Annotated in this window: 44 protein-coding genes (2 of these 44 cut by a window edge); 28 read left to right on the top strand and 16 right to left on the bottom strand. The window is 40.3% G+C overall.

Annotated elements, in window-relative coordinates; translation table 11 throughout:
* Positions 1–167, top strand: the 3' portion of a protein-coding gene (locus HPC41_RS21980) for a 3'-5' exonuclease (protein ID WP_172396230.1). It extends 454 nt beyond the left edge of the window; 167 of the gene's 621 nt are visible here — the last part of the coding sequence; its start codon lies off the left edge, out of view; its stop codon occupies positions 165–167.
* 10 nt (positions 168–177) lie between these two features.
* Complete coding sequence (locus HPC41_RS21975) at positions 178–2091, top strand: DUF294 nucleotidyltransferase-like domain-containing protein (RefSeq protein WP_172396229.1); 1914 nt, start codon at positions 178–180, stop codon at positions 2089–2091.
* 73 nt (positions 2092–2164) lie between these two features.
* On the opposite strand, the gene HPC41_RS21970 is transcribed toward HPC41_RS21975, so the two are convergent.
* The 6 genes from HPC41_RS21970 to HPC41_RS21945 form a co-directional block, all read right to left on the bottom strand.
* Positions 2165–3181, bottom strand: a complete 1017-nt coding sequence (locus HPC41_RS21970) for a zinc-binding alcohol dehydrogenase family protein (RefSeq protein ID WP_172396228.1) — start codon at positions 3179–3181, stop codon at positions 2165–2167.
* A 15-nt stretch (positions 3182–3196) separates the two neighbouring features.
* On the bottom strand, positions 3197–4345 hold the full coding sequence (locus HPC41_RS21965) for an aldose epimerase family protein (protein WP_172396227.1): 1149 nt from the start codon (positions 4343–4345) through the stop codon (positions 3197–3199).
* A 97-nt stretch (positions 4346–4442) separates the two neighbouring features.
* Positions 4443–6143 (bottom strand): sodium:solute symporter family transporter, encoded by a 1701-nt coding sequence (locus tag HPC41_RS21960; RefSeq protein WP_172396226.1) that lies wholly within the window; start codon positions 6141–6143, stop codon positions 4443–4445.
* A 74-nt stretch (positions 6144–6217) separates the two neighbouring features.
* Complete coding sequence (gene araA, locus HPC41_RS21955; protein WP_172396225.1) at positions 6218–7720, bottom strand: L-arabinose isomerase; 1503 nt, start codon at positions 7718–7720, stop codon at positions 6218–6220.
* A gap of 41 nt (positions 7721–7761) precedes the next feature.
* Complete coding sequence (locus tag HPC41_RS21950; RefSeq protein WP_172396224.1) at positions 7762–8454, bottom strand: L-ribulose-5-phosphate 4-epimerase; 693 nt, start codon at positions 8452–8454, stop codon at positions 7762–7764.
* A gap of 16 nt (positions 8455–8470) precedes the next feature.
* A complete protein-coding gene (locus HPC41_RS21945) occupies positions 8471–10159 on the bottom strand; it encodes a ribulokinase (protein ID WP_172396223.1) in 1689 nt (562 codons plus the stop codon).
* Between the two features lie 322 nt (positions 10160–10481).
* On the opposite strand from HPC41_RS21945, the gene HPC41_RS21940 reads away from it, so the two are divergent.
* The 18 genes from HPC41_RS21940 (at position 10482) to HPC41_RS21855 (ending at position 30531) form a co-directional block, all read left to right on the top strand.
* A complete protein-coding gene (locus HPC41_RS21940) occupies positions 10482–11186 on the top strand; it encodes an NUDIX hydrolase (RefSeq protein ID WP_172396222.1) in 705 nt (234 codons plus the stop codon).
* Positions 11187–11335: 149 nt separating this feature from the next.
* Positions 11336–11986, top strand: coding sequence for a hypothetical protein (locus tag HPC41_RS21935; RefSeq protein WP_172396221.1), 651 nt, complete (start codon positions 11336–11338; stop codon positions 11984–11986).
* Positions 11987–12351: 365 nt separating this feature from the next.
* Positions 12352–13854, top strand: coding sequence for a F0F1 ATP synthase subunit beta (gene atpD / locus HPC41_RS21930; RefSeq protein ID WP_108634878.1), 1503 nt, complete (start codon positions 12352–12354; stop codon positions 13852–13854).
* A gap of 109 nt (positions 13855–13963) precedes the next feature.
* A complete protein-coding gene (atpC, locus tag HPC41_RS21925; protein WP_028071934.1) occupies positions 13964–14212 on the top strand; it encodes an ATP synthase F1 subunit epsilon in 249 nt (82 codons plus the stop codon).
* Between the two features lie 394 nt (positions 14213–14606).
* A complete protein-coding gene (locus HPC41_RS21920; protein ID WP_172396220.1) occupies positions 14607–15497 on the top strand; it encodes a branched-chain amino acid transaminase in 891 nt (296 codons plus the stop codon).
* A complete protein-coding gene (ilvD, locus tag HPC41_RS21915) occupies positions 15481–17181 on the top strand; it encodes a dihydroxy-acid dehydratase (protein WP_172396219.1) in 1701 nt (566 codons plus the stop codon). The genes HPC41_RS21920 and ilvD overlap by 17 nt, the downstream gene beginning before the upstream one ends.
* Before the next feature lie 125 nt (positions 17182–17306).
* On the top strand, positions 17307–19049 hold the full coding sequence (gene ilvB, locus HPC41_RS21910; RefSeq protein WP_172396218.1) for a biosynthetic-type acetolactate synthase large subunit: 1743 nt from the start codon (positions 17307–17309) through the stop codon (positions 19047–19049).
* 8 nt (positions 19050–19057) lie between these two features.
* Entirely contained in the window at positions 19058–19648 is a 591-nt protein-coding gene (gene ilvN, locus HPC41_RS21905; protein WP_172396217.1) for an acetolactate synthase small subunit, read from the top strand.
* A 14-nt stretch (positions 19649–19662) separates the two neighbouring features.
* Positions 19663–20127, top strand: coding sequence for a DinB family protein (locus HPC41_RS21900; RefSeq protein WP_172396216.1), 465 nt, complete (start codon positions 19663–19665; stop codon positions 20125–20127).
* A 43-nt stretch (positions 20128–20170) separates the two neighbouring features.
* Positions 20171–21652, top strand: a complete 1482-nt coding sequence (gene ilvC / locus HPC41_RS21895; RefSeq protein ID WP_172396215.1) for a ketol-acid reductoisomerase — start codon at positions 20171–20173, stop codon at positions 21650–21652.
* A 182-nt stretch (positions 21653–21834) separates the two neighbouring features.
* Positions 21835–23232 (top strand): 3-isopropylmalate dehydratase large subunit, encoded by a 1398-nt coding sequence (leuC, locus tag HPC41_RS21890; RefSeq protein ID WP_172396214.1) that lies wholly within the window; start codon positions 21835–21837, stop codon positions 23230–23232.
* 32 nt (positions 23233–23264) lie between these two features.
* A complete protein-coding gene (locus HPC41_RS21885) occupies positions 23265–23786 on the top strand; it encodes a PEGA domain-containing protein (RefSeq protein WP_172396213.1) in 522 nt (173 codons plus the stop codon).
* Between the two features lie 41 nt (positions 23787–23827).
* Entirely contained in the window at positions 23828–24418 is a 591-nt protein-coding gene (gene leuD / locus HPC41_RS21880) for a 3-isopropylmalate dehydratase small subunit (protein WP_172396212.1), read from the top strand.
* Positions 24412–25890 carry an ATP-binding cassette domain-containing protein gene (locus tag HPC41_RS21875; RefSeq protein WP_172396211.1) on the top strand — a complete coding sequence of 493 codons (1479 nt, stop codon included), beginning with the start codon at positions 24412–24414 and terminating at the stop codon, positions 25888–25890. The genes leuD and HPC41_RS21875 overlap by 7 nt, the downstream gene beginning before the upstream one ends.
* 153 nt (positions 25891–26043) lie before the next feature.
* Positions 26044–27117, top strand: coding sequence for a 3-isopropylmalate dehydrogenase (gene leuB / locus HPC41_RS21870; RefSeq protein ID WP_172396210.1), 1074 nt, complete (start codon positions 26044–26046; stop codon positions 27115–27117).
* A 41-nt stretch (positions 27118–27158) separates the two neighbouring features.
* Positions 27159–28322: a 2-isopropylmalate synthase gene (locus HPC41_RS21865; protein ID WP_172396209.1), complete on the top strand. Its 1164-nt coding sequence runs from the start codon at positions 27159–27161 to the stop codon at positions 28320–28322.
* A gap of 65 nt (positions 28323–28387) precedes the next feature.
* Positions 28388–29635 (top strand): threonine ammonia-lyase IlvA, encoded by a 1248-nt coding sequence (ilvA, locus tag HPC41_RS21860; protein WP_172396208.1) that lies wholly within the window; start codon positions 28388–28390, stop codon positions 29633–29635.
* 380 nt (positions 29636–30015) lie between these two features.
* Positions 30016–30531 carry a DUF2911 domain-containing protein gene (locus HPC41_RS21855; RefSeq protein ID WP_172396207.1) on the top strand — a complete coding sequence of 172 codons (516 nt, stop codon included), beginning with the start codon at positions 30016–30018 and terminating at the stop codon, positions 30529–30531.
* Positions 30532–30615: 84 nt separating this feature from the next.
* On the opposite strand, the gene HPC41_RS21850 is transcribed toward HPC41_RS21855, so the two are convergent.
* Complete coding sequence (locus HPC41_RS21850; protein ID WP_172396206.1) at positions 30616–33018, bottom strand: S9 family peptidase; 2403 nt, start codon at positions 33016–33018, stop codon at positions 30616–30618.
* 357 nt (positions 33019–33375) lie between these two features.
* Between HPC41_RS21850 and HPC41_RS21845 the strand changes: the two genes are divergently transcribed.
* The 4 genes from HPC41_RS21845 (at position 33376) to nrdF (ending at position 37236) form a co-directional block, all read left to right on the top strand.
* Positions 33376–33609 (top strand): thioredoxin family protein, encoded by a 234-nt coding sequence (locus HPC41_RS21845; protein WP_172396205.1) that lies wholly within the window; start codon positions 33376–33378, stop codon positions 33607–33609.
* Positions 33610–33644: 35 nt separating this feature from the next.
* Positions 33645–34052: a class Ib ribonucleoside-diphosphate reductase assembly flavoprotein NrdI gene (gene nrdI / locus HPC41_RS21840; RefSeq protein ID WP_172396204.1), complete on the top strand. Its 408-nt coding sequence runs from the start codon at positions 33645–33647 to the stop codon at positions 34050–34052.
* Positions 34012–36117: a class 1b ribonucleoside-diphosphate reductase subunit alpha gene (nrdE, locus tag HPC41_RS21835; protein ID WP_172396203.1), complete on the top strand. Its 2106-nt coding sequence runs from the start codon at positions 34012–34014 to the stop codon at positions 36115–36117. Before nrdI ends, nrdE begins: the two co-directional genes overlap by 41 nt.
* Before the next feature lie 132 nt (positions 36118–36249).
* A complete protein-coding gene (gene nrdF / locus HPC41_RS21830; RefSeq protein WP_108634860.1) occupies positions 36250–37236 on the top strand; it encodes a class 1b ribonucleoside-diphosphate reductase subunit beta in 987 nt (328 codons plus the stop codon).
* A 383-nt stretch (positions 37237–37619) separates the two neighbouring features.
* Here nrdF and HPC41_RS21825 read toward each other — a convergent pair whose 3' ends face one another.
* The 8 genes from HPC41_RS21825 to HPC41_RS21790 all read right to left on the bottom strand — a co-directional run bounded on the left by HPC41_RS21825 (position 37620) and on the right by HPC41_RS21790 (position 51610).
* Positions 37620–39236, bottom strand: a complete 1617-nt coding sequence (locus HPC41_RS21825) for a RagB/SusD family nutrient uptake outer membrane protein (protein ID WP_288809949.1) — start codon at positions 39234–39236, stop codon at positions 37620–37622.
* Positions 39237–39278: 42 nt separating this feature from the next.
* Positions 39279–42332, bottom strand: a complete 3054-nt coding sequence (locus HPC41_RS21820; RefSeq protein ID WP_172396201.1) for a SusC/RagA family TonB-linked outer membrane protein — start codon at positions 42330–42332, stop codon at positions 39279–39281.
* A 485-nt stretch (positions 42333–42817) separates the two neighbouring features.
* Positions 42818–44380: a RagB/SusD family nutrient uptake outer membrane protein gene (locus tag HPC41_RS21815; RefSeq protein WP_172396200.1), complete on the bottom strand. Its 1563-nt coding sequence runs from the start codon at positions 44378–44380 to the stop codon at positions 42818–42820.
* A gap of 18 nt (positions 44381–44398) precedes the next feature.
* Entirely contained in the window at positions 44399–47581 is a 3183-nt protein-coding gene (locus HPC41_RS21810) for a SusC/RagA family TonB-linked outer membrane protein (RefSeq protein ID WP_172396199.1), read from the bottom strand.
* A gap of 399 nt (positions 47582–47980) precedes the next feature.
* Complete coding sequence (locus HPC41_RS21805) at positions 47981–49696, bottom strand: GMC oxidoreductase (protein ID WP_172396198.1); 1716 nt, start codon at positions 49694–49696, stop codon at positions 47981–47983.
* A 7-nt stretch (positions 49697–49703) separates the two neighbouring features.
* A complete protein-coding gene (locus HPC41_RS21800; protein ID WP_172396197.1) occupies positions 49704–50192 on the bottom strand; it encodes a gluconate 2-dehydrogenase subunit 3 family protein in 489 nt (162 codons plus the stop codon).
* An 86-nt stretch (positions 50193–50278) separates the two neighbouring features.
* Positions 50279–50938, bottom strand: coding sequence for an HAD family hydrolase (locus HPC41_RS21795; RefSeq protein WP_172396196.1), 660 nt, complete (start codon positions 50936–50938; stop codon positions 50279–50281).
* 33 nt (positions 50939–50971) lie between these two features.
* Positions 50972–51610 (bottom strand): DUF6266 family protein, encoded by a 639-nt coding sequence (locus HPC41_RS21790; protein WP_172396195.1) that lies wholly within the window; start codon positions 51608–51610, stop codon positions 50972–50974.
* 406 nt (positions 51611–52016) lie between these two features.
* Between HPC41_RS21790 and HPC41_RS21785 the strand changes: the two genes are divergently transcribed.
* The 4 genes from HPC41_RS21785 to HPC41_RS21770 all read left to right on the top strand — a co-directional run bounded on the left by HPC41_RS21785 (position 52017) and on the right by HPC41_RS21770 (position 56545).
* Positions 52017–52628 carry a fumarylacetoacetate hydrolase family protein gene (locus tag HPC41_RS21785; RefSeq protein ID WP_172396194.1) on the top strand — a complete coding sequence of 204 codons (612 nt, stop codon included), beginning with the start codon at positions 52017–52019 and terminating at the stop codon, positions 52626–52628.
* Positions 52629–52638: 10 nt separating this feature from the next.
* Complete coding sequence (locus HPC41_RS21780) at positions 52639–54363, top strand: M23 family metallopeptidase (protein ID WP_172396193.1); 1725 nt, start codon at positions 52639–52641, stop codon at positions 54361–54363.
* 127 nt (positions 54364–54490) lie between these two features.
* Positions 54491–54952, top strand: a complete 462-nt coding sequence (gene bcp, locus HPC41_RS21775) for a thioredoxin-dependent thiol peroxidase (protein ID WP_172396192.1) — start codon at positions 54491–54493, stop codon at positions 54950–54952.
* A 123-nt stretch (positions 54953–55075) separates the two neighbouring features.
* Positions 55076–56545: a glycine--tRNA ligase gene (locus HPC41_RS21770; RefSeq protein ID WP_172396191.1), complete on the top strand. Its 1470-nt coding sequence runs from the start codon at positions 55076–55078 to the stop codon at positions 56543–56545.
* 84 nt (positions 56546–56629) lie between these two features.
* Here the strand turns inward: HPC41_RS21770 and HPC41_RS21765 are convergent, their stop codons facing one another.
* A protein-coding gene (locus HPC41_RS21765) for a hypothetical protein (protein WP_172396190.1) crosses the window boundary here: on the bottom strand, positions 56630–57671 show its 3' portion. The gene runs 395 nt beyond the window's last position; only the last 1042 of its 1437 coding nucleotides appear in the window; the start codon falls outside the window, past its right edge; its stop codon occupies positions 56630–56632.

Below are 57671 nucleotides of genomic sequence, written 5' to 3'. Positions count from 1 at the left end.
TTCCGTTACTATACGAAGCGCTCTTCTCGGAAACACCCAAAAACATACACAATGCCGAAAAAGATGCCGCAATCACAGCCAGCTGTTTTTTTGAAATGAAACGGCGGGGTGAACTATCCGATCAAGATATTCAAAACCAGCAATCAGCATTCGATAACATCATATAATACATTTAGCATGAAAAATACTGAAGTTATCTTATCACTTCTAAAAGCTACGCAACCGTTTCAGGTATTGCCCGAAATAGTTCAACTCAGCCTCGTCGATCTGTTTCACGAAATGCGTTTTTCAAAAGATACACTTGTTTATAGACAGCATATAACGGACATGGACGGCGTAGATCTTATTGAACAAGGTGAATATGAGACCTTTTTCTTGGATAGCTCGGATGGCAAAAGGTTAGTTGAAATTCATCATCGCCCCTATTGCTTTGGTGGAATTTCCGTCTTGTTGAACAGGACGAAGGCGCTCAAGTCCGTCATTGCCAAAAAGGGAACTGTCATTTATCGCTTACCCAGGAAAAATTTCATCGAGCTATGTAATGCCAATGAAGAATTTTTCCATTTTTTTACGAATTCTTTCGGGAGAAGAATGCTGGATGAGGAGTTTTCACATTTCGTAAAGTCGCCAGCATCTTTTGAAGAAAGCTACTTTGCGGCTGACCAGCTTTATTCACGCAAAATCGAACACATTGTGTACAAGGATATTGTTGCGTGTAGCGCTGACACGCCTATTTATATGGCGGCAAAGGTGATGGCTACACAAAAAGTTAGCTGCTTATTTATCAAGGAGGGCGATTCAATCATTGGCTATGCGACCGACATGACGCTAAGGGACCGGGTGATCGCTCAACAAGCAGATACCGGCCAGCATATTGTAGAAGTGATGGACAACCCTATTGTGAGTATTTCAAATCAGGCTTACCTCTATGAAGCCGTCTTAAAGATGTTCCGGACTAAATCAAAATACCTCCTCGTCGAAAAAGAAGGTAACTATGTGGGCTTTCTGAGTAGAAATAGGCTTTTGAGCGAGCAAGGACAATCTCCATTGGTATTTATCCAATCTGTCAAATTAGCTGAAACATTGGAAGAGTTGCGGGATAAATGGAACAATGTCCCCGAAATCATCCACCAATTGCTTGGAAGAGGTGTAAATGCCGAAATCGCCAATCAAGTTATTACTACCGTCGCCGACAGTATTGCCATAAAGGTAATTGAAAAAGTCATCAAAGACCTTGGTGAACCACCTGCAAAATTCGTTTTCATGGTAACCGGAAGTGAAGGAAGAAAAGAACAGACTTTAATGACGGATCAAGACAACGCCATTATCTACGAAGATAAAGCCAACGAACAGCGGGAATTGGTACGTGATTATTTCCTGCGATTCGCCAGTCAGGTATCCGATCATTTAAATACCATTGGATTTAGTTATTGCACTGGAGGATATATGGCCAGTAATCCAGAATGGACACATTCGCTGTCACACTGGAAAAACAACTATAAAACTTGGATTGAAGAAAGCATTCCTGAAAACGCCATTAAATTTTCCACCTTCTTTGATTGCAGGCGCTTGTATGGCGATCCGAATATTATCGAGCAGCTAAAGGATTTTTTAACGATTGAATTGCAAAAACCAAACGACCGTTTTTTTGCCTTTATTGCCAAAAATGCATTACAGTATGAACCACCGCTGACATTCTTTAAAACCATCAAAACCCAAACTGTAGGGTCAACAGAAGTATTCAACATCAAAAAGGCCATGACACCCATCGTTGACCTCGTCCGGGTATACGCACTTAAAAACAGAATTTATGAAGAAAATACTGGCGGTCGCTTAAAGGCACTCTTGGACTTGGCAATATTCACACAAGAACAATATGACGAACTGCATCAATCCTATTACTACCTGATGTCATTGAGACTAAGAAATCAGACTAATCAGATCCGGATTGCCAAGTTAAATCCCAATAATTATATCCCGATTGATAGTCTCACAAAAATAGAAAAAGCAACATTGAAAGAAATCTTTAAAACAATCCACAATTTTCAAATCGGGATACGCCTCAAATTCACCAATAATATTTTCGGTTAACCGATAGTTGATCGTAAGACAAATAAAAAAGCGGCGTCAAAAATTGACGCCGCTTTTTTATTTGTCTTAATGCTCAAAACTGTACTAAAATCCTAAAAACATCGCCAGGATTTTTACTCCAATGCTCCAGGGCAGATTGGGCTTCCTCCGGAGGAATCACCGCAGTGATAAAATCGTCAATCGGACAATCTCCTGTTTTCAGATATGTTATAACTGCCTTAAAGTCTGCTGGCGTAGCATTTCTTGACCCCCTGATATCCAGCTCTTTTTTTACAAAAAATTGCGTATCAAATGGAATTTTCTCTTTTGCATAGCCAATATAGACTACCCTTCCAGTAAAGGCAACAGCAGAAATGGACGCTGTGTAAGTTTCAGAGCGGCCGACGGCCTCTATAACCACATCAGCTCCCCGGCGATCGGTGATGGCTGAAATACGTTCTTCCAGATTTTCCGTTATTGAGTTGATCGTATATTGTGCACCAAGTTTTTGTGCCAGTCTTAACTTTTCGTCACTCACATCGACTGCGATAACCGTAGCCCCGCGTCTAACAGCTCGAATTATGGCACCAAGGCCGATCATTCCGCAGCCAAAAACCAAGACACGATCACTGTCTGTCACTGCTGCACGGCTTACTGCATGAAAGCCTACGCTCATAGGTTCCACTAAAGCAAAATCACGGACCGAGATTGCCGCGTCGCCAATTATCTTTTCCCAGGGTACCGCAATATAGGTTGCCATCGCTCCATTGCGCTGTACACCCAAGGTCTGGTTAAATTCACAAGCATAAGGACGACCATTCTCGCAGGCAGCACATTGCCCACAATTTGTGTAGGGGTTCACCGTGACAGACATCCCTGGAATAAAATTGGAAGGTACATCTGCCCCAACATCAGCAATAACTGCCCCTATTTCATGCCCGGGAATAACGGGCATAAGCGCCAGCGGGTTTAAGCCTTTAAACGTATTTAAATCTGACCCACAGAAACCCACATAGTGAACCCTTAATAATACTTGTCCTCTTTCCAGTTGTGGTAGAGGAAGATCAATCAGCTGCACGATACCTTGATCAATAATTTGAATTGCCTTCATCTATTTCGCTATTATTTACCTAACCAAAAAGCGATACGCTGTTTTTGAACTATATTTTTCCCCTGGCTTTAGGACTGTCGATGCAAAATCGGGGTGGTTGGGTGCATCCGGAAAATGTTGCGTTTCTAAACAGAACGCCGAACGGAAAGGATAAGCTTTCCCCTCTTTCCCTTTGGGATCTGTATCTTTCATAAAGTTGCCACTATAAAACTGCAATCCAGGCTCTGTGGTATAAATTTGCATTTCAATTCCCGTCTTAGGAGCGTACACCGCAGCGACTTTCTGAAAACCTTCCTTCTTGTTAAGTTCAAAATTATGGTCGTACCCTTTCCCTATCTTCAATTGGGCATCGTCATCTTCAATACGGGCGCCGATAAGCTGAGCTTTGTTAAAATCAAAAGGCGTTCCAGCTACCGGCAAGCTCTTTCCTGTTGGAATCAGTGTCGCATCCACCTCTGTAATTGCTTTGGCGTCAATTTGGAGTTCGTGATCTAATATTGATGCATCTCCAGCCCCATTAAGATTAAAATAAGCGTGATTCGTTAGGTTCAAAACCGTTTCCTTATCGGTCGTTGCACTATACTCGATCGTTAATTCTCCGTTTTCCTGTAGTGCATAGGTAACTTCCATCTTTACTGTCCCTGGATAACCGGCTTCCTTATCTGGTGAAGTATACGCTAGGGTAATTGACGTCTCTGTACTACGAACTACTTCCCACACCTTATTATAAACACCATTGGTTCCACCATGGAGTGAATTATCGTCATCATTTTTTTCCAACGAATAGGTTTGTCCATTCAACTTAAAAGAAGCGTTGCCAATTCGATTGCCATATCGTCCTACAATAGCTCCATAATAATTATTGAAATTTTCTTTGTACTGCTCTGCCGAATTATAGCCTAAGATTACATCCGTACTTTTTCCCTCTTTACCAACAACATTCAAACTGACTAACCTGGCGCCATAATTCGTCAAGCTAACAGACAGCTTGTTATTTTTTATGTGATATAGTTTTACATCTTTACCATCAATTTGACTATCAAAAGAAAGATTTGACGTGGTGTCAACCGAACTTGCTTCTTGCTTGTTTTGAGTCGAGTTAGACTGGCATCCGTAGGCTAATGAAGCGCAAGTCAACAAGCCAATAATAATTTTCTTATTCATCGTTAACTAAGTTTTTATTCCACCATACAGGGTGGATTTATCCTATTTCAAATAGGAATAGTTTATAATAATTATTTAGCATTTAAAAACATCTCACCTACCAAAAACGCACATAAATTGCTGTCACCATCAACAAAGTTACCACGATTAATGCCAATACTGATGGTTCGACTTTAAACATTGACCTATCCAATGAAAAAGCCTTTGGATTAACCTTCGGACCTAGCATACTGACACCGATCATAGCGATCATCGTAAACGCAAAAGCTAATCCCATACAGATTTGAAAAGGAATTTCATAAACTCCTGCCTTATTGGGGAAAGCGGTGTAAAGCCAAGTTTCAGGCCCCATTATTTTGACTGCAAATTCATTAAAAAATACCGACAATGCAAATCCTGTTACTAAACCTGTTATCGCTGCAGCTCCAGTAGTACGTTTCCAGAACATGCCCAACAGGAACATTGCAAATACACCCGGACTGATAAATCCGGTATATTTCTGGATAAAGGTAAATCCACCCGCACCACCTATTCCTAAGCTGTCATTCCAAGTGAATAATACCGCAAGTAAAATCGAAACAACGATTGTAATTTTCCCCACCCAAACCATTTTAGCTTCACTAGCTTCTTTATTGATGTATTTTTTAAAGATATCCAAGGTAAAGATGGTTGCGATACTATTCGCTTTTCCTGCTAGTCCAGCAACAATGGCGGCGGTCAATGCTGCCAATGCGAGTCCTTTCATACCATTTGGCAGGTAGCCCAAAATGGCTGAGTATGCGTTGTCCGCATGAAAGACTCCCCCAGGAGCCATTTCCTGTTGTAAGGCGCCATTTTTGTAAAGGACATAGGCCGCAATACCGGGGAGCATAACGATAATCGGCATAAATAATTTTAGAAAACCAGCAAAAAGGATTCCTGTCCGTGCCGTTTTTAAATCCGCTCCTAAAGCGCGCTGCGTGATATATTGATTACACCCCCAATAGTTAAGATTCACAATCCAGATCCCCGCGAGATACATACCGATTCCAGGCAACATCAGATATTTATTGATGTCTTCTTGACTAGCCCCTGGTCCAGGTTTTTCAACAAAAAGATTAAAGTGACTTGGTGAGTCTTCCATCAATTTATTAAATCCGGCCAAGACATCTTTTCCAAGACCAAAATGTTCACTGACCAATGTTAACGCCACGTATGTCGTTGCCACTCCACCAACAATCAATACCACCACTTGGATAACATCAGTAAATCCAATGACACGCATTCCCCCTAGTGTGATAATCACTGCAAATACCGCTAATGCTACAGTTATCATATGGAAACTTTCTCCACCACCAGCCATACTGGAGATTGCAATCGCTCCTAGATATAAAATAGAAGTTAAGTTAACAAACACATACAAAAACAACCAAAAAATGGCCATAATCAGACTTGTTGTCTCATTGTACCGGTTATTTAAAAACTGTGGCATGGTGAAAATCTTATTTTTCAGATAGACCGGTATAAACCACACCGCAACAATGATAAGGGCAACTGCCGCAATGAGCTCATAGGCAGCCACAGCAATACCCACCTCAAAACCATTACCACTCATTCCAATAAACTGTTCGGCCGAGATATTGGACGCTATCAACGAAGAGCCAATTGCCCACCACGTCAGTGAACCTTCAGCCAAGAAATAATCCTTACTGCTGCTTAAACTATTTGTCTTTTTACGATAAATCCAATAGCCATAGCCTGCTACGATAAAAAAGTAAACTACAAAGATGATGTAATCTACCATTGCAAATTTTTCCATATTTTCCAAATTGGTTATTTAGCAATAAGCCATTTATGTCCCGTAGTAGGGAAAACATAAATGGCTTATGCCTACTATTTACTGAGTAAATAATAGAGTTCGTTCCATTTCAATTGATTTTCGAGTTTCGCTACTGTCGTTTCCTCGTCAATCAAGACATATTCCAACCCTGCTATACGAGCAAAATCTTCAAGATATTCAGGGGTCAAGTTTAGGCTATAAGCCGTATGGTGCGCTCCGCCGGCAACAATCCAAGCACTACAACCGGTTTTCATATCAGGAAGCGGCTTCCACAACACACGCGCAACAGGAAGTTTTGGTAGCTCTTCTTCGACAGCGACTCCCTTAACCTTATTGACAATTAAACGAAAACGGGTTCCCATATCCACCAGAGATGCGTTTAAAGCATCCCCGCTTTGGCCATTGAATACCAACCGCGCTGGATCCGCTTTCCCTCCGATTCCAAGGGGATGAACTTCAATCCGGGGCTTTCCGTCGGCCAGAGCTGGATCAACCTCCAACATATGTGAGCCCAAAACCATTGGATTTTCAGGATCAAAATGATACGTATAATCCTCCATGAAGGCTGTTGTGCCCGGCAGACCTGCCCCCATGACCTTACAAGCTCTAACCAAAGCAGGTGTCTTCCAATCGCCTTCACCGGCAAAACCATAGCCTTCAGCCATTAAACGTTGTACCGCCAGGCCCGGAAGCTGTACCATGCCATACAGATCCTCAAAAGTATCGGTAAAACCTTTAAAGTTCCCTTGCTCTAAAAACTTTCGTAGACCAATTTCAATTTTGGCTGCTTCAATTAGGTTTTCGTGATATTCCGCACCAACTTTTACATTCTCAGCAAGTTCGTATGTTGCTTCATACGCTGCTAATAATGTAGCAATTTCTTCTTCAGAACTTTCATTGATAATCTTCACCAGATCACCAATGGCATAGGTATTTACAGAAAATCCAAATTGTGATTCGGCATCTACCTTATCACCATCCGTAACCGCCACATAACGCATATTATCACCGAATCTTGCAAATTTGGCGCCTTGCCAATCGTGCCATCCAGCAGCGGCACGCGCCCAAACATTGATACGTTCCAATACCTCCACATCTTGCCAGTGGCCAGTCACTACTTTACGACCGATTTTCAGACGGCTCACGATATGCCCAAATTCACGGTCTCCATGTGCACTTTGATTAAGATTCATAAAATCCATATCGATGCCATTCCAAGGAATATCCTGATTGTATTGCGTATGCAGATGTAATAACGGTTTCTGTAAAGCTTTTAAACCTCTGATCCACATCTTTGCAGGCGAAAATGTGTGCATCCATGTAATAACACCAATACAATTCTTTTCATTATTTGCAGCTGTTAATGTCTCATAGATCTCATCTGTATTTTTTACGATTGGCTTATATTTGACCGTCACAGGGATCACTGCCTGAGCATCTAAATAATTAGCGATTTCCGTTGCATGCACGGCGACCTGTCGCAAGGTTTCTTCTCCGTATAGATCCTGGCTTCCAACGATAAACCAGACCTCAAGCTCTTTTAAATTGATATTCATTTTAAATATTAGTTTTGCTTTAAATTTCTCAATACAGTGTGTTATTGCCCATAGTAGGCATTAGACCCATGCTTTCTCTCATAGTGTTTTTTGATTAAAGCCGGCTTTAATCGAGGTGCATCAGTGTTAATTTGTTCTGTTAACCAAGCCATTTTGGCGACCTGTTCTAACACGGCACTGTTATACACAGACTTCATCCCGTTTTTTCCCCAGGCAAACGGCGCGTGGTTTCCCACAAGGATCATTTCCACCTCCTTATAATCCAATTGATTTTCGGTAAAGTGATTGATAATCTGGAAACCGGTTTCATGTTCGTAGTTTCCAGCGATCATCTCATCGCTCATAGGAGGAGCACAAGGAATATCGGTTGTCAAATGATCTGCATGTGTGGTCCCAAAGATGGGAATATCCCGCTGGCTTTGCGCCCATGACGTTGCATAGGTAGAATGAGTATGTGTAATTCCTCCGATTTCTTTCCAGTGTTTGTACAATACAGCATGCGTTTTTGTGTCAGATGACGGTCTGAGATCACCTTCTACTACATTCCCATCGAAGTCAACAATAACCATATGTTCGGGCGAAAGCTCCTCATAGGGTACGCCACTTGGTTTAATGGCAAAAACTTCGTTCTGTCTATCTGCGACACTGACATTTCCAAATGTGAAAAGCACGAGGCCCAACTTGGGCAGTTGCATATTACAATAGTATGCTTCCTCTTTTATTGAATTATACATGATTAAATTTCGACGATTAAACAGTAATGGTTAATGATTCCTTTCCTTCAATGAAAGCTCCGAGAGTTTTGTAACGTTCATAACGTTCGGCATATATTGACACCCATTTTTCCTCGGGTATATAGGTACGTTCAAAACCTTGCCCCATAGCTTGCATAGCGTCCTCTACAGTATTGTAAAGACCGGCAGCTGTAGCCGCAAACATAGCGGCGCCGATAGCGCAAGTCTGCTCACTCTTATGTATTCGAATAGGCATGTTCATGACATTAGCCATCATCTGCATAATAAAAGGAGATTTTTTAGCAACACCACCAAGGCCAATCAGACCTTTCACGGGAATCCCCTGATCTACAAAACGATCCACAATAGCTTTAGCGCCAAAACAGGTCGCTTCGACAATAGCCCTGAATATCCGAGGAGTATCAGTTCCAAGATGTAAGCCTGTAATCGCTCCTTTTAGCGATTGATCCGCATCCGGTGTCCTACGGCCATTTAACCAGTCTATTGCCAACTCAGATGTGGATGAAACGGGCAGATTTGCCGCTTTTTCACTTAAACTGATCAATAGCTTTTCTTCCAACTTTTCCAGAAGTTGCTCACGAACAACCTCCGTCAGCCCCTCGACCTCCTGCAATAAATGCTTCGTCGGCCACATTAGCACCTGCTTTAACCAGGCATATGCATCGCCAAAAGCAGATTGTCCAGCCTCCATGCCTATCATCCCGGGAATGATAGAACCATCAACTTGACCACAGATTCCTTTCACAAGAATATTCTGCACCTCTTCTTTGGGAGCCACTAACATATCGCAAGTTGATGTACCCATGACTTTACTCAGGTAATAAGGCTCGATCTGTCCGCCTACAGCACCCATATGACAGTCAAAAGCACCAATCCCAACAACCACAGCGGTAGAAAGTCCTAAGCGTTCAGCCCATTCTGCAGAGAGATTACCGGCAGGCTTATCTGAAGTATAGGTGTCCGTAAATAACCGATCCACAATGCCGTCCAATAACGGATCGATGCCTGTAAAGAACGTATTGGGTGGTAGCCCGTCAAATTCAGCCGCCCAAAGCGATTTATGCCCCGCAGAGCAGACACCCCGTTTTATAGCAGATGCCTGTACTCCGCCGGTTAATAGAAACGGGATATAATCGCAGTGCTCAACCCAACTATATGTCGCTTGTCGTACCTTTTCGTCGACTCTAAAAACATGTAACAGTTTTGCCCAGAACCATTCCGACGAATATACACCACCGACATACTTTAGATAATCCACTGGGCTGTTTTGATTATAAAGATTAATCTCCTTGGCTTCCTTAACAGCGGTATGGTCTTTCCACAAGACAAACATGGCATTGGGATTATCTTTAAATTCTTCCAGCAAAGCCAGAGGAATCCCTTGCTCATTTACGGCAACCGGTGTAGATCCAGTTGTATCTACCGAAATCGCTCGTATAGCTTGTCCAATATTTGCTATACCTGATTTTTGTATACAATCCTTTATTGTGGCTTCCAAGCCTTCGATGTAATCCAACGGATGTTGTCTAAACTGACTTGCGGCAGCATCACAGTATTCCCCTTTTTTCCAACGTGGATAATAAAATACGGACGAAGAGATTTCATCCCCATTAATCGCATCGACCAAGACAGAACGGACAGAATCGCTTCCGTAATCCACCCCAATGACATATGATTCATTCATTTTATACTGAATTTGGTTTATAACTTACAATTGTTTCTAGCCTATTATTTTTCATGCCCATCATCTAAGATACGTATTCAAAAATAATTAGTGTCAAATAAACATTTATTTTTTTAGATATGAAAGAAAATTTTCATATTTGAAAAATTGAATTAACTTCATGCCATCAAATCATAAGGAGCTCAAATAATATGTAGCTACCGAAGTAAAACAATTTTTGCTTTACAACAACCAAGTATTATACTTATTTTTAGCTATTTACTTTTTAATGATTTATTACAGGTGGAGAAGTAAAGTCAAAAAATCGATAAAACAACAAATAATGGAATATTATAAAAAAGATTCAGATATACTTTTGGCGATCGACTGTATCATATTTGGATTCAATGGAGAGTCACTGGAAATTTTACTAATTAAACGGGATTTCGAACCAGAAAGGAATAAATGGAGTCTGATGGGTGGTTTTGTCCAATCGGATGAGGCGCCAGAAGCAGCTGCTTATCGAATCTTGAAACAACTGACAGGACTCGAAAATGTCTATATGGAACAGTGCAGTGTATTTGGTGAGCCAAATCGTGAACCAAATGATCGTGTCGTAAGCATCTGTTACTTCGCGTTAATTGATACCCAAAAATACAAGCACATCTTGAGTGACAATTATGAGGCGAAATGGTTTCCATTGCAGCAATACCCTAAATTAATATTTGACCACGATCAAATGATTGCCGCAGCGCAATACCGTTTGCGTATGAAAGCAGCACTTTATCCTATTCTATTCGAACTGCTACCAGAAAAATTTACGATTCCGCAAATTGCCGCACTATATGAGGGGGTGTATAATATTGAACTTGACAAGCGCAACTTTAGCCGAAAATTGCTCTCTTCAGGTTTAATTATCAAACTACAGGAAAAAGATAAAGAAAACTCAAAAAAAGGCGCCTATTATTTTAAGCTCAATACTGCAATATATAAAGAAAAAATCATGTCCTTTCTTCGTTATTTACCAAGCTGGAGTCTCGAAACATAAGAATGCCCGACACAAGAAACAGGAAGAAAGAGAAATATTTCACTTTCAATTTTCGTTTTTTTAATAATTCCTTATATTTATCACAGGCATATGCTAGCTTTGTAGCTAGCATAGACGGATCAAACTTATTATAATAACGATAGACAAACATGAGCAAATTGAGATTAGCATTTGTATTTTTTACGATTTTATTTATTTCATCGTACACCTTATTACAGGCTCAAACTCCTGCGACAGCACCAACAAATACCGCTAAACAGGCCCAAGAGGCTTACAAATACAGCCCAGATGGACTAAGGAAAGGAAGCTTGGCAAATCAATTTGATCACCTAAATTATATATCAAAAAACAATTATGACTTCAAGATGGTCCGCAAAACCAACCTTGATATCGTTAAGAGGAATGTTGTTGACACTGTTGCAAAATTGCATAAGGAAATCAATTCATTAAAATCCTCCTCCAGCAATTACACATCCAACACCAAAAATTTACAAGATTCTATTCAGACATTAAAGGATCAGCTTGCGCAGGAACAACAAAAAACGGATAGTTTTTCATTTTTGGGAATCAATACATCCAAAGGTTTATACAGCACAGTCGTTTGGACAATTATTGCAGTGTTGGCTGTCGCAACTTTCGTCTTCTTATTCTCTTATAGAAAAGCCAAAGTCGATACAGTAGAATTTCAAAAAACAGCAGAACAATCGCAAGAAGAATTTGCAACATTCCGGAAAAAGGCGATGGAAAAAGAGCAATTGTTGAAACGCCAATTGCAAGACGAATTAAACAAAAAAATATAGCTTAGTTTCAATAAGCACATACATTCATTAATATTATCGACCTGAAGCGACTTCTAATCATGTTATCGCTTCAGGTCGATAATATTTAAAGACAATAGGATCTGAATCGTATGAATATCTGGAAAAGCGCGATCGATATAAGAAAATAATGTGTGTATTGCCGGGCAAAACTATATTTGTAACTGCAAGAATCGAAACTAACAGAATTACAACAGATAACATTTTGACCGCCATTAATAAAAATGTAATTTAATTGCAAATTCTATTTGTTTTTAAAAACGAATAACCTTATTTTTGCTGACCAAAAAAGAGGCCTTTTATGTCTCTTATATAAAATTGATTAATAAATATTTAGTCCCTATAATATGCCCAAGATTGGTAAAATAGCGCAGATTATCGGCCCAGTTGTTGACGTCAACTTCGCCGACAGTGAAAATCTACCTAAAATTTACGATGCATTGTACATTCAAAAAGAAAATGGACAACGTGTTGTATTGGAAGTTCAACAACACTTAGGTCAGGATCGTGTACGTACAATTGCCATGGATGCAACTGAAGGTTTGGTTCGCGGAATGGAAGTTGTCGATACTGGTGCTCCTATCAAAATGCCTGTTGGTGAAGAAATCAAAGGTCGTGTATTCAATGTAGTTGGTGATGCCATTGATGGTATCCAAAATTTGAGTAAAGAGAATGGTCGTCCTATCCACAACGTTCCTCCTAAATTCGAAGATCTATCTACTGAATCAGAAGTACTTTTTACTGGTATCAAAGTTATTGACCTCTTAGAGCCATATGCTAAAGGTGGTAAAATTGGTTTATTCGGTGGTGCCGGTGTAGGTAAAACTGTATTAATCCAAGAGTTGATCAACAACATTGCTAAAGGTCACGGTGGTCTTTCTGTATTTGCAGGTGTGGGTGAACGTACACGTGAAGGTAATGACTTATTGCGTGAAATGTTGGAATCAGGTATCATCAAATATGGTGAGCACTTTATGGAAGGCATGGAAAAAGGTGAATGGCCTTTGGACACTGTTGACCACGAATTAATGAAAGACTCTAAATGTACTTTCGTATTCGGTCAAATGAATGAGCCTCCAGGTGCACGTGCACGTGTTGCTTTGTCAGGTTTGACTGTTGCGGAATATTTCCGTGATGGTGATGGCGAAGGTCAAGGCCGTGACGTTTTATTCTTTATCGATAACATCTTCCGTTTTACACAAGCTGGTTCTGAAGTATCTGCCCTATTGGGTCGTATGCCTTCAGCAGTAGGATACCAACCAACCTTAGCAACAGAGATGGGTTTGATGCAAGAGCGTATCACATCAACTAAAAATGGATCAATCACTTCAGTACAAGCGGTATATGTACCTGCCGATGACTTAACTGACCCTGCTCCAGCAACAACATTTGCTCACTTGGATGCAACAACGGTATTGTCTCGTAAAATTGCTGAGCTAGGTATCTACCCTGCTGTGGATCCTTTGGATTCTACATCTCGTATTCTTTCTCCTGCTGTTTTAGGTGCTGAACATTATGATACTGCACAACGTGTAAAAGAAATTCTTCAACGTTATAAAGAACTACAAGATATCATCGCCATCTTAGGTATGGACGAGTTATCTGAAGAAGATAAATTAACCGTTCACCGCGCTCGTCGTGTACAACGTTTCTTGTCACAGCCTTTCCACGTAGCAGAGCAATTTACAGGTTTAAAAGGTGTATTGGTAGACATCAAAGATACCATCAAAGGTTTCAATATGATTATTGATGGTGAGGTTGACGAATATCCAGAAGCTGCCTTTAACTTGGTAGGTAACATCGACGATGCTATCGAAAAAGGTAAGAAATTATTAGCAGAAGCAGTTTAATTTAGATATTAGACCATAGGTATGAGATAATAGACTTTCGATTATCTCATATCTATTTGAAAACCTAAAGTTCTCAAATCTCATATCTCAAATCTTATATCTAAGAATAATGAAATTAACAATTATCACTCCCGACAAATTAGTGTACGAAGGCGAAGTAACGTCGGTTACTGTCCCTGGCTCTGCGGGTTCTTTCCAAATTTTGAAAGACCACGCGGCAATTGTTTCTACTTTGGAAGATGGAAAAGTAATTATTCAACAAGGTAAAGGTGGACAAGAAGTGTTCATTAAAGGTGGTGTTGTGGAAGCAAAAGACAATGTCATTACCGTGCTTGCTGAAGGAATTATCGGAGATTAAATCAATTGATTTTAAAATATTGAAGAGCTTCCGATAGAAATATCGGAAGCTCTTTTTTTTAAAGTTTTTTTGACAATTTCTTCATTTTAGGAAGAAATTTACCCTTTGTAACAAAAAATAATTTTTTCACCAAGTAGACCAATTTTAAATACGGTATACGAGTAACAAAATTTAAAATCTAATAACAACAAAAAATCAGTTTAAAATTTCTAAAAACTTAGAAACATAAAATTTTATTCTAAATAGAAAATTAGCACTTTACCTATTGCCAATTATTGTAATTCCTGCTACCTTGAGGAAATGAAAATCACAGGTTTTCACAGAAGCCTGAGATAGCATGATTTACCAGCAAAACCAAAAAGGGAAATTATTTACATCAGGTAAATTTGGGGTTATGAAATATTACGACAAGAACACATTGATTTATTTAGATGGAGCTTTTGTAAAGGCTTCCGAAGCTGCATTGAATCCCTTTGCACAGTCGCTTCATTACGGCTACGCTGTATTCGATGGTTTACGCGCGTACAATACCCATAATGGTCCGCGAATTTTTAAGGCTGACAAGCATTTTGACCGATTAAAGAAATCCTGCGAGGCAGTCAATATCCCTTACCAATGGAGTAACCGGGAACTCATTGACAAATGTTATGAGCTTTTGGCAGTCAACAACCTGCGGGAAGCTTATATCCGACCGCTGGTACTCACCGGCTCGAATATGCATCTGACTTCTTCAACGGAGGCAAATTTGATGATTGCCGCTTGGGAATGGGGACCATATCTCGGTCATAACCTATTACGTGTCTGTATTTCTGACATCAAAAGACCGAATCCAAAATCTTTTAAAACGGACTCGAAGATATCAGGTCAGTATGTAAACTCCATTTTAGCAACAACAGAAGCTATCAACAAGGGTTTTGACGAAGCACTCATGCTTGACCATGAAGGTTTTGTCGCCCAAGCTTCCAGTGAAAATATTTTTATCGAAAAAGATTTCAAAATTTATACACCTCCAGTAAAAAACATTTTTCCTGGTATTACAAGGCAGACCGTTAAAAACATCTGTAAAAAATTGAATTTCGAAGTTATTGAGAAGCAATTGACGGTAGAAGACATTTATAACGCAGACAGCGCATTCCTATGCGGTACCGCGGCAGAAATTATCGGAATCAAACAAGTTGACGATGTGATCTATCAAGAAGAGTGGGAGCACAGCATAGGCGCGTCGATCCAAAGAAGATATAAAAATTTAGTATTAGAGAACGAAAATTATGAAGTCATTATCTAACGGCGAAAATGCAATGAACAAATACAGCCGTACATTTACACAAGACGAAACGCAACCTGCTGCTAAAGCGATGCTTTATGGTATCGGCCTTACTGATGCCGATATGGAAAAAGCGCAGGTCGGTATTGCCAGCATGGGATATGATGGTAATACGTGTAATATGCACCTCAACGATTTGGCACAAATTGTCAAAAAGGGTGTCTGGAGCAATGACTTAGTGGGTTTGACCTTTGGTACAATAGGTGTCAGTGACGGAATGAGCAACGGTACAGATGGCATGCGTTACTCTTTGGTGAGCCGAGATGTAATAGCCGATAGTATCGAAACGATCTGTGGCGGTCAATATTACGATGGTCTGATCTCAATTCCTGGATGTGATAAAAATATGCCCGGCGCCATTATGGCAATGGCCCGTCTGGATCGTCCATCGCTAATGGTGTATGGTGGAACAATTGCTCCGGGGCATTATAAAGGCGAGGAACTTAACATTGTTTCTGCATTCGAAGCCTTGGGACAACGCATTTGCGGCAATCTATCTGACGAAGATTACGAAGGTATCATCAAACATACCTGCCCCGGTGCCGGAGCTTGTGGAGGTATGTATACGGCAAATACAATGGCTTCTGCAATTGAGGCGCTGGGAATGAGCTTACCTTACTCTTCGTCTAATCCAGCAATCTCAGAAGAAAAGAAAAATGAATGTTTAGATGCGGGTAAATACATCCGTACTCTATTGGAAAGAGATATCAAACCTTCCGATATCATGACACGTAAGGCTTTCGAAAATGCATTACGTACCATCGTGATCTTAGGGGGTAGTACCAACGCCGTACTTCACTTTATTGCAATCGGTAAGGCTGTGGGCGTTGATATTTCGCAAGATGACTTTCAGCGTATGAGTGACGAGACACCTGTATTGGCAGACTTTAAGCCATCTGGTAAATATCTGATGCAGGATCTTCAACAATATGGTGGAACTCCAGCCGTGATGAAATATCTTTTGGATGAAGGTTTATTGCACGGTGATTGTATCACCGTAACTGGAAAAACTGTTGCTGAAAACTTAGCTGATGTAAAATCCATTATGGAATATGACCAGCCTATTATCAAACCATTGAGCAACCCGATCAAAGCAACAGGACACTTACAGATCCTTTACGGAAATCTGGCTGAAAAAGGTTCCGTAGCAAAGATATCAGGCAAAGAAGGCGAAAAATTCACCGGTCCAGCACGTGTATTCGATGGCGAACATGACTTAGTAGCAGGAATTGCCTCAGGTCGAATTAAGCCCGGAGATGTTGTCGTTATTAAAAATGAAGGGCCAATAGGCGCACCAGGTATGCCGGAAATGCTTAAGCCTACCTCATTAATTATCGGTGCTGGTTTAGGTAAATCAGTGGCACTCATTACAGATGGACGTTTCTCCGGAGGTACACACGGTTTCGTTGTAGGTCACATTACACCTGAATCCTACAAAGGTGGGTTAATTGGTTTAGTACATGACGACGATATCATCGAGATTGATGCTGTCAATAATACGATCAACGTGAACCTTTCGGATGAGGAGATTGCTCAACGCCGCGCAGCTTGGGTGCAACCTGCTTTGAAAGTTAACAAAGGGGTATTATATAAATATGCTAAGACCGTAGCCGACGCTTCGGAAGGCTGTGTAACTGATCTATAGAAATCAAAAATAGAGACATTGAGCAAGTAGAGGCTTCAACAAACAGTAGCTCAAAGCCAATGTCTCAGATCTAATATCTAAATACTAAAAGACTGAATAATCAACAAAACTAAAAAATCAACGTAATGAGTACACTGGAAATAACAGAAAATAAGGCTGCTACCAAGCAGAAAACTCCGACACAAATTTCGGGATCGAAAGCTGTTATGGAAGCCTTATTGAGCGAAGGAGTTGATACCGTATTTGGCTATCCGGGTGGCGCAATTATGCCCATCTATGATGCCCTTTATGATTATACGGATCGTTTGAAACATATCTTGGTGCGCCACGAGCAAGGAGGAATCCATGCGGCTCAAGGTTATGCAAGAACTTCTGGTCGTACAGGTGTCGTCTTCGCGACGAGTGGTCCTGGAGCAACAAACCTAGTTACTGGACTGGCAGATGCCATGATTGACAGTAACCCGATCGTCTGTATTACAGGCCAGGTCTTTGCTTCACTATTGGGAACAGATGCTTTTCAAGAAACGGATGTCATGAATATTACCGCACCGGTCACCAAGTGGAACTACCAAGTCACTGACGCAACTGAAATTCCAGCCGCACTCGCTAAAGCATTTTATATTGCCAGTACGGGTCGTCCAGGCCCGGTACTGATCGATATCACTAAAAATGCCCAACTGCAATTATTTGATTATTTGGGTTACGAAAAGTGCAATCATGTTCGTAGCTACAGACCTGCACCACAGGTTCGTAAGGAATATGTTGAACAAGCCGCTGAATTAATCAATAATGCCAAAAAGCCATTCGTACTTTTTGGTCAGGGGATTATCTTAGGAGAGGCGGAAGAAGAGTTCAAAGCTTTTATCGAAAAAACAGGCATTCCATCTGCGGCAACTGTCATGGGTTTGAGTGCACTTCCAACAGATCACAAACTCCATGTTGGTATGTTGGGGATGCATGGTAACTATGCCCCAAACGTTATGACAAATGAATGTGATGTTTTAATCGCGATTGGTATGCGTTTCGATGACCGTGTCACAGGCCGATTGGACAAATATGCCAAACAGGCAAAAGTGATCCATTTGGATATCGATCCAGCCGAAATTGATAAAAATGTGCAAACAACCGTTCCGGTATGGGGAGACTGTAAAGAATCGCTTCCAATGCTGACTGAATTGGTTAGAGCCGTGGATCACTCCGCTTGGTTGGCTCAATTCCGTGAACTGGAAAAAGAGGAAATCAAGGAAGTCATCACGGATGAGTTGCATCCAAAAACGGATATCATGACCATGGGCGAGGTGATCAACGTGCTGAATGAATTGACCGGTGGTGATGCCATCATAACCACAGACGTTGGTCAACATCAGATGGTCACATGTCGTTACGCAAAATTTAACAACAGCAAATCAAACGTAACATCGGGCGGATTGGGAACCATGGGATTTGGTCTTCCAGCAGCTATTGGTGCCTGGTATGGTGCTCCAGAGAAGACTGTCGTCGCCATTATCGGTGACGGCGGTATCCAAATGACCATTCAGGAATTGGGGACCATCATGCAATTTGGTGCTAAAGTAAAAATTATGATCCTAAACAACGAGTTCCTGGGTATGGTACGTCAATGGCAACAACTATTCCACGACAAGCGTTATTCTTTTGTAAACATCACCAGTCCTGATTTTGTTGCAGTAGCTAAGGGTTATTATATTGAGGGACAGAAAATTTCGGAACGCAAAGATCTTCGCAATGCGCTCCAGACAATGCTTGATCATGACGGCGCATACCTCTTAGAGGTTATGGTAGGTAAGGAAAACAATGTATTTCCAATGGTTGCACAAGGAACATCCGTATCAGAGATTCGCTTAAAGTAAAGTTTAAAATGGAAAAACAAGAATATACCATAACCCTATATACAGAGAATTCTATCGGTCTTATCGGTAGAATCTCAACGATTTTTTCAAGAAGAAAGATCAATATCGAAAGCCTGAATACCTCTCCATCTGAAGTTGAAGGAATACATCGCTTCACCATTGTCATTACAGAGGCCGAAGATGTGCTCCGTAAACTATGTCGTCAATTGGAAAAACAGATTGATATCCTTAAGGCCTACTATAACACAAATGACGAAGTAATCTGGCAAGAACAAGCTTTATATAAAGTACCAGCTGATGTTGTCAATGAAAAAGTATATGTCGAACGTTTATTGCGCCAATACGGTGCTAACGTGGTTGTTATCCGTAATGATTATATCGTATTTGAAACAGCGGGACATCGTGAAGAGATCGATAAGCTGACTGAGGAACTGACAAAATATGGATTGATCGAATTTGTACGCGGAGCACGTATCGCCATCATTAAAGATAGTGCCGGCTTCCATTCCAAATTAGTTCAGTTTGAGGCAAAAGAACCATCTCAAGAAATTGTAGAAAATGAATATCTCGATAAGCGAGATGATGTATTTACGATGTAAGGGCCAAAAGTAATATGCAAGAAACATTTAAATTTATCATAAAGACACGTCAAAAATTCATTGAATTAATTGATAGCCTTTCCGTAGAACAACTCAATAAAATCCCTGCAGGATTCAATAACAATATTATCTGGAATTTTGGGCATATCGTTGTAAGCACGCAGACTTTAATCTATGTCCGTACTGGTATCAAAGCAGATACCTCATGGGTAAAGTACAACGAAGACTATAGAAAAGATACCAAACCCACACGTTTTGTAGAACAAGCTGAAATTGATGAACTAAAAGAAATTGCTATCCACAGTATCGAACAGATCACCAAAGACTATGAAGATGGCCTTTTTGGAGAAATTACTTCTTTTTCTACCGCGACCTATGGCTATCCAATGGATACAGTCGAAGATGTGATCGCTTTGACCTCAGGACATGATAATGTCCATTATGGTTATGCTTTGGCACAACGTAAATTAGTACAATAAAAAATAAATAATCAACAACCAATAACAGAAAGAAAGTAAAACAATGGCAAATTATTTCAACACCTTACCGCTTAGAGAGCAGTTAGAACAATTAAGTCATGCTGAATTCATGGACAACACGGAGTTCACTGATGGTGTAAATGCGTTAAAAGGTAAAAAAATCGTAGTCGTAGGATGTGGTGCACAAGGCTTGAACCAAGGTTTAAACTTAAGAGATAGCGGATTGGACGTATCTTACGCTTTACGTAAAGAAGCTATTGAACAAAAAAGAGATTCTTGGAAAAACGCTACGGACAACAACTTCAACGTAGGAACTTACGAAGAATTGATTCCAACGGCGGATTTGGTCATTAACTTGACTCCAGATAAACAACATACTTCGGTGATCAATGCGGTTATGCCGTTGATGAAAGAAGGCGCAACCTTGTCTTATTCACACGGTTTCAACATTGTTGAGGAAGGTATGCAAATCCGTAAGGATATTACGGTGATCATGGTAGCACCAAAATGTCCAGGTTCTGAGGTACGTGCTGAATACCTTCGTGGTTTTGGTGTACCTACTTTAATCGCTGTTCACCCAGAAAATGATCCACAAGGAAAAGGTTGGGCAGAAGCAAAAGCATATTGTGTTGGAACAGGCGGACACAAAGCCGGTGTATTGAAATCTTCATTCGTCGCTGAAGTAAAATCAGATTTAATGGGTGAGCAAACAATCCTTTGTGGTTTGTTGCAAACTGGTTCAATCCTATCATTCGATAAAATGATCGAAAAAGGGATTGAAGCGGGTTACGCCTCCAAATTAGTCCAATATGGTGTTGAAGTGATTACTGAAGCCCTAAAACATGGTGGTGTAAGCGGTATGATGGACCGTTTGAGCAATCCAGCAAAAGTGAAAGCTTTTGAGATCTCTGAAGAATTAAAAGATATCATGCGCCCATTGTTCCAAAAACACCAAGACGATATCATGTCAGGTCATTTTAGTAAGACGATGATGGAAGATTGGGCAAATGGTGACGCCAACTTATTAAAATGGAGAGCTGAAACAGGTGAAACTGCTTTCGAAAAAACACCTGCTGGTGACGTTAAAATCAACGAGCAAGAATACTTTGACAACTACACGCTAATGGTTGCTTTCATCCGTGCTGGTGTGGAATTAGCCTTCGAAACAATGGTTGAAGCGGGTATCAAACCTGAATCGGCATACTACGAATCATTGCATGAAACACCATTGATTGCCAATACAATTGCTCGTAAGAAATTGTTCGAAATGAACCGCGTTATCTCTGATACAGCAGAATACGGATGTTACCTATTCGACCAAGCTTGTAAACCATTGTTGGCCGACTTCATGAAAACTGTTGACACCGATTTAGTAGGTAAAAACTTTAACGAAGGTAAAGATGCAGCGGTTGATAATGCACAATTAGTTGTCATCAATGAAATTTTACGGGATCATCCAGTTGAAATCGTTGGTCGTAAATTGCGCAAAGCTATGACTGCTATGAAAGCGATCAAAACTGTATAAAAAACACATACGAGATTATTTATTGTCGAATGGCCGGATGGAATATCCCGATGAATTCCATCCATATACATGCCGTAAAATCATGAATATTTCGTAATTTAGTATATTAAAATCAAGGTGATATTGAGACATTTACAATATCACCTTGATAAATATAAAAATAACATAAGAGAGAAATAAAAATGTCAAAAACATTAGTAGAAAAGATTTGGGATGCTCACGTCGTCAAGCGTGAAGAAGGGTTTCCAGATATCTTGTATATCGATACCCACTTGATTCATGAGGTTACTTCACCACAGGCTTTTGATGGCTTACGCAAAAGAGGAATTCCAGTCTTTCGTCCAAAACAAACGGTAGCTACTGCCGACCACAACGTGCCGACACTCAACCAACATTTGCCGATCAAAGAAGAGTTATCGAGATATCAAGTCGATATGCTGACCAAAAATTGTGCTGAATTTGGTATTGAATTATATGGTTTGGGGCATCCTTATCAAGGGATTGTACACGTAATTGGTCCAGAGCTGGGTATCACACTACCCGGTAAAACGATGGTTTGTGGTGATAGCCATACTTCCACACACGGTGCTTTTGGAGCTATTGCTTTTGGTATTGGAACTTCTCAGGTTGAACAGGTCTTTGCGACGCAATGTTTATTGCAATCCAAGCCTAAAACAATGAAAATCGAAGTTAACGGTACCCTTCAAAAGGGCGTTGGAGCAAAAGATATCATCCTCTATATCATCTCCAAAATTTCAGCTGCCGGCGGTACAGGTTATTTTATCGAATATGCTGGTTCCGCAATCCGCTCCTTGAGTATGGAGGCGCGCATGACCATCTGTAACATGAGTATAGAAATGGGCGCACGTGGTGGACTTATTGCACCGGATCAGATCACTTTTGATTATGTGGAAGGTCGTGAATTCGCGCCAAAAGGAAAAGAATGGGACAAAGCCTTAGCGTACTGGAAGACATTGTATTCTGACGAAGATGCCATCTTTGATAAAGTCTTGACTTTTGATGCCGCTGATATTGCTCCAATGATTACCTATGGTACAAACCCAGGAATGGGTATGGGTATTGCCGAACATATTCCAGCCACAAACGCACAACCTGAATCCGAAAGACCATCTTATCAAAAAGCACTGGACTACATGGGCTTTAAAGACGATTCGACAGTCTTAGGAAATCGCGTTGATTACGTCTTCATTGGAAGCTGTACAAACTCTCGTATCGAAGATCTACGTGAAGTAGCGTCATTTGTTAAAGGAAAACAGAAAGCGCATGACGTCGAAGTATGGATCGTACCAGGCTCCAAACAAGTGGAAAAACAAGCTAAAGAAGAAGGCTTAGATAAAATATTTGAAGCCGCTGGATTCCAACTACGTGAACCAGGCTGTTCGGCATGTTTAGGTATGAACGAGGATAAAATCCCTGCTGGAAAATATTGTGTCTCCACTTCCAATAGAAATTTCGAAGGACGCCAAGGGCCTAATGCCCGCACTATGCTAGTATCTCCATTGACAGCAGCAGCAGCAGCAGTAACAGGTAAAGTAACGGATGTAAGAGAGTTGATCTAAAAAATAAATTATAGCATATATTAATCTAAAAAATGAAAAGTAATATTAAGATCACATCTATCATCTTAGCAGGGGCGACACTTTTTACCAGTTGCGCAAGCAAAACGTTAATTCAATCCAATCCTATTGGTGCAAAAGTTTATATTCAGGGAGAATATGCTGGTACAACACCATATTCGTATAAGGACACTAAAATTGTCGGTAGTACAACGGACGTGAAAATAGAAAAAGAGGGTTATGAGCCTTTTTCGACAAGCTTCTCACGAAACGAAAAAGCGGATGTCGGTGCCATTATAGGTGGTATTTTTGTCTTGGTTCCATTTCTATGGACAATGAAATATAAAGACCAACATACCTACGAACTAATACCTTTAGGTGCAGGGGCAAAAAAGGAAGCAATAACGGATACATCACTATCAGCAAAATTACAAGAGCTTAAAAAGATGTACGATGACAAGCTTATCACCAAAGAGGAGTACGAACAACAACGGGAAAAGGTTTTAAACAACTATAGTTCGACTGAAAATAAAACAGATAAAAAAACAGAAAGCTAATATTTAAAAGCTCTTGGTTTTTTATTTTGACTTTAAAAAAAATGAAAAAATTTGAAACTTTAACTTCACAGGTAGTTCCACTACCTATTGAAAATATTGATACCGATCAGATCATACCGGCACGTTTTCTAAAGGCGACCACAAGGGAAGGCTTTGGAGACAATTTATTCCGCGATTGGCGTTTTGATAGCGACAACCAGCCTAAAGCTGATTTCGTATTAAACAACCCAACCTATTCGGGTAAAATATTGGTTGCCGGCAAAAACTTTGGTTGCGGATCCAGTCGTGAGCACGCTGCCTGGGCAATTCAAGATTACGGTTTTGATGTTGTCATCAGTTCATTTTTTGCCGACATCTTTAAAGGTAATGCCCTTAATAATGGTGTATTGCCCATACAGGTTACCGAAGAATTTTTGGCAAAAATTTTCGAATTGGTACAGCAAAACCCAAACACAGCAATTATCGTTGATCTCGAAAAGCAAACAGTGATGTTAACAGAGACTGGTGATCAATTTGAATTTGAGATTAATCCCTATAAAAAGTCATGTTTGATTAATGGATACGATGATATTGACTTTATCCTTAATCAAAAAGAGTTAATCGAATCTTTTGAGACAATAAGAAAATGGTAGACCCAGTCGTCCATATTGCCAATTTAACTATTCAACATGGTAAAGATACCGTGCTGCAGGGCTTAAATTGGCAAATTTTTCCTGGCGAGCAATGGATCTTAGGCGGTCCCAGCGGCACGGGAAAAACAACGCTTGCAAAAGCTATTGCTGGACAATTGAAATATGAAGGCACAATAACCTTTAATCCTGATCCGAATAGTCCACTACCAGCAAAAATTCATTACGTTTCCAATTGGTTTCAGTTTACCAATCTCGAAGGTGACCGTAATTTCTATTATCAACAGCGATACAACAAATTTGCAAAAAACGATACATTGACCGTTTTTGCTGAATTAAAATATTTTGAAAAAGAAGAACAGCTTTCTTTTGAGGACGTAACCGCCTACCTGACAATTTTTGGATTCGAAAATTTCAAAGATCAACAACTGATTGAGCTTTCAAGTGGCGAGCATAAACGATTACAGTTGGTCAAAGCGCTGTGGCTTCAACCTCAGGTGCTTGTCATCGATCAACCTTATACAGGTTTGGACGTACAATCAAGAAAAGATCTGAATCAAATCTTTGATCTGCTTGCAGACAAAGGCGTTTCATTGTTGCTCATTAGCAATGATGATGAACAACCTGATTGTATCAATCGTTTTGCAGAGATCCAGGATGGTAAAATTGCCATGCGTCAAAGTAGTGAAGAAATTTCTAAGGGTTTGCCACGAACAAGAAAGGCACTGCCCTATTTTCTGCAACAGGCTCCTAAAGTATCTTCTGAGGTTATGGTAAAGATGAGCAAGATCAATATCTCTTATGGCGAAAAACAAGTCTTAAAGAATATTGACTGGGAAGTGAGGGCAGGCCAAAAATGGCTATTGCAAGGTCACAATGGCTCTGGAAAATCGACTTTACTTAGTCTCATCAACGGAGACCACCCACAAGCATATGCCAATGATATCCATCTTTTCGGTAAAAAAAGAGGATCGGGAGAAAGTATCTGGGACATCAAAGAACACCTGGGTATCATATCCCCCGAATTACATTGGTACTACGACATGAATGCCAACGTTGGACAGACTATTGCTTCTGGTTTTTTTGATTCCATGAGTCTCTACCAACGATTAGGATTTGAACAACAGCAAAAGTTGGAGCAAATTCTTCATTTTTTTGACCTTCAAGAGGTAAAACACAAAACACTGGGATCATTGCCTTTAGGCCAACAACGCTTGGCCTTATTGGCTCGTACGATCGTGAAACATCCAGAATTGCTGATTTTGGATGAACCCTGCCAGGGCTTGGACAGAGAGCAAAGCCAATATTTCAACGACGTCATTGATGACTTGAGTAAAAGTGGCCAAACCCTCATCTATGTGGGTCATTTTCAAAGCCAATTACCTTCCTGTATAGACAATAGGATCATATTGGAAAAAGGGGAAATTAAATCGGTAGAACAAGTTATCCACAAAAAAGAGGCTTTATCAACATAGAAAATGTGGAAAACGTTAATTAAATAATAGATTATAGATAGTAGACAATGGATAGGAAAAATCCCTAAGAGAGACGTTTAATTTAATAAGCCATTGGCTTGTACAACTAAAATCTCAATACTCCGATCTAATATCTCAATACTAAATAAAACAATGAAGAAAAATATTTTAATCATACCTGGAGATGGTATTGGCCAAGAGGTAACCACCTGGGGTAAAAAAGTTTTAGAAAAGATTGGTGAAAATTATGTCCATGAATTCAGTTTTGATGAAGCGATCATGGGACATACGGCTATTGAGGCTACAGGTAATCCACTTCCAGACGAAACGTTGGAGAAAGCGAAAGCTTCTGATGCCATCCTTTTTGGTGCAATCGGACATATTAAGTACGACAACGATCCTTCGGCTAAAGTAAGACCAGAACAGGGCTTGCTGAAGATTCGTAAAGAATTAGGCCTATATGCCAATCTTCGTCCTATCCTTTTATTTGATGAATTATTGGATGCTTCGAGTTTAAAACCTGAGATCTTAAAAGGAACAGATATTCTATTTTTCCGTGAGCTGACAGGTGACGTGTATTTTGGAGAGAAAAACCGCAATGAGGACAACACCTTCGCATCAGATTTGATGAACTATCACCGCTATGAAGTTGAGCGTATCGCACGCAAAGCTTTTGATGCGGCACGTACACGAAACAAGAGATTATGTTCTGTCGACAAAGCTAATGTACTGGAGACATCTCGCCTATGGAGAGAAGTTGTCCAGGAAATTGCAAAAGAATACCCAGACGTTGAAACTGAACACATGTTTATCGACAACGCAGCAATGCAATTGGTTAAGAATCCGAGAAAATTTGATGTGGTATTAACCGCAAATCTTTTTGGCGATATCCTGACGGACGAGGCTTCACAGATTGCTGGATCAATGGGGATGTTAGCCTCGGCTTCTGTGGGCGATGGTACCGGCTTCTTTGAGCCTATCCACGGTTCGGCGCATGATATCGCGGGTCAGAATAAAGCAAATCCATTGGCGTCAATTTTATCTGCAGCCTTGATGCTTGATATTAGTTTTGGTCTACAGGAGGAAGCTAAAACGGTTACCAATGCTGTTGCTGAAACATTAAAAGCTGGTTGGAGAACCGGTGATATTGCCAACAGCAGCACAGAAGCTTCAAAAATCTTAGGTACTCAAGAAATGGGTGAAAAAGTATTGGAGTTTATTAAATAGTATACCCTTTTTAATTTGTAAATCTTTTGAATTAAGAAATTATGTTACACGATCCTAATCATCTTTACATTTTCGACACCACTTTACGTGATGGCGAACAGGTACCAGGCTGCCAATTAACTACTCCAGAGAAAATTGAGATTGCTAAAGACCTGGAAAAACTAGGGGTGGATATTATCGAAGCCGGTTTCCCAGTGTCTAGCCCTGGTGATTTTCAATCGGTGGTAGAATTATCTAAAGCGGTAAACGATGTCATTATATGTGCATTGACCCGTGCCAATCAAAACGATATTGATGTAGCTGCCGAGGCATTAAAATATGCTAAACGCCCACGTATCCATACTGGTATTGGTTCTTCGGACATGCATATCAAATATAAATTCAACAGCACGAGAGAAGAAATTTTAGAACGTGCTGTTGCAGCTGTAAAACATGCCAAATCCTATGTCGAAGATGTCGAGTTCTACGCAGAGGATGCAGGTCGTGCAGATTTGGAATTTTTGGCTAAAATGATTGAATCTGTTATTGCTGCAGGTGCTACGGTTGTCAACATTCCTGATACCAACGGTTATTGTTTGCCAGATCAATATGGGGCTAAAATCAAGTATCTTAAGGAACATGTTCGTAATATTGATCAAGCAATTATCTCGGCGCATTGTCACAATGATTTAGGTCTTGCTACAGCCAACTCCATCGCTGCCATACAAAATGGAGCCCGTCAGGTAGAATGTACCATCAATGGTATTGGCGAACGCGCAGGTAATACTTCTTTGGAAGAAGTTGCGATGATCCTTAAGGTGCATAACCAAGCGTTCGGAAGTTTAACTTCAAATATCGATAGCCGTATGTTTACCTATCTATCGCGTAAGGTCAGTGAAATGATGAACATGCCTGTGCAACCCAATAAAGCGATTGTAGGCCGTAATGCCTTTGCACATAGTTCAGGTATCCACCAAGACGGCTTCTTGAAGCATCGTGAAAATTACGAAATCATCCGACCAGAAGATGTGGGCCTTGACGAAGCAGACATTATCTTAACAGCCCGTTCAGGAAGACACGCGCTTAAACACCATTTAGAGCGCTTAGGTTTCCATCTTGAAAAAGATGATCTGGCAGATTGTTATCAACGTTTTTTGCTTTTAGCTGACGAAAAGAAAAATATTTGTGATGATGACCTAAAAAGCCTCATCCAAGAAAAGATATAGAAAATGGAAGGCTGCATCTGCAGCCTTTTTTCATCAAAATACAACCTTAATCATCCTGTAAAAAAATGGATCTATCAACGCTAAACATTAATTCAGAAGCTACGCTCGAACGCATCAAATCGGTGGTCAATCGTACGCCTTTACAATATAACCGACATTTATCCGAAAAATATGGTGCCGAAGTCTATCTCAAACGAGAAGATCTACAAGTGGTACGTTCCTATAAATTGCGCGGTGCTTATAATAAGATTATCTCCCTGACAGACGAAGAAAGACAGCGCGGTGTGGTTTGCGCAAGTGCTGGCAATCACGCTCAGGGAGTAGCTTTTTCTTGCAACAAACTGGGTATTAAAGGTGTTATTTTTATGCCTGGCCCAACGCCACGTCAAAAAATTTCGCAGACCGAAATGTGGGGCAATGGCAATGTTGAAATTGTGTTGACCGGAGATACTTTTGACGATTGTCAAAAAGCTGCCCTGGCTTACACCCAAGAGCATGGTATGACTTTTATTCCCCCATTTGATGATCTTAAAGTCGTGGAAGGACAAGGCACTGTAGCCGTCGAGGCGCTTCAGGATCTTCCCGACATGGATGTCATATTTATTCCGATCGGTGGCGGCGGACTAGCTGCAGGAGCTAGCTATTACCTGAAAAGCAAAAATAAAGCGATCAAATGTTATGGAGTCGAACCGGAAGGCGCACCGTCCATGCAGGCCGCACTGGAAAACGGAGCACCGATTGAACTGGAACAGATCAACAAATTTGTCGATGGCGCTGCTGTAAAAAAAATCGGTGCAATAACATTTGATATTGCCAAGCAATTATTGGATGATACACGCTCTATTCCAGAAGGTAAAATCTGTACCTGTATCTTAGAACTCTATAATAAAGACGCCATCGTCGTCGAACCAGCTGGAGCACTTTCCGTCGCAGCGTTAGAATTCCACAAAGATGAAATTAAAGGCAAGAAAGTAGTCTGTATCATATCTGGCGGGAATAATGATATCGACCGGATGAGCGAGATCAAAGAACTGTCCTTACTTTATGAAGGATATAAGCATTATTTTATCGTCCGCTTCCCACAACGTCCGGGAGCATTAAAACTTTTCGTCTCCGAAGTATTGGGACCTAAAGACGATATTACCAGATTTGAATTTATCAAAAAAACGGAACGGGAACGTGGTCCTGCCCTAGTCGGCATTGAACTCAACAAACCCGAGGATTATGATACCTTAATTACCCGTATGAAAGAGTACAAATTTGATGTAATTGAAATCAATAAAGACCAAACATTATTCGAATATTTGGTATAAAAAACAAAAATCGACGATTTAAATACAGTGCCCTCAAAAGCTAGACAAAATGCTTTTTGAGGGCATTTTGGTACAGAAAAATCAAGCACAACAATTAGTTCATCTCCGAAGCTCTTCACAGCGATGCATCAACTGTCAACTTTGTAGGAATGAGGTGATCCTTTATTGTATACATAATATACGAAAGAATTTCCAACACTGGTAAAGTGATTTTAATCGCCTAACTTCGACGAATAGCCGTAGATTCGAACAGCATTATATTTCTTCTTAATATAAGAGATAGACCTGATTAATGTATACATTTAATTTATCGATAAAATTACACTGCTTTCGTAGATAAAAATCTTATATTTAGGTGTTTAATCAAAAATAAGCATACTATGAGAGTACTAATCTTAACAATCTTGACCTTAATTGGCCAATTGAGCTTTGCCCAGACAGACAAAAGCAAACGTCCGAGTCCTCCAGACAACACCAAGGTAACCACAACTGATGGGGTTACGATCGACATCAATTATAGCCGTCCTTCACTTAAAGGCCGTCAGCTCGGTGTTGATATCGCTCCCGTAGGAAAAGTCTGGCGTACAGGTGCCAATGAAGCGACCACCATCGAATTCGACAAAGATGTACTGGTCGAAGGTAAAAAACTAGCAGCGGGAAAATATGGCCTCTATAGTATCCCCGGAGAACACGAAACAACTCTTATGTTCAGCAAAGTATGGGACCAATGGGGAACAAAATATGACGCCAAGGACGATGCGCTACGCGTTTCGGTCAGCAACGGCACAAACAGCAATGCGCAAGAGCAGTTTAAGATAAATGCTACACCAGAAGGCACTGTATCCTTGGAATGGGGAGAATATGTGGTTCCCTTTAAGGTGAAAGCCAGTAATTAACTGATCGAATTCAATAAATAAAAAACGGACATTTGCTTCATGCGCAAAATGTCCGTTTTTTATTTATTTTATAATTTTCTACTATTAATTCTTCAAGTATTTTTCCAGAAATTGGTCCTGTTCCCATAGGAGGTGGAAGATATTCTCTTTAGCCACATAACCATGAGCTTCCCGTGGCAGAATAACCATGCGTACAGGCGCACCTAGGTTTTTTAAGGCTTGAAAATAACGCTCTGTCTGTAAGGTAAATGTGCCCGGGTTATTATCAGCTCCGCCATGCACAAGCAATAAAGGGGTCTTCATACGGTCAGCGCTTACAAATGGAGACATGGTCATATACAGCTTTGGGTCATCCCAAAAATTTCGCTGTTCGCTTTGAAAACCAAAAGGTGTCAACGTGCGGTTATAGGCTCCTGAACGGGCAATTCCTGCTGCGAATAGTTTTGAATTGGACAATAAATGCGCCGTCATAAAGGCGCCATACGAATGCCCGCCTACAGCTACTTTTTTTCGGTCAATATAGCCAAGTTTATCAACCGCATTTATTGCCGCTTCAGCATTGGCTACCAACTGCTCGATAAAGCTGTCGTTAGGTTCTTTCTTTCCTTCACCCACAATCGGAAATGCGGCATTATCCAAGACGGCGTATCCTTTGGAAACCCAATATATAAAAGATCCATAACTTGGAAATGTAAACTCTTTCGGATTTGCTGTGCTTTGACCAGCTGTGCTTTTGTTCTTATATTCCCGCGGATAAGCCCACATCAGCAAGGGTAATTTTTCCTTTTTGTCAAAATCGTAACCAGCAGGCAGATACAAGGTACCCGAGAGCTCCACACCATCCTTACGCTTATAATTTAAGATTTCCTTATGTACTTTTTCAAGCGATCTAAAAGGGTTTTCCAATGTTGTCAATGCCACCTGCTTGCCAGATTTCATATTTTTGAGGTAATAATTTGGATAGACCGATGGCGATTGAAGTGAGACCAACAGTTCGCCAGTCTTTGGGTTTACAATCGCTCCGATCCGTTCCTGTAACTCAGATGTGGCAGCCGTATACAATCGTTTTTTCTTTAACGTTTGCAGGTCCAATTCTTCGACAAAAGGGAACTCCCCTTCTTTGGTAAAACCTTTGCCCACAAACAAGGTTTTATCCTTGTCGATATACATGCTGTAGGTTCCAAATGCATTTTTTTCCTGATGTACTGTACCCGGATCATTATAGAGGTCCTGACTATTTCGATCATGCAACAATTTCGATTCACCGGTCGAAGGGTTGACAACAAAAGTCTTGGTGTTGCGGGTGTCATACCATTGCGAATGGACCAAGGCATACTTATCGTTGCCCCACACAACGCCCGCGTATCGGTCTTTGGTTTTGAAAATTAGCTTTCCATCGCCTTGATAAGGGTAATCCAATGTGTAAAGAGCATCACGAAATTCTGCGGCTTTACTAGCGTCACCGCTGTCCAAAGCTTCAACATAAGCTAAGGTTGCGGGTTGGTCGTCCCGCCATTGCAAAGACCGTCTTCCTGGACGTGTCGAAGAAAACCCTTTCGGCATGACCTCTGTTAAAGGTACTTCATTAACCAAAGCAATCTCTTTTCCGGATAGGTCATAGATGCGCGTCTGTTGCGGGAAACGGGAAGCCGGCACGACATAAGAATATGGTTTCATTATTGTTGTTACCATCACATAAGCACCATTTGGCGAAAAAGTAAGCCCTGTGTAGATACCTTTATCTTTAAAATGAGAAATTGTCCCATCCAAATCCACAAACTGTAAATTGGATTCCACCAGTGTTTCAAAATTCTGCTCATCCTGGGGATTTTTTAAAAGATCCTGATAGGTCCTTAATTGCGATACCTTACCATCGCTCGTTGACACCACAGGTCCAGTAGGTAGATCTTTAGAAGGATCCAATAAGGCTTTTTTCTCTTTTGGCAAGGCTGTAATAATTAACCGCTTGGAATTACTTAACCAATGAAAGGGGGCATCCAATGTGGCATTTAGATTGTAAGCTGTCAACTGCTTGACGGTCTTTGTCGTTAAATCCAATACAAACAGGGCCGTTCCGGCATCATTTGTATTGGTAAATGCTAGGCGGCTATTGTCAGGAGAAAATACAAAATTGGATAAGGAAGGCATTTTTGGCATTCCTTCAAAATCTGTATATTCAGTTTGTTGCCCGATTCTCTTCAACCCGATCTTTTCGAAAAACAGGGTTGAACTTTCCATATTTGTACGGGGATTGATTCGCAATCCTGCAAGTTTCATTTCTTCCTGCCCCAGTTCCGCCAAACTCTTATAGGTCGCACGGTAGCTGAATAACATCCATTTGTTATCACTTGACATCTTTATTTGAGGGGGGCGGATAAAATCGGCCAAAGCCAAAATTTCGGAAGTCGGTTTTTGAAAGGTAATATTCTCTTGCGCCTGTGCTTTTAGAGACAATAATAGCAAGAGACCATAGCATAGCTTCTTCATAAATTTATTTTGCAAATTAGGGCAATAAAAAGTAATAAATTTATGAAAAAAAAACAAGTACTGTAGCCGTTTTATGACACTAAAATTAAACTTAAATTGTTTAGTAAAAAGCAGGTAAAATTTCATGATTTAAAGTTATCCACATTTGTAAACAATAGATTATCAATTGATTAATAAAGACAACTAGCAACAAACGCATCCTGTGACAAACTTTTGCCCAAAATGTGGAAAAGTCAAACTACCGCTTCGCAAGAAAATATGTGATATTTGTTAAGCTAATGAAAGAATTGGCAATTCAACGAAGTAACGACCTTTCTTTTTCTACGAAGATTGGATTAAAAAAATAAACATACAAACATGGCAAGAATTATCAAATTTGAGAAAAATGATTGTGCCCCTTGTGCACAAGTATCGGCTTATTTGGATCAAAAAGGTATCCAATATGAAACGGTTAATCCTTTTGATGAACCTGACTTGGCCGCAAAATTCAAAATCCGTACGGTTCCAACAGTGATCGTATTGGAAAATGAAGAAATTCAACACCGTATCATTGGCTTTAAACCAGAAGAATTGGCTGCCATTGCACTTTAATAAATTGAAGGTATCATTAAAATAAGAACAACAATATGATACACATTTATTACGATTCCAGAACGGGTAACGTACAGCGTTTTATGGATAAAGTCGCCCAGATCACAGGTTGGCAAATTCATAAAATCAACGCTGACCTTGCGGTAAATCACCCAGGTCATTTGGTCACATTCACCACAAATTTTGGACAGGTGCCCGAAAACACAAAAGAATTCATGAAACGAGAAGCAAAAAATATCTATTCCGTTACCTCAAGTGGTAACCGCAACTGGGGGCCAAATTTCGGTTTGGCGGCTGATCGCATTTCACAGGATTTCGACATTCCACTGGCGTTCAAATTTGAATTGTCCGGAACAATGGAAGATATAAACCAATTTATTGACATCTTAAAGAACTTTTGCGATGGTAGCAAACGAAGTAGCAAAAAACTGGATATTGCTTAATAATGAAATCATGATTAAGCATGATGACGAATTCAGCTTACATAAAGATAAGGAAGCTGTTCGTGCATATTTCCTGGAATATGTAAATAAGAACACGGTGTTCTTTTATACATTGAAAGAAAAAATAGACTATTTGATAGAAAACAATTATTATATTGATTTTTATCAATCGTTTACATTTGAAGAAATGGAAGAAGTATTCAACTATGTGTATGCTAAAAAATTCCGTTTCGAATCCTTTATGGCAGCCTTTAAATTCTTCCAGAGCTATGCACTTCGTGATGACTCTGGTGAAAAATTCTTAGAGCGCTATGAAGACCGCGTTGTTGCGGTATCCCTATTCCTAGCGCGTGAAGAAGGTGTAAAAAAAGCGATTGAATATGCAGAGATCATGATCAACCAAGAGTACCAGCCTGCAACGCCAACATTCCTCAATGCAGGTAAAAAACGTTCTGGCGAATTGGTATCTTGTTTCTTGGATGAAATCGGTGATAATCTAAACGGTATCGGTTATGCGGTTGATTCTGCAATGAAGTTATCTTCCATCGGTGGTGGAGTTTCATTCAATATCTCCAAAATCCGTGCACGTGGAGAAGCGATCAAAGGTGTTGAAGGCCGTGCCGGAGGGGTACTTCCGATCATGAAAATCATGGAAGATACATTCTCATATGCGAACCAATTGGGGCAGCGCCCAGGTGCTGGAGCAGTATATTTGAATATCTTTCACTCTGACATTGAGGAGTTCCTTGATTGTAAAAAAATCAATGTGGACGAAAAAGTACGTATCAAATCACTTTCGATCGGTATTATCGTCCCAGATAAATTCATGGAATTGGCGGAGAAAGACGAACCTTGTTATTTGATTTACCCCCATACAGTAGTGCAGGAGTATGGGCAATTCTTGGACGAAATGGATATGGACAAGATGTATGACGAGTTAATCACCAATCCAAACGTCAAAAAGAAAAAAATCAACGCGCGTCACCTGTTGGTTAAGATTGCGCAGACACAAAAAGAATCTGGTTACCCTTATATTTTCTTCAAAGAAAACACCAATCGCGTCCATGCTCTGAATGAAATCGGTCAGGTCAAATTCTCGAATCTATGTACTGAGATTATGCAGGTATCACAGGTATCGGATATCGAGATTTATGGCAAGCAAGATACGATCCGTTATGGTATTTCCTGTAACCTAGGTTCATTGAATATCGCTACGGTGATGGACAACAAGCGCATCAAAGAAACGGTTAAGACAGCTATGCGAGCTTTAACAGTTGTCACAGATGTAACTAACATCGATATGGTTCCTTCTATTGCAAAAGCAAATCGCGAATTGCATTCTGTAGGACTTGGAGCGATGAATCTACATGGATATTTGGCAAAAAGCTTTATTATGTATGAATCTAATGAAGCATTGGACTTTGCCAATACATTCTTCATGATGATGAACTACTATTCATTAGAAGCATCCATGGAAATTGCAAAAGAACGTGGAAAAACATTTGTTGGATTTGAGAAATCAGCTTATGCAGATGGCACTTATTTCAATAATTACGTGAACCGTGACTACCTTCCAAAAACAGCTAAGGTAACTGAATTGTTTGAAGGTATACACATTCCAACTGTTGAAGATTGGTTAGAATTAAAAGCAAAAATCAAAGAACATGGTATCTACCATGCGTACCGTTTGGCGATTGCTCCAAATCAATCTACTTCCTATATCATGAATGCTACAGCGTCTGTCATGCCAATTGTGGATATTATTGAAGTGCGCGAATATGGGGATAGTACAACCTATTATCCAATGCCATATTTGACAAATGATAATTATTTCTATTTCAAATCGGCTTACGATATGGATCAGTTCAAAGTATTGAAATTGATTTCGGTCATCCAACGTCATATTGACCAAGGTGTGTCTACCATTTTGCATACCAATTCGAAAGACTCCACAAGAGATTTGTCTAGATATTATATCTATGCGCATAAATTGGGATTAAAATCCCTTTATTATACACGGACAAGAAAATCGACCATCGACGAATGTGTCTCTTGTTCAGCTTAATTTTGAGATTTTAGTATTTGGATATATAATGGAAGAAAGTCAAAAGTTGCCTACGCCATTGGTAGCTTTTGGCTTTTCTAAAAACAGTAATCCAAATACATGATAATAAATGCCTAATACTTTAAACTAAAAATGAGTAAAACATATAAAGCTGTCAATTGGAATACGCCCGAGAATGATTATGTATTGATGTTCTGGGAACAAAATATTCGTCAATTCTGGATTGACACCGAATACATTCCATCAAAAGATATCGATAGTTGGAAACGTATCAGCCCAGAAATGAAAGATGCCTATAAAAAAGCATTAGGTGGTTTGACCCTGTTAGATACCTTGCAGAGTCATACAGGTATGCCAAAAATTATCGACCATATAGATACTTTACAAAATAAAGCTGTACTGTCCTATATGTGTATGATGGAAGCCATTCACGCAAAATCATATTCCACAATTTTCACAACGGTTTCAACGACAGCTGAAATCAATGATATCTTCGAGTGGGTTCAACAAAATAAATACCTGCAATACAAAGCGCAGATGATTGACGGTTATTACCGTGCCATCGATAAAGAAGATGCCTCTGATGAGGAGATCTATATGGCTATGGCTGCTTCTGTTTTGTTGGAATCCTTCTTATTCTACTCTGGCTTCTTCCTACCCTTATGGTTATGTGGCCAAGGTGAGATGGTTGCCTCAGCAGATATTATTAAGAAAATCATCGCTGACGAATCTATTCACGGTGTGTTCGTAGGCTTGATGGCACAAGATCAATTCAAAAAATTAAAGAATCAAGATCAGGTGAAAGCACGTTTCTTGGCTTTACTTTATAACTTATATGAAAACGAACTGAAATATACCGAAGAGATCTATACTGAAGTAGGTTTGACTGCTGAGGTTAAAGAATATGTTCGTTACAATGCAAACAAGGCATTGATGAACTTAGGTTTTGATCCGATCTTTGAGGTAAAACAAGTCAACCCAATTGTATTGAATGGCTTGAATACAGAAACGACACAACATGACTTCTTCTCCAAGAAATCAACAAACTACGAAAAAGCTACCGAGATTGTCCATCTGAAAGATGATGACTTTAAAATGGATGTCCTCGTAGATATATAATATTGATTGACAAATCAATAAACGTCCCAAAGAATGGTATTCTTTGGGACGTTTTAATTGGAATATAATTATTGCTGAAAGGCTTTAATAGCCTGACCACGCCAAGCGGCATCCATCGGGGCACCGAACAACCAAGCCAAGGTTGGAGTGATATCATAAATCATGACTGTCCCTTTGATCTCTTTGCCTTTTTGGTTCCGGTCCCCTCATTACCGAGGGAATATCGGCTTCTGCCAAAGATTTGTCACCATGTCCTTTGCCCGTACCACCATGGTCCGCTAATTTAAGATACATAAAAAGCCGCTAATAAATCTTACTAGCGGCTTTCTTAAGTACAATCGAGACTATAATCCAATTGTCTCAACCTACTATTCTAGTTCCTATCAATAACCCGTATTTTGCTTTAAATTCGGGTTCATCGATATTTGTTGTTGAGGTATTGGAAATACTGTCTTTGTCTCAGTTGTCGGCTTGTGGTCCCACCAAGTTGCCGTGTGGAATTTACCAAAACGAATTAAATCCCGCCTTCTGAATCCCTCGAAAATAAACTCCCGACCACGCTCCGCTAAAAGTTCATCCAACGTTAATGTACCTGTTGTATATTGTCGTTCAGCCCAATCTGAATCAGTAAATGCTCTTTTTTTGCAACTATTGATTAGATCAACAGCTTCCTGTGATGCAATACCACCATTTTTCCGCATCAGGGCCTCTGCTTTCGCAAAATAAATCCAGCTCAAACGATAGACGTTCCAATCCGTATTATTGTAATTTTCATCGACGGGTATCTTTACACCGTTAACATTCCCCACAAGTGAGTTACCGAGTTTATATTTATTAAAACGGATCCCACTATTTTCTTCACCATCGCTCATTGTAGAGGATGTACCGCCAGTTTTGGCCCTTCGAATATAATCGACAAAAACCAGCTGTTCTCCTTTATATTCTTCTGATCCTTCCACAATTTTACCATCCACAAACTTAACCATCGGTCCGTTTAAAAACCATTCTTTTTTTCGCAGATCTTTTTCATTGTATTGACCAAAAACCCCCGGAATCAAGACGATACCATTATTTCCAGTTCTTCCGCCACCGTAAATCTCGCTTTGTACGAAATGATAAAACTCACCAGGAAATCCAGTTGCAAAATCTGCTATTTTATAATCGTAGGCAATTGAAAAAATGGTTTCCTTGGACATATCATTCGTAGGCACATAAGCGTCTGTTATATTAGGGTCTAACGCCATAGCACCATTCAATCCTCCCCCGGCACCCGATATCAATTTGTCAGCCGCTGCGATACAATCGTCCCATCGTGGTTGCCCATACCATTTTTCAGCATTTAAATACAGTTCGACTAACATCGCATAACCTGTAGCCTGCGAAACTCGGCCTAACATCGCTCTAGATAGTTTGGGCGCTGAATCAATATTATCCAAGATTTCCTTTTCAATAAATTCAAAAACCTCTTTCGTAGAAGAAGGTTTGGGTAATGGTTCTTCCGCTGTACTAGGGGCTTTAGTCGTTATCGGGATGTTTCCGAATAGATCCATTAATTTCAAATAATGTAAAGCACGCAGCAGCTTAAGTTCGGCGATGAATTCCGTTTTCTCGACATCTGTTAAACCCATCTCCGTCACATCAGATTTTTCAAGAATATCAATGGGACTATTACACAAACCAACCCCCCAATACATCAATACCCATGCATTGTTTAATCCACCCTCATCTACTGTCCAAGTGTGATAATGTAGCCGTTTCCATTTCCCGCCGTCTTCTCCATGCCGTCCCTTGGTTGGCCAGGCCAATTGATCCGCAGATAACTCTGCAGGTCGCCACCATCCATCCTGCCCTGAGGGCGATATCCATGCATTTGCATGCGTATATGGTCGTAATACTGCAGATATCACTTCATTCTTATTCTTATAAAAATCGCCTGCGACAATAACATCATAAGCGTTTTCATCTAGGTTTGTACAACTTGATGCATTTATTACACACACTAGAAGTAAAATTTTAACAATATTTCTCATAATAATCATTCATTAAAAACTAAAATTTACACCAAACAAAACTGATCTGGTGTTGGGATAGGGACCTCTACTGTCAATGCCCAAACGCTGCCCATTAATTTCGTTCCCTAAGCCAGTATCCAATACAAAATCTGGATCATTTCCCGAATAACCAGTAATGGTTGCCAAATTCTGAACCGTCAAATACGCGCGTACATTATTTACCCACGTATTGCTCTTCAATTTAAACCGATAACCGATCGTAACTTCATCAATTTTTAAGTGGCTACCGCTCTCCAAATAATAATCAGAGTACATATAGGTATCGTCTATTTCTTTATATTTGGTAAATGCATCTCTCAAAAGATTCCCTGACCATACTTTGTTGCCGTAAGAAAGCGCTGTCGTGTTTAATATATCGTAGTCGAATTTACCTCGCATAAAGATTCTTAGATCAAAATTTTTATAAGAGAAATTATTGGTCCAAGAGAGATAATATTTTGGAACCGCGTTTCCTAACACCGCCAGGTCAGAAGCACTTAAATCATCTCTTGAATTATTGATCGCGTCATTGCGAACAGCCTCGCCGTTTCGATTATAAAATAGCCATTTTCCCTCATCATCAAATCCAGCAAACCGTTTACCAAAAAACTCACCAATACGGTGCCCTTCATAAGTCGTAAAGGCATCACCCAATGCGCCAGCTCCACCGATCTCACCAAATGTTTTATATTTCACTTTGAATATATCATTTGAATAACTTTCTAATACATTTTTCAATGTGCTCGCCGTAAAATCCATGTTCCACTTAAAATTATCATGCTCGATAGCGCGATAACTCAATGCTAATTCAATACCTTTCGAGGAAAGTGTACCTACATTGGAATAGATATTATTTCTTATATAAGGTGGCTGAGGGGTAGTATAGGTATCCAAAAGATCAACGGTTTTCCTTTGAAAAAGATCAATTGAACCTGAAAGCTTATTGCTCAACATCGTGAAATCAACGCCAATATTTGTCTCTTTCTTGGTCTCCCATCTTAAATTTGGATTGGGGTTACGGTCCGGACCATAGGTTTCCCGGTAGATTTCATCTGGGTACAAATACTTACCTCCTCCTCCTAAGGTCAATCGAGAGGCATTATTTGCAAAACCAGTATTTCCCGTTTCGCCATAACCTGCACGTAATTTCAAATTATTTATAAAAGCAACATCCTTCATAAAGTCTTCATTGCTGATATTCCAGCCTACTGACACCGCAGGAAAGCTTCCCCATTTGTTATTCGCACCGAATTTGGATGAACCTTCACGTCTCAGAATAAATTGGGCCATATACTTATCCGAGAAAGTATAATTTATCCGACCAAAAAAAGCGATCAATGTATTATCGTTCTTATAACTGTCCAGATTAGCACGTCCATCGCGTAACGCTTGCCCTTCCGACATGTTATCCTCATTAAAACGATCGTTTATAAAACCCCTATTGTCTGCACTTTGCCCCTCATCTTTCTCATAACGGTAACTGTAACCTGCCAATGCTGTTATGCCATGTTTCTCTGCGATTGTCGTATTGTATTGGAGTGTGGGCTCAAACGCATACTTTTCATTCAACAGATTGGATTTGGAAGCATACCCGCCCCCTGGATAATCTTGGTCTTCCAACGATGCTTCGCTGTTTAAAGCCCTATAAGCACCATCTATATAGGAATTACGCTGCACCGACCCAAAAACACTAGCTTTTAACCCTTCAATTATATTTAAATCCGCTTTTCCATCGAGTGAAGATGTTTGTTGTTTCCGATAACTGGTCTCAGTAAATAATCGAGCAAATTCATTTGTACTTGTCCGATCATAGCGATAAGATCCATCTTCGTTAAAATTTGAAAGCGTCGGATTTTTGGTTGCCTCGCTTTCCCATCCTCCGCCGCCCAACAAGTTTGCATTGTTTGTATTTGTCGCTATATTCAAGAGAACGTTCAAGCGATCATTAAGTCCCTTCTGATTGATACTTGTTCGCACGGTATACTCCTTTCGCGAATTTTCCTTGGCGATACCTTCCAGATTTCGGAAATTCACGCTTCCGCGATAAGTGGTTGACTCATTACCTCCTGACAATGAAAGATTATGATTTTGCGAAAAATTATCCTTATTAACCAAATCATCAAAAAACTTTGTGGAATTCCCGAAATCTGTTTGCTTTAACTCACCAGATGCGATCTTGTCCCTAAACTCCTGTGGAGTCAAAAAATCAGGTTTGTTATAAACAAACTCCTTTCTAAAATAACTGGAATAGTTGAATATAGCTTTACCTGGTTTTCCCCTTTTTGTTGTAATTAGAATAACCCCTGCGTTAGCACTAGTTCCATAGATAGCAGCACCAGATCCATCTTTCAATACATCCACAGATTCGATATCATCTTGCTGCAAAAGGTCTGGATTACCTCCAGGTATTCCATCAATGACAAAAAGGGGGCTGGCGCTACCTGTGACAGAAATTGCACCCCTTAATTGCGTGGCTACTCCCGAATTAGGATTTGATCCACTTCTGGAAACCTGAAGACCTGCGACCTTACCTTGTATCAGGTCCAAGGGGTTTCTTGCCCCACTTTGGCGAAATTGGTCTGCGCTTACGTGCGCAACAGAAGATGTTACTTCCTTCATTTTTTGCGTCCCATAACCAACAACAACGACTTCATCCAATTGGCTCTGATCTTCTTCCAACTGAACAGAAATAGCAGTTCCATTAACAGTGATTTCCTTGGCTTTGTAACCGATAGAAGAAACGACTAATACATCTCCAGTTTTAGCCTCCAAAGTGAAATTACCTGACACATCTGACTGTGTGCCTTTTGACGTCCCTTTTACCGCGATGCTAACCCCAGAAATTGGCTTCCCGTTGACATCAAGCACTTTTCCCTTAATTTGTTCTTGATCCCCTTTCGATTCTTTTAGAAATAGACTCGTTAGCCTATTTTCATAAGAAAAAGCTTGGGCACGCTGCGTTGTACCGGCAAGGACAATGAGTGAGAAAAACAATTTAGATTTCCCTTTTAATCGCGCAACTGTTTTAAAATCAATTATGCTCATATATAGTATTTATTGGTGCGTAAAACGATTTAGCTTTTTAGAAAACGTTTTTTTATAGTTAGTATTCACTTCTAATATTGAGTTGAAAAAATGGTTCCAGAATTTGCACGTAAAACAAATGCTAGAATCAGTAAAACTATGTTCTTAATTGAGTGTGATAAGCGATTGAATCGCCATTTCCATTTAGCAAAATCGGTTTTGCTATTTAGATAAAAAGCAAAAATATGCTTTCGAAAATTCGATATGATCTCTCCTTTGGTTTAGTATTTAGTTTAAGTGTTTGATTCGGACATTAAGGTAGGGATTTTTAAGTTTAAATCAAAAAAAGTTGTTAAAATAAATAACTTAGCCCATTATTACCGCATTGCTATGGGAGTAATAACGGCGACAGCAGGCAGTTTAAACTAATACAATAAAAAATGGATTCATTGAGAAGAACCGAATTTCTAATCAATGAATCCATATAATAACTAGTTTACTATCCCCTATTGATACCCCGGATTCTGGGTCAATTTATTATTACGCTGAATTTCATCAGGAGAAATTGGCCATAATAAATCGGATTCTTTAAATACTGCGCCAGATGCGTTCTTCGCTCCGATTAATGGAACAAAATCTACTTTTCCTGCCTCAGTAGTAGAAATCACAGGGAACATCCTTGTCCGTACAATATCATCCCACATTTTGTACTCTAAAGGCAGCTCGCGCAGACGTTCTTTCCAACATTCTTTGACAAAGTTTTCTGCAGACAGTCCCTGTAATTCAGAAGTGAATTGTGCGACAGTTTTTCCTGCCGTATTCGCACGTGCTTTTACCTGTGCTAAATATCCTGCTGCTTCAGCACTTACTCCAGTAGATTTAGCGATACTTTCAGCCGCGGTTAACAATGCTTCTGCATATCGATAAAAATTCCAGTCTTTTGTACCTCTTCCTGTTGTCAGCAAAGCCTGCTCATCGACATAGTACCATATTCCGGCATCCTGTGATGTCCATTTTTTGCCATTAATCGGATTAGTATAAGACCAATGATAGAACTGATTTGGCTGGATTCTTAAATCCTCTTTATCATAAACATTTAAAAATTGTTTGGTCGGACCAAAAACACGCTCAAATATTGAGTAAGTTGAAAAAACCGAAACTGCCGTAGAGTTAAAAGCAGTCGCTGTCCGCGCTCCACTATTAGCAACAAGGTCATCAAATTCTTGCGCATAGATTACCTCATCCAAGTTATCCGTCTTGCGCAACAAGTTATACGCACTATTTTCCTTGAAGTCGATATTCTCCGTCATTTTATGCGGTGAATTAACCACAATTTTCGCATTAGTTGCTGCGTCAGCAAATTTACCTTGCTGCAGATAAACATCGGCCAAAAGCATTGCTGCTACATATTTTGTAATGCGATGACCATTGTCCGCGAATTTTTTGGCTGGCAATATTTCTACGGCACTTTTTAAGTCCGCCTCAATCAATTCATAGATTTTCGCAGCATCGGTACGCTCTAGATAAAGTGGATCAGTAAGTTTCTCATTTGGTAGTGTATACAAAGGGAGCGCTCCAAATGTTTTGACAAGATAAAAGTAGTTGTAGGCTCTAAAGAATTTCGCCTCAGCCAATAACGTATTTTTCTTGGTCTCATTGACCATGCTTATTTGCGGGATATATTTTACACCAGCATTGGCAATATTGATGGCTTCATAAGCCTCATCCCAGATGGTATTCATGGTTGGAGATATCACGTTGGCATTTTGCTGCCGAGTCAATTCACGGGCAAACAAAGTGACACGCTCCTGCCCCTCATAACTATTCGTAAAATAACCAGTCAAAATGGTATTAATGGATGCCGTAGACCCTAGATAAGAACCTGTTGTAGAATAACGTAATGGTGAACCCCGACGGTAAAGTGCATTTACAGTTGCTTCGGCCTGTCCTTCATTCTCATAATAACTTATTAATGACAGGTTTGAGCGAGGATTTTCTTCTAAAAATTTATTACAGGATGTTGTTAGCGCCATTCCGGCCAATAACAACAAAAATAATTTAGTCTTCATCTTTTTAAATTCTATGCATTAAAATGTAACATTAACACCCAAAGAGAATGTTTTCGCTCTAGGATAGGAGAAAAAGGTCATGTTTTGTCCAAATTTTCCATTCCCCTGAGCAGTAAATTGAGAAGTCATTTCTGGATCATACTGAGAAGTACTTTCGGGGTCATAACCTTTAAAATCGTTTGACGTAAATAAAAATGGATTATTTGCATTCGCATAGATACGTAGTCTGGACAAACCCATCCGCTTTAATACATCCGCATTAAATGTATAGCCAAATTGGATCAAATTTACGCGCACATAAGAACCGTCCGCAACCCATGAATCGTCCACGTTGGTATCCTGGCCAGCATGCCCTCCATTGGTCAAATAAATCGCCTGTTGCATGGTATTTGGATTTGAGCCGTTATACGCATCGGTTAAAATTTCCTTCAGACCATTGGTAATGCCAAAACGGTCGTAAGTAGAATGGAAGAACTGTTGCATGACATCTACCCCCTTAACAAATTGGAGATCCAACGTAAAGTCGAAATTTTTATAACGTAAGTTATTCACAAAACTACCGGTCCAATCTGGCAGACCTTTTCCGATAATTTCTTTTTCTGTCGTACGTTTGGCCCGTCCGATGTCTTTTACTTGCGCATTACCCGCATCCACGTCTGCTTGCGTGTACACGCCCAACCTTCTATAACCGTAGAAGCTATTTAAGTTTTCGCCAACACGGATAACACTATTCGCACCACCGACCCAATCGTTCTTTAGAATATCCGCATTGTTCTCACCTAAAGTCAATACTTTATTTTTGTTATAGTTGGCGTTCAACGATGCTTTCCATTCAAAATTCTCATTGGTCACAATCGTACCAGTAATCATCATATCCAAGCCTTGATTTTGAACGGAACCGATATTTTTCATAACGGATTTAAAACCAGTCGCTCTTGGTAGCGGAGTCTCCAACAGGAGGTCTGTTGTTTTTCGACGATAATAAGAAACATCGAAATTTAGGCGATTTTGAAGTAAGCCCAACTCCACCCCAACATCAAATTGTGCTGTTTTTTCCCACTTTAGATCTTCATTTTCAATGGTGCTGACATAAGACCAGGGAGCCCGTGTGTTATTCAATAAGATCGTACCGGCATCTACGATTGCCAATGACCTATATGGATCAATTTCAGAGTTTCCGGTCAATCCATAGCTGGTATGTAATTTCAGGTTACTAATGGTTTGATTACCCTTTAAAAACTCCTCATTGGAAACATTCCAAGCAAGCCCTAATGAAGGGAAAAACGCATATTTATTGTTCCTACCAAATTTGGACGAACCGTCATAACGACTTGTTACTGTTGCAGAATAACGATTGTCGTACGAATATGCAGCTCTCAAGAAGTACGAATTCATCGACCAATCATTGTAAAAAGATTCGGGTGTAGCTGGTGTAATACCTAAATTCATTCTATTATACTCATAGAAATCATCCGGAAGGCCTTCCGTCCGCATTTTATCATAGTCATAGGTCTTCTTTTGCCAAGATAGACCCGCCATCGCATTGATACGGTGTTTGTCGAATTGCTTATTATACGTTAAATACGTCTCTTCCTGCCAATACAAGGTATTTGTATGTGCACGTTCTGCCCATCCATTTGGCCGAGAAATATTATTCAATAGTTTTGAAGAATATCCCTTGTAATCCTTTCTATGATGGTCAATCCCCAATTGTGTTTTCAGGTCCAAACCATCGGCCAGATGAAATGTCAGTGCCGCATTTCCAAAAATCTGCGTATTATAACGCAAGCGTTTTTGCAAATCCAGAATGGAAACCGGATTTGCCATCCCTTCAAAACTCAGCTGTTCAGCGACAGTAGATGAAGCTGAATTCGTGTAAAGACCGTTCTTATCATAAACCGGATACCAAGGAATCATCTCGATCATCGTACGACGAGCTTCCTGTCCGCCACCATCTTCAGGTGTATAACGTCCCCAGGTATGATTGACCGTCAAGTTAATTGCCGTAGAGAGCCAGGATGTTGGTTTTGCATCATAGGCCATTTTTGCATTTATCCGTTTATTCCAGGTATTGTTCATAATTCCCTGTTGATCCGTATAATTCAAAAATGCGCCGACGGATGACTTTTCATCACCTTGTTGTACATTCAATTGGTGATTATGTGAAATAGCCGTCCGAGTTGCTTCGCGCTGCCAATCTGTATCATACAGAGGATTGCCATTGGCATCAAAATAATTTGCATCATTAAACCAGGTTTTCTTGTCTAAGGACCAAGACTTTCCTTGATATTTATTCTCATTTTCAAGACCGATCATAAAGGCATCTACCCATTCCTGTGCATTCAGCAGATCCATGTAGCGTTGGGCAGAACTTACCCCTGCTGATCCTTGATAACTAATTGTCCTGGACCCGTCTTTGTTTCCGCGTTTTGTGGTTACCAAAATGACACCATTTGCTCCCCGCGCACCGTAAATAGCTGCAGAAGAAGCGTCTTTTAAAACCTCGATGTTTTCGATATCATTTGGATTTAATAAATTAAAATCTTCCATGACGACCCCATCCACGACATAAAGTGGGTTCGAAGAGGAATTGATTGTGGCCACACCACGGATAACGACTCTATTCGCGTTAGCGCCAGGTTGACTGGAATTAGAAAAGATATTGACACCTGAGGCTTTTCCTCTTAGGGCATCCAACGCGCTGAAACTTTGATCTTTGATCATATCTGCGCCTTTGACCATCGCAATTGAACCGGTTACATCTGATTTACGCATGGTACCATAACCGACAACAACGACCTCATCCAATTGGCTCTGATCATCCTCTAACTGAACAGTTACTGAGGGACCTGATACAGTCACTTCCTTCGATTTATAACCGACAGAGGAAACGACCAGCACATCGCCAGGCTTTGCTTCCACAGAGAAATTTCCCTGTGCATCTGATTGGGCTCCTTTTGAAGTTCCCTTAACTGCTACTGAAGCACCTACGAGAGGTTTTCCGGTAGCATCTAGCACTTTTCCTTTCAGTTGTTGCTGTAGATTACGAACTTCTTTTACGAAGGATTTACCTTCATAATCTGCTGAAGTTGCTACAGCCGCATTGACTTGTTGAAATGTACCAGCAATGACAGCCAATGAGAAAAATAGCTTTGATTTTCTCCCAAGGCGCGCAAATGATTTTACGTCAACTTTGCTCATATTAATAGTGATTTGGTTTATAAAAACGTTTTAGCAAAAAGATACTACAACGTTTAGTTTAATTTAGTTTTCCCCTATAATCGATTATAATAAAAGGTTTTAGTTCATTTACCTTTCCTTATAAATTTTTCAATTTAACATGTTTTGCCCTAAAAAACGTCGGCTATATCTCAGCTCTGCCGATCGTTATACGCGTTAGTATGCTAAATCGCTTTTGCTATTTTTGCAAAAAAAGGTCTGTTAATTTGGTTTATACTGTTAATTTCTGTCTTTCTTTTCCTCTTTTGGTTATAGCATTCTGGTTATGTTTTTCTAGTTTTAATATTTAATTAGCCCGTAATTTAGTATTTTAAATTCAAACGGTGGAAGATTTATTTTCAAAATCTTCCACCGTTAAAACTATATATTTCCCTTTTTCATTTCGCTGATCGCATAATCAACTGAACGCGCTGAAAAAGCCATATAAGTCAATGATGGATTTTGTGTCGATGTCGAAGTCATGCAGGCGCCATCTGTAACAAAGACATTTTTTACAGCATGCATCTGATTCCACTTGTTCAATACAGAAGTCTTCGGGTCGTGCCCCATCCGTACCCCGCCCATCTCATGGATATCCAGCCCCGGAGCCTGCCAATGTGTGTCCGGCCGAATGTTCGTGAAACCGGCATCGGTAAACATCTCTGTCATAACCGCAATATAATCCTTTTTCATTTTTTCATCATTCTCATCGTAATCGACCGCAATCTTTAACAATGGGATTCCCCAATCGTCTGTTTTACTGCTATCCAGAGAAACCATGCCCGATTCTTTTGGTATGGTCTCACCCATCATGTGTGACCCCACCTGCCAAATTCCCTGTTTGGGGTTTAAGAGATTATCTTTAAGTCCCAATCCTAAGCCAGAGCGATCGGACTCCTTACTTCGAGATGCGCCAAAACCCGCGGCATAGCCTCGTAAAAAGTCTGTCTCCTGCTTATGCAGGTTTCGAAAACGTGGGATATATCCCCCGCCGGCAGGGTTTCTGCCTTCTGTGGTATAATCCAATAGTCCCTCGTATTCGGCGTAGACACGTGCACTGTAATTATGGAAAGCCACATATTTCCCGAGTACACCACTATCGTTACCCAAACCATTTGGAAAACGGTTTGATTTGGAATTTAATAAGATAAGATTGGTATTGATCGCCGCTGCATTGACAAAAATCACTTTTGCATAAAAGTCGATTTCTTCTTTCGTGTTTGTATCAATTACCCGTACGCCTACCGCTTTTCCTTTTTGTTCATCATATAAGATAGAATGAACCACCGAATGTGGGCGAAGGGTCATATTTCCGGTTTTAGCGGCCCAAGGAATTGTCGTTGCATTCGAACTGAAATACCCACCAAAAGGACATCCTCTTTGGCACAGCACACGATTTTGGCATTGTACACGACCTTGCTCAATATGAATCTGGTTAGGTTTGGAAAGATGTGCACATCGTGCAGAAATCACCTTCCGTTCCGGAAATTTCTTTTGTACCTTCTCCTTGAAATACTTTTCGACAATATTCAATGGATACCCTGGCAGAAATTCACCGTCAGGCAATTCAGGAAGCCCATCATGGTCCCCAGCAATACCTGCAAATTTCTCTACATAGGCATACCATGGCGCTAAATCCGCATAGCGAATAGGCCAATCTACTGCAAAACCATCACGTGCTGGCCCCTCAAAGTCAAAGTCTGACCAACGTTGGGTCTGTCTCGCCCACAACAAGGATTTACCACCGACCTGATACCCTCTGATCCAGTCGAAAGGTTTTTCTTGGATGTAGGGATGCTCCTTGTCTTTCACAAAGAAATGTGCCGCATCTTCATGAAAAGCATAACATTTGCTAACAATAGGATTTTCAGCCTTCACTTGATAGGGCATTTCATTCCGATGCTCAAACTCCCACGGCATCATATTCGTGGTCGGATAGTCCTTGATATGCTGTACATCTCGTCCCCGCTCCAAAACCAACGTTTTTAATCCCTTCTCGCACAATTCCTTTGCGGACCAACCACCACTAATTCCCGAACCAATCACGATTGCGTCGTAGGTTCTATTTTTTTCACTGTCAATATTTAGATTTGCCATGCTGGATTTATCCATTAATTTTTACCGCACCCTTATACGGTCCAGGAATAAGCTTATAAATAACCTTATTCTTCATCACATATTCCGAATTCATATAACCTTGGATCGCACGCGATTTAAAGATCTCAAAAAAGACCTTTTCATCTGTTTTATCTTCCAGATTGGCTAACGTATTTTCTGTTTCCTTGCCATTGGTAAGATTCAGCTGCTTTCTCAATTTATTAAAACCGGAGACAAATTTCTCCTGATTTTCCGGCGATTCACAATCATCCACCATCTTAATCACGAACAGGTGTAGGTTGAGCTCCCTTCCTCCCGGGGTGTCCGATTTCGGAATGAGTACATCAACAAGATCACCCAAAAATTTTTCATCCTCCGCTGATAATTTCAGCTTATTCAATACAATCGATGCCCCCCCATCATTCAGACAGGATGACAAAATAGTCAGTCCGCCTGCGATAATGAAAAATTGCTTTATTGCGGTTCTACGGTTCATAATCAGAGTTCCCTTTACAATTTGGTAATATTACGTATATCCAACTTAAATTACAAATGCTAAAACGTTTAAATTATTGGATTTCATTAAATCCAGCCAGATAATAGCTGTTTTGCCTGCTGCAAGTTTTCCACAATGTTATCAACAGCTGTTAGTCTAGCCCGCTCCACCTCTTGCTTTGTTACGGCAATTAGCTGCAAATTGGCTTCTAAAGCAGACCGGCTACCCGTTATCGTATCTTCGATCGCCAGACAGACCGCTGCCGGTAAGTCCAATTTTGTCAAGGCCAAGCGATAAGGCTCGGGATTTGGCTTCGGGGACTCCACGCATTCCCTTGTCACAAAAAATTCAAAGTAATCCAACAGTTCATGTTTTCCCAAAACGGTATCCACCGTACTGCGATAGCTTGAGGTCACCAATCCGATCCGAATGTTATTTGCCTTTAGGTAGATTAAAATATCTTTCGCAAAAGGCATTAATTCGATATCACTCATATTGGAATTAGCATAAGCAGCACGCGTCCTTTTCCACATATGTTCCTCTGTCGTATCATATCCATAGTCTTCGACCAGACGTTTTACGTTATGCGCCAAGGTATGTCCCGCAAAATCACGAATCCAATCCTCATAAGTTATCTCCAGATCAAATTCTTGTTTTAGGATCGGCGCCCAGTTTTTAAAATAGAAATATTCCGAATCAATTAAAGTACCGTCCAAATCAAACAATACGGCTTGTAGTTTATTCATAGTGTTAAAGATACACAAGTCGGTTGAAAAATCCTATCGAAGCAACCCGCAATAAGCGGAATCAGATATCTCATTATGTAATGTATTCCAAAAACCGATGTACACATGATATTCGGCTTTTTTATTCAATTCAGCTGGTATCTCTACCGAGCATTGCCCATCGGCTGCATTTGCAATTGCCAACTTTAGTGAGCTCAAATCTCTTAAACTAACGAATGCCAGATTCAACTTATAGATTTCATCGTTATAAGCTGGGTTTGGTATCCATACCAAATCGATACGACCGTCATTCAAACTTACCTTTGCATGCTCGGGAGATATTAATTCTCCTGCAAACACCTTTAGGTTTTCAAAATTCACCACCGGATTATTATCAGCATCAATCGTAACGACATCGTTGAAAACATGCTTCTGAGCGAGTTGAAATACGCCATATTTAGTTTCATTGTCCTTTTTTAATCGATAGCCAAAATCAAAAACAGGCTTATTTTCCCTGCAAAACTCACCTACCAATTTTAGTTTTTGGCGATGTAATCGCTGTGCCTCAGTCGGAGGTTTGTTACTTTTCCTCCGTGCACCTCGAATAATCCACTGCCCTTTAAGATTATAACCATATACTGAGCCCACTTTACCCCGAAAACCACCGTTCGGACCATCTTGTAATATACCCATTTCTTAAGCTTTTGGTTTAATTGTAATTTCTATGTTGCCATTATAACAGATAAATGGCACCAATGTTTGCAATAGGTTAGATTTAAAATAGAATTACGTTAGATTTTAGTTAGGTATTGATTAGCTATTACCTAAACAAAACCTAACTTAAACCTAAACAAACCCTAACTAAACCCTATATAAATATATATACCAATATCAATTATAATTTAAGTTGACTGCTGTCATTTGTTTGGATAAGCATTGGACATTTGCTAAGTTTGTTTTTACATTTATGGAATCAGCATGATCTATTTAATCCGACTGCGGTGACTTCAAGGGTCAAGCTGAAGGGTAAATGATCAATGGTCGAATCACATCGTAGTACGAAAAAATCTGAAAGCTTCATCGTCTTAAAATTGATACAATGAAAATAATTGCCATCGGCCGAAATTACATCGACCACGCGAAAGAACTCAATAATCCCGTCCCTGAACATCCAATCATATTTTTAAAGCCCGATACTGCGGTATTAAAAGATAACAAAGATTTCTATTACCCCGAATTTTCCAAAAACATCCAGTTCGAAACTGAAGTGGTTCTCCGCGTTTGTAAAGAAGGCAAACATGTTACGCCAAAATTTGCTTCAACTTATTACGATGCCATTGGCCTGGGAATCGACTTCACCGCAAGAGATCTACAGCAGGAGCTTAAAGCAAAAAGCCTTCCCTGGGAATTGGCAAAAGCCTTCGACCACTCCGCAGTGATTAGCAACTTGATCCCAAAGGAAGATTTAGCGGATGTCTATGCGATTGACTTCTCTCTACAGCAAAATGGACAAACCGTGCAACAGGGGAATACCAAGGACATGATTTTTTCATTTGAAGATCTGATTGTCTACACCTCCAAATTTATCACGCTCCGCAAAGGAGACCTAATCTATACGGGCACTCCTGTCGGTGTTGGCTCCGTTGCAATTGGAGATGTATTGGAAGGATTTATTGGAGAACAAAAAATGTTTAGCTGCAAGATCAAATAGAAAAGTAGAAATGATTAAAAAAACGGCATATTTATTAGGCGTATTGACTTTGTCCACTAGCGTTGTCCAGGCACAGGATATTATCAAAAGCCGCAACTACCCGCAAAATTATTTCGTACGTCCGATGGATATTGCTCCACAAGCATCGGGATCATTTGGCGAGTTACGGGCAACACATTTCCATGGTGGAGATGACTACCGAACGCAACAACGCATCAATATCCCCGTACATGCGGCGGCAGAAGGCTTTGTTTCACGTGTACGGGTACAAATCGGCGGTGGTGGCAACTATATTTACATTGATCATCCAAATGGGTATACTTCGGTATATATGCATCTAGAAAGCTTTAATTCAGATCTTGCCAAGATTATAAAAGATGAGCAGTACAAACAAAAACGCTTTGATGTCGACGTATTTTTAAAACCTAACCAAGTACCGGTCAAAAAAGGTGAATTTATCGCCAATTCCGGAAACACAGGTGGTTCAGCAGGGCCGCACCTGCATTTTGAAATTCGGGATACCAAGGCGCAGCTGCCCTTAAACCCACAGCTATTTGGGCTTTTATTTCCGGATGGGGTAGCACCTTTGATAAGAGGTATAACAGTCTACGATCTTGGCCGCGAAGTCTTTGACGAAAATACGCCTCGCAGGCATCAAACGATCAGATCGCTAGGTAATGGGCGCTATAACCTGGCTTCAGGCTCCCCTATTTCGGTCAATGGCAACTTTGGACTGGGCATCAATACGGTAGACAGACGCGGCGGTATTTCTTTTACGTACGGTGTTTATTCGATCGAACTATTTCTTGACAACAAAAATATCAGTACCGTACTATTCGAAGCCATCCCGTTTGACCAAACTCGTGCAATTCAATCGTATGTAGACTATCCTTACCTCAAGAAATCGGGTGTTCGGGTTCAGAAAAGCTTCAAGGATCCCAATAATCCGATTACGATCTATAAACACCTGGACAATTTGGGGATGATCGAATTGAAAGATAATGAGGTGCATGACGTAAAATACGTCGTCAAGGATGTACAAGGCAATAAAAGCGAGCTCAATTTTAAGGTACAGAACAATCCGTCTTTAGCGATCAGCCGCAAGCCTGCCGAAGGCCTCAAAATGTTTCATTACGCTGATGATAACAAATATGAGGCAGAAAATGCACGCGTCTATATGGGTAAGAATATTCTTTACAATGACCTTTATTTTAATTATTCCCAAGGTGCAAAGTCCACGAAGGGATATTCGGCCACGCATTATATCCACAATGCCTATACACCTGTTTTCGGGTATTACAAACTAATGATCAAGCCAGATTATAGCTTACCGGAACGTCTATATGGCAAGGCACTGATCGTCTCTACAGACGGTGGAGCGCAAGGTGGTAAATATGAAAATGGATGGGTCGTCGCCAACGTGCGTGAATTTGGCGGGTTCTATGTTGCTGTGGATACCATTGCCCCTAATATCACGGCCCGAAACCTGACCGACGGTAAGAATGTATCCAATCAACGCTCCATAGATTTTACCATCAGCGATAATCTCTCGGGCATAGATACCTTCGATGCATATATAGATGGCAAATGGGCTCTAATGAAGTATGACCCCAAAACCAGACACTTATGGCATGAGTTTGAGTCCAATCTAAGCAGTGGCTCGCACAGCTTCAAGTTGGAAGTGAAAGACAATAAAGGAAATTTAAAAATATACGAAGCTTCCTTCAGCAGGTAATGAAGCTCCTCTGAGTGGTTCATATACCATGGGTTTTATTCTTGCTTCTTTTTTGTGCGCAAGTTTACACTCCTGATGGGTTATCATCGGATAATATCGTAACTTAATAAGCTAAATAGCAATACATATGGCAACACTAGAAATAGGACAACAAGCACCAGATTTCAGTGCAAAAAATCAACATGGTGAAACGGTCCATCTTTCGGATTTCAAAGGAAAAAAAGTCATTCTCTACTTTTACCCCAAAGACAATACGCCTGGATGTACAACCGAGGCTTGCAACTTTAGGGACAATTATCAATCCCTAAAAAAGGATGGTTATGAAATCATAGGCGTCAGCGTGGATAATGAGGCGTCTCATCAAAAATTTATGACCAAACATGAATTACCATTTCAACTACTTGTAGATGAAGACAAACGTCTTGTCGAAGCATACGGTGTATGGGTAGAAAAGAACATGTATGGAAAAAAATATATGGGTACAGCACGTACAACCTTCGTGATCGATGAGCAGGGCATTATTCAGCATATCATCAAAAAAGTGGATAACAAAAATGCATCCCAACAGATCCGCGATTTGAGCAGTTAATAGGATCATATTCACGCCATCAATTCTTATGTTTACTTGATTTGACGGGCAGTGCGGATCTAATATCTCATATCTAGAATCTTATATCTAAAATCTAAATACTAATATCTATATTTGCCACTTATGAGCAAACAGACAGACGATTTTTTCAAAAGTGTAGTATCACACGCGAAGGAATACGGTTTTGTATTCCAATCGAGCGAAATATATGACGGATTAAGTGCCGTTTACGATTACGGTCAATTAGGTTCTGAACTTAAAAATAACCTAAAGACTTATTGGTGGAAATCTATGGTGCAATTGCACGAAAATATTGTTGGTATAGATGCCGCGATTTTCATGCATCCAACCACCTGGAAAGCATCTGGTCACGTGGATGGGTTTAATGACCCGATGATCGATAACAAAGATTCAAAAAAGCGCTACCGTGCCGACCAATTGATCGAAGATAAGATTGCACGTTATGAAGCTGATGGAAAAGCAGCTGAAGCAGCTGCACTTTTGGAAGCATTGAATATTGCATTGAATGCAGACGATCTAGCGGGATTAAAATCCATCATTGAAGAACATAATATCGTTTGTCCGGTTTCAGGCACCAAGAATTGGACTGAAGTACGTCAATTTAATTTGATGTTTGCCACACAAATGGGGGCCATGGCCGATGGGGCAGATCAGGTTTACCTGCGTCCGGAAACCGCTCAGGGCATTTTTGTCAATTTCCTGAATGTTCAGAAAACAGGCCGTATGAAAATTCCTTTCGGTATTGCTCAAATTGGAAAAGCTTTCCGTAACGAAGTCATTGCACGCCAGTTTATCATGCGTATGCGTGAATTTGAACAAATGGAAATGCAATTCTTCTGCCGTCCGGGCACTGAGCTGGAATGGTACAATAAATGGAAAGAAACACGCTTGAAATGGCATTTGGCATTAGGTTTTGACCCCGCCAACTACCGTTACCACGACCACGATAAATTGGCGCATTATGCAAATGCTGCGGTTGATATTGAATTTAACTTCCCATTCGGATTTAAAGAGGTGGAAGGTATCCACTCCCGTACAGATTTTGACCTCAAACAGCATCAAGAATATTCGAAAAAGAAAATGCAATACTTTGATCCTGAGATCAATCAAAATTACATTCCTTATGTCATCGAAACTTCGATCGGATTGGATCGTCTATTCCTGACAGTTTTATGTAATTCATTGATAACAGAAGATCTTTCTACAGCAGAAAAACAAGATTCTCGTGTTGTATTGAAATTTCCGGCAGCATTGGCGCCGGTGAAAGCGGCGATTTTACCATTGACCAAAAAAGATGGTTTGCCAGAGAAAGCGCGTGAGATCCTCAACACGCTAAAATTGGATTACAACGTGCAATACGACGAAAAAGACGCAATTGGAAAACGTTATCGCCGTCAAGACGCAATTGGTACGCCAATCTGTATTACCGTTGATTACGATTCGTTGGAAGATAACACAGTAACGATCCGTCACCGTGATACCATGGAGCAGGAACGCGTGGCAATCGCCGATCTTGAACGGATTTTAAATGATTTAGCGGGCTGGAATACCTTGCTAAAAAAACTGCTATAAATTAGATTTGTCTGATGACTGAAAAGGTGTCCCTAAGGACACCTTTTTTATTACAATTGGTTAGGTGGTTTTTGCTTCTCAACATCAGTATTCTACCAGGACATTATCACGCCATTTGTCATTCTTAATCACCTGAAATCCCTGATCTCCACTTACACCGTCGAGCAGTTTCCCTTTGAATAGCAGCTGTACATTATTTCTAATTTCGCTGCTTAACTCAAATATGCGCACAGTTTCTCCTTTTCTGAAAACACGTAACTCATAGCTGACTGGCTTATTTTCAGGAACATCTCCCATAAACTGATTAAACGAAAAAGTTTGCGTACTGGTAAAATTGGGAATAATGCGTAGGATGGTGTGATCAGCTTTTTCATCCGATGCTGTTGCGAATGGGTAATATTGGAAAGCATGATGCTGTTGCTTGATATGGATACTGTCTACAAGGTCGAGCCCGTCGGTATCCGTACATTCAAATTTAACTTCGCTATAGATACGTGTCATTGTCAGGACCCGCTCTATGGATTCTTTCACATCAAAAGTGTCCAGTACGGCAAATACCTCCGCAGACTGCTCATGAAACGCGTTAGAAACCCAGAGGCTCCTAAGATCAGTCACCGCAGCTGGAACCAATAATGGTATACTCGAATTTTTGGAGAATAGACTTAAATAATACGTCCCTTGAGGCAAAGCAACACCAAACGTCTCTTTGGCATTAAGTGTACCTGCTTTCACAAGTATCTTGGAGTTAGCATCAAAGATATGGTAATACAATTTATCAGGTAAAATGGATTGATCTGTAGTCCCCATAATTTTGATATTGTCCACTTTAAACGTCCCTGTACTCGCATTGTAGTTACTTTCATCTCCTCTATTGCCGGCAAATAAAGCTATTTTTAACCAGCATTCTTGTGCTGCCAATAGCGGAATAGACGTAAGCTGCTGTTCCACTGTGAACTTGGCTGAAGTAGCAAGTTCAGGCGGATAATGAATAGTATCCGCCAGGTTTATGAATGTCGCGCCTTTATCGGTCGAGTAACTCAACAGTAAGGCGCGAGGCCCTGTCCCAGAGCTATTGGCATCAAAAGTCCAATTAGCCAATGCTGAAATTCCCGAAGCGGGTAACTTG

Origin of the sequence: Sphingobacterium prati, from assembly GCF_013167215.1 — a bacterium.
Classification (GTDB): Bacteria; Bacteroidota; Bacteroidia; order Sphingobacteriales; family Sphingobacteriaceae; genus Sphingobacterium; species Sphingobacterium prati.
Note: the sequence above shows the minus strand (reverse complement) of the source record. Positions and strands in the feature narration are given on the sequence as shown.

Excerpts from the sequence above, each read along its gene's own strand:
- araA (WP_172396225.1), bottom strand. The coding sequence starts at position 7,720 with ATGAATATCAATTTAAAAGAGCTTGAGGTCTGGTTTATCGTTGGAAGC.
- HPC41_RS21780 (WP_172396193.1), top strand. The coding sequence starts at position 52,639 with ATGATTAAAAAAACGGCATATTTATTAGGCGTATTGACTTTGTCCACT.
- HPC41_RS21945 (WP_172396223.1), bottom strand. The coding sequence starts at position 10,159 with ATGAATGAATCATATGTCATTGGGGTGGATTACGGAAGCGATTCTGTC.
- HPC41_RS21855 (WP_172396207.1), top strand. The coding sequence starts at position 30,016 with ATGAGAGTACTAATCTTAACAATCTTGACCTTAATTGGCCAATTGAGC.
- leuB (WP_172396210.1), top strand. The coding sequence starts at position 26,044 with ATGAAGAAAAATATTTTAATCATACCTGGAGATGGTATTGGCCAAGAG.
- ilvB (WP_172396218.1), top strand. The coding sequence starts at position 17,307 with ATGAGTACACTGGAAATAACAGAAAATAAGGCTGCTACCAAGCAGAAA.
- HPC41_RS21940 (WP_172396222.1), top strand. The coding sequence starts at position 10,482 with ATGGAATATTATAAAAAAGATTCAGATATACTTTTGGCGATCGACTGT.
- HPC41_RS21885 (WP_172396213.1), top strand. The coding sequence starts at position 23,265 with ATGAAAAGTAATATTAAGATCACATCTATCATCTTAGCAGGGGCGACA.
- HPC41_RS21965 (WP_172396227.1), bottom strand. The coding sequence starts at position 4,345 with ATGAATAAGAAAATTATTATTGGCTTGTTGACTTGCGCTTCATTAGCC.
- HPC41_RS21975 (WP_172396229.1), top strand. The coding sequence starts at position 178 with ATGAAAAATACTGAAGTTATCTTATCACTTCTAAAAGCTACGCAACCG.
- HPC41_RS21900 (WP_172396216.1), top strand. The coding sequence starts at position 19,663 with ATGCAAGAAACATTTAAATTTATCATAAAGACACGTCAAAAATTCATT.
- HPC41_RS21810 (WP_172396199.1), bottom strand. The coding sequence starts at position 47,581 with ATGAGCAAAGTTGACGTAAAATCATTTGCGCGCCTTGGGAGAAAATCA.
- HPC41_RS21790 (WP_172396195.1), bottom strand. The coding sequence starts at position 51,610 with ATGGGTATATTACAAGATGGTCCGAACGGTGGTTTTCGGGGTAAAGTG.
- HPC41_RS21875 (WP_172396211.1), top strand. The coding sequence starts at position 24,412 with ATGGTAGACCCAGTCGTCCATATTGCCAATTTAACTATTCAACATGGT.
- HPC41_RS21805 (WP_172396198.1), bottom strand. The coding sequence starts at position 49,696 with ATGGCAAATCTAAATATTGACAGTGAAAAAAATAGAACCTACGACGCA.
- ilvN (WP_172396217.1), top strand. The coding sequence starts at position 19,058 with ATGGAAAAACAAGAATATACCATAACCCTATATACAGAGAATTCTATC.
- HPC41_RS21850 (WP_172396206.1), bottom strand. The coding sequence starts at position 33,018 with ATGAAGAAGCTATGCTATGGTCTCTTGCTATTATTGTCTCTAAAAGCA.
- HPC41_RS21960 (WP_172396226.1), bottom strand. The coding sequence starts at position 6,143 with ATGGAAAAATTTGCAATGGTAGATTACATCATCTTTGTAGTTTACTTT.
- HPC41_RS21785 (WP_172396194.1), top strand. The coding sequence starts at position 52,017 with ATGAAAATAATTGCCATCGGCCGAAATTACATCGACCACGCGAAAGAA.
- HPC41_RS21820 (WP_172396201.1), bottom strand. The coding sequence starts at position 42,332 with ATGAGCATAATTGATTTTAAAACAGTTGCGCGATTAAAAGGGAAATCT.
- HPC41_RS21935 (WP_172396221.1), top strand. The coding sequence starts at position 11,336 with ATGAGCAAATTGAGATTAGCATTTGTATTTTTTACGATTTTATTTATT.
- nrdF (WP_108634860.1), top strand. The coding sequence starts at position 36,250 with ATGAGTAAAACATATAAAGCTGTCAATTGGAATACGCCCGAGAATGAT.
- HPC41_RS21770 (WP_172396191.1), top strand. The coding sequence starts at position 55,076 with ATGAGCAAACAGACAGACGATTTTTTCAAAAGTGTAGTATCACACGCG.
- HPC41_RS21845 (WP_172396205.1), top strand. The coding sequence starts at position 33,376 with ATGGCAAGAATTATCAAATTTGAGAAAAATGATTGTGCCCCTTGTGCA.
- ilvC (WP_172396215.1), top strand. The coding sequence starts at position 20,171 with ATGGCAAATTATTTCAACACCTTACCGCTTAGAGAGCAGTTAGAACAA.
- atpD (WP_108634878.1), top strand. The coding sequence starts at position 12,352 with ATGCCCAAGATTGGTAAAATAGCGCAGATTATCGGCCCAGTTGTTGAC.
- HPC41_RS21865 (WP_172396209.1), top strand. The coding sequence starts at position 27,159 with ATGTTACACGATCCTAATCATCTTTACATTTTCGACACCACTTTACGT.
- bcp (WP_172396192.1), top strand. The coding sequence starts at position 54,491 with ATGGCAACACTAGAAATAGGACAACAAGCACCAGATTTCAGTGCAAAA.
- HPC41_RS21950 (WP_172396224.1), bottom strand. The coding sequence starts at position 8,454 with ATGTATAATTCAATAAAAGAGGAAGCATACTATTGTAATATGCAACTG.
- HPC41_RS21795 (WP_172396196.1), bottom strand. The coding sequence starts at position 50,938 with ATGAATAAACTACAAGCCGTATTGTTTGATTTGGACGGTACTTTAATT.
- nrdE (WP_172396203.1), top strand. The coding sequence starts at position 34,012 with ATGGTAGCAAACGAAGTAGCAAAAAACTGGATATTGCTTAATAATGAA.
- HPC41_RS21920 (WP_172396220.1), top strand. The coding sequence starts at position 14,607 with ATGAAATATTACGACAAGAACACATTGATTTATTTAGATGGAGCTTTT.
- nrdI (WP_172396204.1), top strand. The coding sequence starts at position 33,645 with ATGATACACATTTATTACGATTCCAGAACGGGTAACGTACAGCGTTTT.
- HPC41_RS21970 (WP_172396228.1), bottom strand. The coding sequence starts at position 3,181 with ATGAAGGCAATTCAAATTATTGATCAAGGTATCGTGCAGCTGATTGAT.
- ilvA (WP_172396208.1), top strand. The coding sequence starts at position 28,388 with ATGGATCTATCAACGCTAAACATTAATTCAGAAGCTACGCTCGAACGC.
- ilvD (WP_172396219.1), top strand. The coding sequence starts at position 15,481 with ATGAAGTCATTATCTAACGGCGAAAATGCAATGAACAAATACAGCCGT.
- HPC41_RS21800 (WP_172396197.1), bottom strand. The coding sequence starts at position 50,192 with ATGAACCGTAGAACCGCAATAAAGCAATTTTTCATTATCGCAGGCGGA.
- HPC41_RS21815 (WP_172396200.1), bottom strand. The coding sequence starts at position 44,380 with ATGAAGACTAAATTATTTTTGTTGTTATTGGCCGGAATGGCGCTAACA.
- leuC (WP_172396214.1), top strand. The coding sequence starts at position 21,835 with ATGTCAAAAACATTAGTAGAAAAGATTTGGGATGCTCACGTCGTCAAG.
- leuD (WP_172396212.1), top strand. The coding sequence starts at position 23,828 with ATGAAAAAATTTGAAACTTTAACTTCACAGGTAGTTCCACTACCTATT.
- atpC (WP_028071934.1), top strand. The coding sequence starts at position 13,964 with ATGAAATTAACAATTATCACTCCCGACAAATTAGTGTACGAAGGCGAA.